General features: G+C 56.8%; 59 protein-coding genes and 1 pseudogene (2 of these 60 cut by a window edge). 19 read left to right on the forward strand and 41 right to left on the reverse strand.

The genetic code is table 11. From position 1 onward, the window contains the following. On the forward strand, nt 1-484 hold the 3' portion of the coding sequence (locus ACFSKT_RS02825) for an isocitrate lyase/PEP mutase family protein (protein WP_377720283.1). Its footprint begins 287 nt before the window's first position; only the last 484 of its 771 coding nucleotides appear in the window; its start codon lies beyond the left edge, outside the window; it ends in the stop codon at nt 482-484. A gap of 58 nt (nt 485-542) precedes the next feature. Continuing rightward, the gene (locus tag ACFSKT_RS02830; RefSeq protein ID WP_377720284.1) at nt 543-1,007 is read left to right on the forward strand and encodes a DinB family protein; all 465 of its coding nucleotides are present in this window, start codon (nt 543-545) and stop codon (nt 1,005-1,007) included. Nucleotides 1,008-1,339: 332 nt separating this feature from the next. On the opposite strand, the gene ACFSKT_RS02835 is transcribed toward ACFSKT_RS02830, so the two are convergent. From ACFSKT_RS02835 to ACFSKT_RS02845, 3 genes are all read right to left on the reverse strand, one after another. Next, nucleotides 1,340-1,768, reverse strand: a complete 429-nt coding sequence (locus ACFSKT_RS02835; protein WP_377720285.1) for an RDD family protein — start codon at nt 1,766-1,768, stop codon at nt 1,340-1,342. Between the two features lie 138 nt (nt 1,769-1,906). Continuing rightward, the gene (locus ACFSKT_RS02840) at nt 1,907-2,680 is read right to left on the reverse strand and encodes a DUF899 domain-containing protein (protein ID WP_377720286.1); all 774 of its coding nucleotides are present in this window, start codon (nt 2,678-2,680) and stop codon (nt 1,907-1,909) included. 209 nt (nt 2,681-2,889) lie between these two features. Beyond that, entirely contained in the window at nt 2,890-3,285 is a 396-nt protein-coding gene (locus ACFSKT_RS02845; protein WP_377720287.1) for a MerR family transcriptional regulator, read from the reverse strand. A 337-nt stretch (nt 3,286-3,622) separates the two neighbouring features. On the opposite strand from ACFSKT_RS02845, the gene ACFSKT_RS02850 reads away from it, so the two are divergent. The 6 genes and pseudogenes from ACFSKT_RS02850 to ACFSKT_RS02875 form a co-directional block, all read left to right on the forward strand. Beyond that, nucleotides 3,623-3,997 (forward strand): DoxX family protein, encoded by a 375-nt coding sequence (locus tag ACFSKT_RS02850; protein ID WP_377720288.1) that lies wholly within the window; start codon nt 3,623-3,625, stop codon nt 3,995-3,997. Nucleotides 3,998-4,107: 110 nt separating this feature from the next. Beyond that, nucleotides 4,108-5,316 carry a hypothetical protein gene (locus ACFSKT_RS02855; protein ID WP_377720289.1) on the forward strand — a complete coding sequence of 403 codons (1,209 nt, stop codon included), beginning with the start codon at nt 4,108-4,110 and terminating at the stop codon, nt 5,314-5,316. Nucleotides 5,317-5,428: 112 nt separating this feature from the next. Then, the gene (locus ACFSKT_RS02860; protein ID WP_377720290.1) at nt 5,429-5,821 is read left to right on the forward strand and encodes a hypothetical protein; all 393 of its coding nucleotides are present in this window, start codon (nt 5,429-5,431) and stop codon (nt 5,819-5,821) included. Between the two features lie 1,111 nt (nt 5,822-6,932). Further along, entirely contained in the window at nt 6,933-8,357 is a 1,425-nt protein-coding gene (locus tag ACFSKT_RS02865) for an MFS transporter (RefSeq protein ID WP_377720635.1), read from the forward strand. After that, nucleotides 8,354-10,810: an excinuclease ABC subunit UvrA gene (locus tag ACFSKT_RS02870; RefSeq protein ID WP_377720291.1), complete on the forward strand. Its 2,457-nt coding sequence runs from the start codon at nt 8,354-8,356 to the stop codon at nt 10,808-10,810. The genes ACFSKT_RS02865 and ACFSKT_RS02870 overlap by 4 nt, the downstream gene beginning before the upstream one ends. A gap of 64 nt (nt 10,811-10,874) precedes the next feature. Further along, nucleotides 10,875-11,041, forward strand: a pseudogene (locus ACFSKT_RS02875) (helix-turn-helix transcriptional regulator); the annotation flags it as partial. 689 nt (nt 11,042-11,730) lie between these two features. Here ACFSKT_RS02875 and ACFSKT_RS02880 read toward each other — a convergent pair. Next, complete coding sequence (locus ACFSKT_RS02880; protein WP_377720292.1) at nt 11,731-12,231, reverse strand: hypothetical protein; 501 nt, start codon at nt 12,229-12,231, stop codon at nt 11,731-11,733. Nucleotides 12,232-12,470: 239 nt separating this feature from the next. Between ACFSKT_RS02880 and ACFSKT_RS02885 the strand changes: the two genes are divergently transcribed. Next, complete coding sequence (locus tag ACFSKT_RS02885; RefSeq protein ID WP_377720293.1) at nt 12,471-13,073, forward strand: hypothetical protein; 603 nt, start codon at nt 12,471-12,473, stop codon at nt 13,071-13,073. A gap of 58 nt (nt 13,074-13,131) precedes the next feature. Here ACFSKT_RS02885 and msrA read toward each other — a convergent pair whose 3' ends face one another. Next, on the reverse strand, nt 13,132-14,118 hold the full coding sequence (gene msrA / locus ACFSKT_RS02890; RefSeq protein WP_377720294.1) for a peptide-methionine (S)-S-oxide reductase MsrA: 987 nt from the start codon (nt 14,116-14,118) through the stop codon (nt 13,132-13,134). 297 nt (nt 14,119-14,415) lie between these two features. Here msrA and ACFSKT_RS02895 point away from each other — a divergent pair, with 297 nt between their 5' ends. Then, the gene (locus ACFSKT_RS02895; RefSeq protein ID WP_377720295.1) at nt 14,416-15,393 is read left to right on the forward strand and encodes a LacI family DNA-binding transcriptional regulator; all 978 of its coding nucleotides are present in this window, start codon (nt 14,416-14,418) and stop codon (nt 15,391-15,393) included. Between the two features lie 69 nt (nt 15,394-15,462). Next, on the forward strand, nt 15,463-16,716 hold the full coding sequence (locus tag ACFSKT_RS02900; protein ID WP_377720296.1) for an MFS transporter: 1,254 nt from the start codon (nt 15,463-15,465) through the stop codon (nt 16,714-16,716). A 21-nt stretch (nt 16,717-16,737) separates the two neighbouring features. Here the strand turns inward: ACFSKT_RS02900 and ACFSKT_RS02905 are convergent, their stop codons facing one another. After that, complete coding sequence (locus tag ACFSKT_RS02905) at nt 16,738-17,295, reverse strand: CGNR zinc finger domain-containing protein (protein WP_377720297.1); 558 nt, start codon at nt 17,293-17,295, stop codon at nt 16,738-16,740. 137 nt (nt 17,296-17,432) lie between these two features. Between ACFSKT_RS02905 and ACFSKT_RS02910 the strand changes: the two genes are divergently transcribed. Further along, nucleotides 17,433-17,933 carry a DinB family protein gene (locus ACFSKT_RS02910; protein WP_377720298.1) on the forward strand — a complete coding sequence of 167 codons (501 nt, stop codon included), beginning with the start codon at nt 17,433-17,435 and terminating at the stop codon, nt 17,931-17,933. A gap of 226 nt (nt 17,934-18,159) precedes the next feature. Here ACFSKT_RS02910 and ACFSKT_RS02915 read toward each other — a convergent pair whose 3' ends face one another. Next, the gene (locus ACFSKT_RS02915) at nt 18,160-18,963 is read right to left on the reverse strand and encodes an AAC(3) family N-acetyltransferase (protein WP_377720636.1); all 804 of its coding nucleotides are present in this window, start codon (nt 18,961-18,963) and stop codon (nt 18,160-18,162) included. Nucleotides 18,964-19,121: 158 nt separating this feature from the next. Here ACFSKT_RS02915 and ACFSKT_RS02920 point away from each other — a divergent pair, with 158 nt between their 5' ends. Then, a complete protein-coding gene (locus tag ACFSKT_RS02920; RefSeq protein WP_377720299.1) occupies nt 19,122-19,523 on the forward strand; it encodes a glyoxalase superfamily protein in 402 nt (133 codons plus the stop codon). Between the two features lie 49 nt (nt 19,524-19,572). Here the strand turns inward: ACFSKT_RS02920 and ACFSKT_RS02925 are convergent, their stop codons facing one another. Then, entirely contained in the window at nt 19,573-20,565 is a 993-nt protein-coding gene (locus tag ACFSKT_RS02925) for a serine hydrolase domain-containing protein (protein ID WP_377720300.1), read from the reverse strand. Between the two features lie 122 nt (nt 20,566-20,687). Then, nucleotides 20,688-21,779, reverse strand: a complete 1,092-nt coding sequence (serC, locus tag ACFSKT_RS02930) for a 3-phosphoserine/phosphohydroxythreonine transaminase (RefSeq protein ID WP_377720301.1) — start codon at nt 21,777-21,779, stop codon at nt 20,688-20,690. Between the two features lie 375 nt (nt 21,780-22,154). Between serC and ACFSKT_RS02935 the strand changes: the two genes are divergently transcribed. Further along, the gene (locus ACFSKT_RS02935; protein ID WP_377720302.1) at nt 22,155-22,940 is read left to right on the forward strand and encodes an alpha/beta hydrolase; all 786 of its coding nucleotides are present in this window, start codon (nt 22,155-22,157) and stop codon (nt 22,938-22,940) included. 127 nt (nt 22,941-23,067) lie between these two features. Here ACFSKT_RS02935 and ACFSKT_RS02940 read toward each other — a convergent pair whose 3' ends face one another. The 5 genes from ACFSKT_RS02940 to ACFSKT_RS02960 all read right to left on the reverse strand — a co-directional run bounded on the left by ACFSKT_RS02940 (nt 23,068) and on the right by ACFSKT_RS02960 (nt 27,389). Next, complete coding sequence (locus ACFSKT_RS02940) at nt 23,068-24,378, reverse strand: YncE family protein (protein WP_377720303.1); 1,311 nt, start codon at nt 24,376-24,378, stop codon at nt 23,068-23,070. Between the two features lie 250 nt (nt 24,379-24,628). Continuing rightward, nucleotides 24,629-24,994: a stage V sporulation protein AE gene (spoVAE, locus tag ACFSKT_RS02945; protein ID WP_377720637.1), complete on the reverse strand. Its 366-nt coding sequence runs from the start codon at nt 24,992-24,994 to the stop codon at nt 24,629-24,631. Next, complete coding sequence (spoVAD, locus tag ACFSKT_RS02950; RefSeq protein ID WP_377720304.1) at nt 24,994-26,016, reverse strand: stage V sporulation protein AD; 1,023 nt, start codon at nt 26,014-26,016, stop codon at nt 24,994-24,996. The genes spoVAE and spoVAD overlap by 1 nt, the downstream gene beginning before the upstream one ends. Nucleotides 26,017-26,023: 7 nt before the next feature. Beyond that, the gene (spoVAC, locus tag ACFSKT_RS02955) at nt 26,024-26,482 is read right to left on the reverse strand and encodes a stage V sporulation protein AC (protein ID WP_377720638.1); all 459 of its coding nucleotides are present in this window, start codon (nt 26,480-26,482) and stop codon (nt 26,024-26,026) included. Nucleotides 26,483-26,522: 40 nt separating this feature from the next. Continuing rightward, nucleotides 26,523-27,389 carry a DUF421 domain-containing protein gene (locus tag ACFSKT_RS02960; protein WP_377720305.1) on the reverse strand — a complete coding sequence of 289 codons (867 nt, stop codon included), beginning with the start codon at nt 27,387-27,389 and terminating at the stop codon, nt 26,523-26,525. A 133-nt stretch (nt 27,390-27,522) separates the two neighbouring features. Between ACFSKT_RS02960 and ACFSKT_RS02965 the strand changes: the two genes are divergently transcribed. Together ACFSKT_RS02965 and ACFSKT_RS02970 are read left to right on the forward strand one after the other, a co-directional pair. After that, nucleotides 27,523-27,729, forward strand: coding sequence for a DUF1657 domain-containing protein (locus ACFSKT_RS02965; protein WP_377720306.1), 207 nt, complete (start codon nt 27,523-27,525; stop codon nt 27,727-27,729). Between the two features lie 155 nt (nt 27,730-27,884). After that, complete coding sequence (locus tag ACFSKT_RS02970) at nt 27,885-28,469, forward strand: class I SAM-dependent methyltransferase (RefSeq protein WP_377720307.1); 585 nt, start codon at nt 27,885-27,887, stop codon at nt 28,467-28,469. Here ACFSKT_RS02970 and ACFSKT_RS02975 read toward each other — a convergent pair. From ACFSKT_RS02975 to ACFSKT_RS03070, 20 genes are all read right to left on the reverse strand, one after another. Continuing rightward, nucleotides 28,466-29,653, reverse strand: coding sequence for an MFS transporter (locus ACFSKT_RS02975; RefSeq protein ID WP_377720308.1), 1,188 nt, complete (start codon nt 29,651-29,653; stop codon nt 28,466-28,468). The two genes, ACFSKT_RS02970 and ACFSKT_RS02975, sit on opposite strands and share 4 nt — an antisense overlap. Nucleotides 29,654-29,878: 225 nt before the next feature. Continuing rightward, nucleotides 29,879-30,961 carry a glucosaminidase domain-containing protein gene (locus tag ACFSKT_RS02980; protein WP_377776299.1) on the reverse strand — a complete coding sequence of 361 codons (1,083 nt, stop codon included), beginning with the start codon at nt 30,959-30,961 and terminating at the stop codon, nt 29,879-29,881. A gap of 379 nt (nt 30,962-31,340) precedes the next feature. Continuing rightward, nucleotides 31,341-31,541, reverse strand: coding sequence for a hypothetical protein (locus ACFSKT_RS02985; protein ID WP_377720310.1), 201 nt, complete (start codon nt 31,539-31,541; stop codon nt 31,341-31,343). A gap of 61 nt (nt 31,542-31,602) precedes the next feature. Continuing rightward, nucleotides 31,603-31,947, reverse strand: coding sequence for a hypothetical protein (locus tag ACFSKT_RS02990; RefSeq protein ID WP_377720311.1), 345 nt, complete (start codon nt 31,945-31,947; stop codon nt 31,603-31,605). A 248-nt stretch (nt 31,948-32,195) separates the two neighbouring features. Continuing rightward, the gene (locus tag ACFSKT_RS02995; protein WP_377720312.1) at nt 32,196-32,993 is read right to left on the reverse strand and encodes a C39 family peptidase; all 798 of its coding nucleotides are present in this window, start codon (nt 32,991-32,993) and stop codon (nt 32,196-32,198) included. Beyond that, nucleotides 32,980-33,489: a hypothetical protein gene (locus ACFSKT_RS03000; protein ID WP_377720313.1), complete on the reverse strand. Its 510-nt coding sequence runs from the start codon at nt 33,487-33,489 to the stop codon at nt 32,980-32,982. Before ACFSKT_RS03000 ends, ACFSKT_RS02995 begins: the two co-directional genes overlap by 14 nt. After that, nucleotides 33,479-33,919, reverse strand: a complete 441-nt coding sequence (locus ACFSKT_RS03005) for an Ig-like domain-containing protein (protein WP_377720314.1) — start codon at nt 33,917-33,919, stop codon at nt 33,479-33,481. The genes ACFSKT_RS03000 and ACFSKT_RS03005 overlap by 11 nt, the downstream gene beginning before the upstream one ends. After that, nucleotides 33,912-35,405, reverse strand: a complete 1,494-nt coding sequence (locus ACFSKT_RS03010; protein WP_377720315.1) for a hypothetical protein — start codon at nt 35,403-35,405, stop codon at nt 33,912-33,914. The genes ACFSKT_RS03005 and ACFSKT_RS03010 overlap by 8 nt, the downstream gene beginning before the upstream one ends. 23 nt (nt 35,406-35,428) lie before the next feature. Continuing rightward, nucleotides 35,429-35,992, reverse strand: a complete 564-nt coding sequence (locus ACFSKT_RS03015; protein ID WP_377720316.1) for a YmfQ family protein — start codon at nt 35,990-35,992, stop codon at nt 35,429-35,431. Next, complete coding sequence (locus tag ACFSKT_RS03020; protein WP_377720317.1) at nt 35,982-37,043, reverse strand: baseplate J/gp47 family protein; 1,062 nt, start codon at nt 37,041-37,043, stop codon at nt 35,982-35,984. Before ACFSKT_RS03020 ends, ACFSKT_RS03015 begins: the two co-directional genes overlap by 11 nt. After that, on the reverse strand, nt 37,036-37,458 hold the full coding sequence (locus tag ACFSKT_RS03025) for a DUF2634 domain-containing protein (RefSeq protein ID WP_377720318.1): 423 nt from the start codon (nt 37,456-37,458) through the stop codon (nt 37,036-37,038). Before ACFSKT_RS03025 ends, ACFSKT_RS03020 begins: the two co-directional genes overlap by 8 nt. Continuing rightward, nucleotides 37,458-37,907, reverse strand: coding sequence for a DUF2577 family protein (locus tag ACFSKT_RS03030; RefSeq protein ID WP_377720319.1), 450 nt, complete (start codon nt 37,905-37,907; stop codon nt 37,458-37,460). Before ACFSKT_RS03030 ends, ACFSKT_RS03025 begins: the two co-directional genes overlap by 1 nt. 40 nt (nt 37,908-37,947) lie before the next feature. Next, nucleotides 37,948-38,919, reverse strand: coding sequence for an XkdQ/YqbQ family protein (locus ACFSKT_RS03035; protein ID WP_377720320.1), 972 nt, complete (start codon nt 38,917-38,919; stop codon nt 37,948-37,950). Then, the gene (locus ACFSKT_RS03040) at nt 38,916-39,572 is read right to left on the reverse strand and encodes a LysM peptidoglycan-binding domain-containing protein (protein WP_377720321.1); all 657 of its coding nucleotides are present in this window, start codon (nt 39,570-39,572) and stop codon (nt 38,916-38,918) included. The genes ACFSKT_RS03035 and ACFSKT_RS03040 overlap by 4 nt, the downstream gene beginning before the upstream one ends. Next, a complete protein-coding gene (locus ACFSKT_RS03045; RefSeq protein WP_377720322.1) occupies nt 39,572-41,476 on the reverse strand; it encodes a phage tail tape measure protein in 1,905 nt (634 codons plus the stop codon). Before ACFSKT_RS03045 ends, ACFSKT_RS03040 begins: the two co-directional genes overlap by 1 nt. A 221-nt stretch (nt 41,477-41,697) precedes the next feature. Then, complete coding sequence (locus ACFSKT_RS03050; RefSeq protein WP_377720323.1) at nt 41,698-42,093, reverse strand: phage tail assembly chaperone; 396 nt, start codon at nt 42,091-42,093, stop codon at nt 41,698-41,700. Between the two features lie 107 nt (nt 42,094-42,200). After that, nucleotides 42,201-42,635 (reverse strand): phage tail tube protein, encoded by a 435-nt coding sequence (locus ACFSKT_RS03055; RefSeq protein WP_377720324.1) that lies wholly within the window; start codon nt 42,633-42,635, stop codon nt 42,201-42,203. Between the two features lie 58 nt (nt 42,636-42,693). Then, nucleotides 42,694-43,755: a phage tail sheath subtilisin-like domain-containing protein gene (locus ACFSKT_RS03060; RefSeq protein ID WP_377720325.1), complete on the reverse strand. Its 1,062-nt coding sequence runs from the start codon at nt 43,753-43,755 to the stop codon at nt 42,694-42,696. A gap of 33 nt (nt 43,756-43,788) precedes the next feature. Next, entirely contained in the window at nt 43,789-44,241 is a 453-nt protein-coding gene (locus ACFSKT_RS03065; RefSeq protein ID WP_377720326.1) for a hypothetical protein, read from the reverse strand. A gap of 505 nt (nt 44,242-44,746) precedes the next feature. Continuing rightward, nucleotides 44,747-44,989 carry a hypothetical protein gene (locus tag ACFSKT_RS03070; RefSeq protein WP_377720327.1) on the reverse strand — a complete coding sequence of 81 codons (243 nt, stop codon included), beginning with the start codon at nt 44,987-44,989 and terminating at the stop codon, nt 44,747-44,749. A 130-nt stretch (nt 44,990-45,119) separates the two neighbouring features. Between ACFSKT_RS03070 and ACFSKT_RS03075 the strand changes: the two genes are divergently transcribed. Beyond that, nucleotides 45,120-46,304, forward strand: a complete 1,185-nt coding sequence (locus ACFSKT_RS03075) for a ParB/RepB/Spo0J family partition protein (RefSeq protein ID WP_377720328.1) — start codon at nt 45,120-45,122, stop codon at nt 46,302-46,304. Nucleotides 46,305-46,385: 81 nt separating this feature from the next. On the opposite strand, the gene ACFSKT_RS03080 is transcribed toward ACFSKT_RS03075, so the two are convergent. Then, complete coding sequence (locus ACFSKT_RS03080; protein WP_377720329.1) at nt 46,386-47,270, reverse strand: L,D-transpeptidase family protein; 885 nt, start codon at nt 47,268-47,270, stop codon at nt 46,386-46,388. 253 nt (nt 47,271-47,523) lie between these two features. After that, a complete protein-coding gene (locus tag ACFSKT_RS03085; protein WP_377720330.1) occupies nt 47,524-48,744 on the reverse strand; it encodes an MFS transporter in 1,221 nt (406 codons plus the stop codon). 147 nt (nt 48,745-48,891) lie between these two features. On the opposite strand from ACFSKT_RS03085, the gene ACFSKT_RS03090 reads away from it, so the two are divergent. Then, nucleotides 48,892-49,692, forward strand: a complete 801-nt coding sequence (locus ACFSKT_RS03090) for a 3'-5' exonuclease (protein WP_377720331.1) — start codon at nt 48,892-48,894, stop codon at nt 49,690-49,692. A 122-nt stretch (nt 49,693-49,814) separates the two neighbouring features. On the opposite strand, the gene ACFSKT_RS03095 is transcribed toward ACFSKT_RS03090, so the two are convergent. Together ACFSKT_RS03095 and ACFSKT_RS03100 are read right to left on the reverse strand one after the other, a co-directional pair. Further along, complete coding sequence (locus tag ACFSKT_RS03095; protein WP_377720332.1) at nt 49,815-50,579, reverse strand: lipase family protein; 765 nt, start codon at nt 50,577-50,579, stop codon at nt 49,815-49,817. Between the two features lie 84 nt (nt 50,580-50,663). Next, nucleotides 50,664-51,593 (reverse strand): LysR family transcriptional regulator, encoded by a 930-nt coding sequence (locus ACFSKT_RS03100; protein ID WP_377720333.1) that lies wholly within the window; start codon nt 51,591-51,593, stop codon nt 50,664-50,666. Nucleotides 51,594-51,721: 128 nt separating this feature from the next. Between ACFSKT_RS03100 and ACFSKT_RS03105 the strand changes: the two genes are divergently transcribed. After that, nucleotides 51,722-52,798, forward strand: a complete 1,077-nt coding sequence (locus tag ACFSKT_RS03105; RefSeq protein WP_377720334.1) for a branched-chain amino acid aminotransferase — start codon at nt 51,722-51,724, stop codon at nt 52,796-52,798. Nucleotides 52,799-52,899: 101 nt separating this feature from the next. Here the strand turns inward: ACFSKT_RS03105 and ACFSKT_RS03110 are convergent, their stop codons facing one another. From ACFSKT_RS03110 to ACFSKT_RS03120, 3 genes are all read right to left on the reverse strand, one after another. Next, entirely contained in the window at nt 52,900-53,442 is a 543-nt protein-coding gene (locus ACFSKT_RS03110) for a hypothetical protein (protein ID WP_377720335.1), read from the reverse strand. A gap of 266 nt (nt 53,443-53,708) precedes the next feature. Next, complete coding sequence (locus tag ACFSKT_RS03115) at nt 53,709-54,428, reverse strand: 3-ketoacyl-ACP reductase (protein ID WP_377720336.1); 720 nt, start codon at nt 54,426-54,428, stop codon at nt 53,709-53,711. Nucleotides 54,429-54,538: 110 nt separating this feature from the next. Beyond that, nucleotides 54,539-56,193: the 3' portion of a transglycosylase domain-containing protein gene (locus tag ACFSKT_RS03120; RefSeq protein WP_377720337.1), read on the reverse strand. 448 nt of this gene lie beyond the right edge of the window; only the last 1,655 of its 2,103 coding nucleotides appear in the window; its start codon lies beyond the right edge, outside the window; the stop codon is at nt 54,539-54,541.

Here is a 56,193-nt window from a genome sequence, read left to right on the forward strand (position 1 = left end):
CGTCTTGAAGGTCGCGAATATCGGAGCAGTGGGAATCAATATAGAGGACTCGTTGAAAGCTTCTAGGGGACTGAAACCACTATCGGAACAATGCGGTCTTCTTGCCAAAATAAGAAGCGCTCTAGATAATAGCGGTTTTGGGGACTTTTTTATTAACGCAAGGACCGACCCCTATCTTCTCCATCATCTAGATCCGCTTAACGAGACCATGACCCGATCAAAACATTATGTAGAGAGCGGTGCATCCGGGATCTTCGTACCCGGACTAAAGAATTGGGAAGAAATTAGAATGATTGCTTCCTCCGCGTCTGCACCGCTCAATGTCATGGCACTTCCTGACCTTACGGATTGCGAAAAGTTAAAGGAACTGGGAGTTCGACGGTTAAGCTTAGGTGGATCGTTGTATCGTAAAATGACTGCGTTACTTGAGCAATGTGCAGTAGAAATGCTTGATTCTCATGATGCCGCAATCTTATTTAAATGAAACAATACTGTGATTATCTGGACGGTAATACTGACTTTTTCCAAGGAGAGGAATTACAATGAACAATTACTTGTTTAAACAATTGAGATTTGTTCGAGACAGTACAATAAAACAGGTTAAAGAGATGAGCGAGGAAGAAGCACGCACTGTACCTCGAGGATTTAACAACAATATTCTGTGGAACCTTGGGCACATTCTTCTTGTTCATGAAAAGTTCTCTTTTGCGCTAGCGAACGAAAAAATGGAGTTGCCTAAGCACTTTGCAGAAGTGTTTGCTCCAGGTACTATGCCGAAGCACTGGGGAACGCAAGTACCTGGCTTGAATGAAATTCTGCTATTGCTATCTATGCAAATCGAACGGACTGGTCAAACCTTGGAACACCGTCTAGAAGAAAAACTCGAGGAACCATTTGTTACCTCGGCTGGTCTTGAATTGTTGGCAGTTAAGGAATGCCTCAGTTTTTGCATATATCATGAAGGCATGCATTTTGCAGCAATTAAAGCCATAAAGCAGCAGTTATAGTAGTAGAGCAAGATTGAACTATCGGAGAACGTTAGTTCAACCAAGGAGTAGTTTGCCGCGGCAGCTACTCCTTTTGATGTTGAGCTATCGGGCGGACTGCGCAGTAGGGGACCGTAGGACAGAGATCGTGGAGTTTACGGAAAATCTATTGGCCAGAGCTTGTAAAAGATCGGTTTAAGAAGTTAGGGGGTGGTGGCCATTCCACAGTTGGAAGGCAAGCATGGGGATAAGGCGGCGCCCAAAAGAAGAGGGCAGACGCCATGGATTATGAAGAACATCGCGGGCAGGATGCTTAAGAATACGATGTGTTGCAAGTGAACGAGGACAATCAGTTACCGGTCGGCGTCGGCCACGACCTGCGTACCGGCAATAAAATCATGGACGCTGCGTTTGTCGTCGCGGACGCCGACCATAATGGCCGAGATCATAAGCACGATGCCGAAGGTGACGGCATACAGGATATTCGAGACGACGGTGCGCAGCAGCATCGTCCCGATCCCGAGCGGCTGGCCGCTCACGCGGATGATGCGGGCGCCGATCGCTTTCTTGCCGAGGGTGCGGCCGCCCCAGAGCAGCGGCAGGAAGATCATGTATAGGTAACTAAGCGCGTCAACAGAGTAGGACCAAGCCTTGTTGCCGTTCCATTCGCCGAAAATAAGCAGTCCAATGAACCCGAACGGAATGAAGAAAATCAAGCCGTCCATGAGCACCCCACCGAGCCGGGCCCAGAAACCGACCGGTATGGCATACATATGGTCCATGTTTCTCTCGTTATCAAAGCTGTCTTCACGCAAGATGCACTCACGCTCCTTATGGTCATTCCAGTAGGATTCCGACCCTCGCGGAGCAGCCCCATCCATCACTATCCTATTCCGATACCTTCGAAATCTGTGACTGCACTAGTCTTTATTTTCCGTGAAACTAGGATCAGGACCGTATTTAGCGGCTCGGCCCTTCGGTTCCTCCCAGTCCTCTTGTCGGCCAAGTGCCGTCTCATCGAGGAAATAGTAGGCTCCGCCAGACTGTTCGAGCCCACGGGCATAGACGGAATACGTGTGAAACACATCGTTCCCGACCCGCAGAAAACAGCTTCGTCCAGGTTGCTCAATGGACTCGCCCTCCCTGACGTGTAAAGGCTTGCCTAATTGCTCGAACTCCGCCTTGGTCCGGTAGTTGTATACGATCGGAGCAACCGACTCATCCAGCGTGACATGAAAATCATAGTTAAAGTCGCTGCCGTGCGAGGAGTACCACGGGAAGTCCCATCCCTTCCGGGTCTTGAAGGCGTCGAGCTTGGCCAGAGGGGCACGGGAAACCAGGACGAACGAAGTATCGCGAGCGTTCAGATGCTTTAGGAAGCCATCGGAAATTTCATCGGCTCCCGCCGTGCAGCCCGGACAGCCTTTCTCCCAGCCCGGATCGAACATGAAGTGGACGACTATAAGCTGAGAACGGCCGTCGAACAAGTCAAGCAGACTGACTTTGCCCTCCGGACCCTCGAAGACGTATTCTTTCTCGATCTTGACCATGGGCAACCGGCGTCGCTCAGCGTTCAAGGCATCCCTTGCCCGCATCGCTTCTTTCTCCTTTTTAAGCAGCTCCTTGCGCGCAGCAAGCCATTCGTCGCGAGTCACAACTTGGGGATATTGGCCAATGTCTTGATTCGTTGTCATCATAATCAGCCCCTTTCCTTTGGTAACTCGAATGTATCACATCCGCCTGCCATGGATTTCTTTTAGATTGCTAAAAGAGAGGGATTCTTTACCCGGCGGGCGTGCGGCTTGCACAACAACAGGCGATTGGCGAAGTGGAAGGTTCGTATATAAAACAAATGTAGGGTGACAAGAACATATATACTTAAAAGTCGTGTAGTTTTACTCCCCTAACACGAACCGTTATTCTCTATCTTCTCCAAGCATTCCGACCAAGTAATACATTTGCATTTAAGCCCACTGTCTAATATTTGTATCATAGAATTCAACTGCCTCTTTCGCTCTTCAAGTTGGGACCGCTTATGTTTTGCCATCTGCTCCCAGCGTTCCGAAAGCGAATCACCCGTTTCAAAGCCTTCCAGTAAAACAATGATTTCCTGAATGCTAAAGCCGGTTTGCTGCGCTATTTTTATAAAATTGATGCGATCAAGCAGGCGCTCGTCATACCGGCGTTGTCCGTTCTGACGTTCCGCAGCAGGAAGCAAACCAACCGATTCGTAATAACGCAGCGTCGATGCGTTTATTTCTGCCATTGCCGCGAGTTGACCAATGCTAATTCCAGCCATGATAACACCCCTTGACTTAAAGTGTGCTTTAAGTTTTATGATCAAAAGTATAACAAAACTTGGAAGGTGATGTAAATGAAGAAAGCCCTCGCTGGTCTTGGATTATTAGTCGCATGTGCCTTATGCTGCGCATTGCCGCTGTTTGGAGGCGCGGCAATCCTCGGGGCATCCTCTTTCTTTTTGAATCCACTTGTTGTTGTGGGATTTGCTCTTATCTTCGTCATAGCAGGAATCATGATGTATCAAAGACGCAAAGCAGCAGGATCAGCTTGCATGAAAACAGAATGTGGCTGCAATTCATGCGCTACAAAGTGAATGGTGAATAGAGGGAGCGAACATGAACAAAGAAACAATGAAACCAACCGTATACTGGATAAGCACCCTATTAGCTGCAGGGCTATTATTTTTCGGTGGCATCCTTTTCATCATGCAAGGAGAACATCAAGTAGAGGAAATGAAACATCTTGGGTATCCGATCTACATTTTACCGTTTCTCGGGATTGGAAGAATCCTAGGTTCTATCGCAATTGTCATACCGCGCTTTCCACGCCTGAAAGAATGGGCTTACGCAGGCCTTGTCTTTGACCTTATTGGTGCATCGGCATCACACGCCTACGCAGGCGACAGCCTTCTTGAAATTGCTTTCCCATTGGTCTTTCTTGGATTGATTATATTATCTTGGGTATTACGCCCACCGAGTCGTAAACTATGATGGACATTAAGAGTGAAGTTGCACTCAATCCTATTGCATTTTCGATTGGTCCTCTATCCGTCCAATGGTGGTAGAATAGAAGAAACGATTAGAAGGTTAGGAGTGGGGACATGGGGACGTTCCTTGCCAATATCCAGGTATTCAGTGAGGCAATGGATACATCGGAATTACTGAATAAACTGGAGCATGAAATAACACATAAATTAATTAATGGAATGTACGAGACAACGGAGGATTCAGAATCTGCGGACCGTTCCATTATTCTGCAGGTATCTTCGGACCGCTGGATTTCCATTTACGATCAAAAGCTGGACGAGCAGGACATAAACGCAATGGATGCGATCGGAACAACGATTACTCGCCTTGGTGTGCCGGCTGTAGGATCGCTTGTGCACGACAGCGACTTGCTAATGATGCGCCTATACCGAGATGGAGGAACGGCTGATACCATCGTCAACAACCTTGCTATCTTTAATGAAATGGTGGGGGGAGGTCGTCCGCGTAAACGGAATGGTTTGCCATCGAAATGGGCAGAGGTTTGCGCGCCCGGCATTGAACCCGTGCGCTTAAAAGAGATCTGGGAGAAGGAAACGGTTTTTGCCGACGAAGCGTTGGAGCGCGCCGCGGAGTTCTTGGCCATACCAGATGAAGCTGTTTTCCGAGGTTATAACGTTGATCCGGAAATCCAACAACGTACAGCTGAGGACGGAATGGTAAAGGTTCTTCATTTTCGCAGCATCCTTCGTCTAACTGAATCCATTGACATGTTAATACCCGAAGGGCCAAAACTGGATTTTGCGAGCTGGGACGCCCACGCGGTCAGTGATGTCGGGGTAAAGTCTAGGGTTACATGCGGTTTGATCAATAAAGGGCAAACGTTTACTGGACTCGACGTATTGGTGTGGGGGCCGGCGATCGAAGAGGGACTCATTGAGCTTGGAGCGGGAACAATGATTCGCATTTCACCTCATTTCAACGCGAGGGAAGATTTAAGCAGCGATCCACTTCAGCATCATTTCGAAGCCATCACGCCAGGAGAAGGGCCTCGTCAGCAGATCAGCGGATACCGATACCCGGATATCGCTTTCTCCGAAGGTTTCTTGCAAGGGCTGTATCCAGCGGACGCGATCCGGTTGGGTCTTTTTAATGAATGGATGGCGCAGACAACCCGTGCTGTCCATTCGTTCCAGCTTGCATTTACTGGGAGAGGTGTGGGCCACTCTTATCTCCACCTTGCCTTTGTTCCCATCGAACCTGCGGAAGGGCAGTTGAGCTGGCGGTTGCCGGTGTATATAGGTGTTGAACCCAATGAGATTTAACTGGAGAGGGCGGCTTTCATGATAACATTGGCGACGAAAAATCCAGCGAAAGCAAAGCTATGGCATCCAACAAAGAATGGGGACAAGACGCATTGGGAAGAGGGGGAGCATCATGAAAAAATTGATTTTACTTTTTCTCTTTTGTTTTTCAATTGTCGGATGTAGCCAAGGAGGGGGAAATGTGGATCAAGGGTCAAAACAATTAGCGGAATTTTATCAGGGGGATTTTGCTAAGATTGATCGTATCGACATTAGAAATGGAGCTACAGGCGAAACCAAAAGCTTTACAGATCGGGATAAAATTCAGCAATGGCTGGATAGCATACGTGTTGTCGAAGTACAAGTAGATTCAAACCAAGAAGCTAGAACAGGCTATGCTTATTCTGCTCAGTTTTTTGAAGGTGAACAACAAAAAATTGGTTTTACAACGAATCAAATTGGAAAAGTATATTTCGTTCCATCTGAACAACTAACAGACCAATTAAAATCTTTGTTCGAATCATAATGGCTTGAGCAACCTGACGATAATTATGCGAATTGTGACAAGAACTTGGGCACATTGCCGCGGCGATAGACATACGTACAAAATACGGAATTTGCACTTTTTGCAAGTTACGAGTTCCATAGGCAGTAACTTAGCATGACGAAATGTAAGTTGGCAAGAATTTTCATGACAGAAATTGGTGTACGAAAATGCGTTCGGCGATTCGGATTTGCCTGGCACGTCGCGGCCCCGGAGGAGCTCGACTGGCAGTCCGATGAGCCGTGAATGGACCGAAAAAAGTATCGATTTTCGGCATGAACCCCCTCGTTCTAACAGGGGGGTACAAAATACCGCACGAAGTGGCTCAAACCCTTGGTGCGTCTGCGTTTGACTGCTGTTGCTTTTTTCATCATGCTGAACATTTTTTTGCCTTGGTATATATAACGAAATCACTGTCACTTTGCGGACTGAACTTCGTTGCTTCGAAACGCCTAGGTACGGGAAACGTAACAGGGCGTTGGGCTGTGGCAGGCAACGTTCGGTATGTACGGCAAATTCCGCGTATCGGCCTACAATTCCCAGTCCGTTGCGAGCGATCGTATAGGTTGAAATCATCAGCATGAGGGTGATCAGGAAAGCCGGTGTTTCCAGGAGCAGCCTTCTTCGCGCTCCGCTGTGGACGATGACCAAGCGTCCGCTTAGCGCATACGTCAAAACAAGCGCTTCTTGTCCTCCGTTATCCTTTATCGGAAGCATGCGAATATTCATAGCTGGCGTCTCCGTGAATATTTGCTGCAGCAGCTGAAGGTTCTCTTCCAGAACGACTAACACAGGTTCAGATGGTACGACGAATGAAGCCATCCGGTTATTTGCTGGATGCGAAAAAGGTTTTCGGCGTAGCCATGACCGTAGGTTCATCTCTCTCACCTCAGCACGAAATTATTTCCAATTCTAAGGCGAGGTATGCGGTGTAAGTGACACTCGCTTAGCCAGGATGTAAGAGTCAATTAACTACGACAAGTATTGTCATAGTTCGGTGATATGTTGGGATTGAAAATAATCCAAACGAATCGGAGGACTATGTATGATAAGCGATACCATAAGGAAAGTGCCGTTAATTGCTTGCCTATTCATGACGATCTTCATTGTATCGATGGAGGGTACGATCGTGAGCACCGCGATGCCGAAGATTGTTAGCGACCTCGGCAGCCTGGAGATGATGAGCTGGGTTTTCTCGATCTATTTGCTGGCCACGGTGGTAAGTACGCCCGTCTTCGGCAAGCTTATCGATCTGTATGGACGCAAGCGTATCTTCGTCATCGGGCTTGTCCTGTTCGTAGCAGCCTCGGCAGCGTCCGGAGCTGCGCAATCGATGCTTCAGCTCATCTTGTTCCGGGCATTCCAAGGCTTCGGGGCCGGCGCTTTGTTTCCAGCGGCGATGACGATAGTAGGTGCGGTCTTCCAGGAGCAGGAGCGCGCCAAGCTGCAAGCCGGCTTCAGCGCGGTAGGTGCAATTGCGGGGCTGACTGCGCCTTTCCTCGGCGGTGTCATTGTGGATTACTTCACATGGCAATGGATATTTCTCGTGAACGTGCCAATCGGTTTCCTATGCTATGTGCTGCTTCAGACGTCGTATAACGAGAAGGTCAAGCGGTCAGCAGTCTCGATCGACATCGCAGGCGGCGTTCTATTCATTATTGCGTCGGGCTCGCTGCTCTTATCCTTATCCCTCAAGTCGTTCCCGCTGCTCTGTGCGTCGATTGCGGCTTTCGGCGCCTTCATATGGGTGGAGCGACGCTCGAAGGATGCGCTCGTGCCCCCGAGTCTATTCACCAGCAGGGTGATGTCCTTTTGTTACACGGCAGCGTTCCTGCTCAGCACGTTGTATATCGGGTTGAACGTCTATGTGCCGTTCTGGATGCAAGGTGTTGTCGGAACGAACGCAACAATGGCCGGGCTTGCGCTAGCGCCAATGTCCGTGATGTGGACGGCAGGCTCTTATTGGTGCAGTGTGCTGCTTGCTAAGAAGGGCCGCAAGATGGTCATGCTTCTAGGGATGGTCTTCATCACAGCAGCGGTATCGGTTCTGGCAGGATATGGCGACACGATCACGCACTGGGGCATGCTGCTCGTTGCGGCTGCCGTGGGTCTTGGGATGGGGCTTACAGCCACGACGTTCATCGTGACGATTCAGTCAGAGGCGAACCCAGCTCAATTAGGCGCCGCCACATCAGCCTTAACGTTCTTGAATTACCTAGCGCAGAGTATCGGGATCTCGCTCTTCGGGCTAATCTTCAACCACCATGCGGTTCAAGGGATGAGCTCGCTTCGGGAGCAAGGCATTGACGTCACGGACGTGAATGAGCTGCTGCAGGTGTTGGAAGCAAAGGATGTGTCGGCCAGCGTGCTTGCGGCTACCCAGCATGTCATGAGCTCCAGCATCAGCCCTATCTTCTTGTATATTCTAGGGTTCGTTATTGCCGCCGGCGTTCTGCTGCTCGCCTTCCCGAGCGGCGGCCGCATTTCCGCTAAGGAACAGGGGGGAGGAGCAGAATGAACAATCAGGAATATATCCAACTGATAGGCGTATCCGAACGAAACCTCAAGCATGTCGACGTCGCGATTCCGAAACGACAGCTGACCGTTGTTACAGGCGTATCCGGATCTGGCAAGTCGACGCTGCTGTTCGACGTCCTGTGCAAGGAGTCCGAGCGCCAGCATCTTCTGTCCATAGGCAGAATAGCAGAGCATGTACAGCGACCTCAATTCAAGCAGGCGATGCAGCTCTCGCCTGTTGTCTCTGTCTCGCAGCGGCGAACCAATGACCATCCTCGTTCAACGGTAGGGACATTCACCGAGATCTATACGCATCTTCGGCTGCTCTTCCTCACTGCTGGGCTCCGCCGGTGCGATAGGTGCGGAACGGACGTCCCGATAAGTGAGGCGAACACGGCTGCAGCTTGCCCTGACTGCTCCACTGCTCTTCCGCCGCTGACGTTAGCACATTTATCCTTTAATACACCGCTCGGCGCATGCGAAGTATGCCGGGGGCTCGGCGAAGAGCTCGTGCCGGACCCGGAGAAGCTACTCGACCTCGATGCCTCGATCACCGGCGGGGGGATGTTAGCCTGGAAGAAGGGCGTGGGGCGGTTCTTCGAAATCGCGCTCACGCAGGCTGCCCGATATTACGGGCTCCCTTTCTCCTCGGAAGACATGCATAAGCCGATTGGCGAGCTGCCGGATAAGGTTCGCCAGCTATTGCTTTATGGCACCGATGATGAGCGCATACGCTGCCTACGACCAGCGCTTGATCCGCCTAAGACTGCGGAGGCGGGGCGGTTCGAGGGCGCAGTACCTGCTGTCAGACGCCGGTTCTTCGACAATCCGGACCATGCCACGGGCGAGTCGTCCGACTTAAGGCCGCTAATGAAGCGGCGTGTCTGCGCTTCCTGCCTGGGATCGCGGCTAAATGCCGCCGCACGCGGAATAACGATTGACGGGGCTTCAATCGCGGATATCTCCGGGCTGTCGCTTGAAGCATTGCTTGTGCGGCTAACTACATGGGAGGAGGTCTTCACAAGCAATTCCTCGACGGCAGCGGTGAAGGTAGTCATGCTTGAGCTTCGAGAACGGATAGACAGCTTGAAGGACGTCGGCTTGTCATATTTGACCTTGGACAGGCCGATGTCCAGTTTGTCTGGCGGTGAGTCCCAGCGTGTGCGCTTGGCGTCCTCCTTGCATTCACATCTAACAGATCTTGTATTCGTATATGACGAGCCCTCCTCTGGACTGCACCCGAAGGACACCGACAAGCTGTTTCATTCGCTGCTGCGCCAGCGGGACCGGGGGAATACGGTTATTGTCGTGGAGCATAATTTCGACATCGTCCAATTAGCCGATTACGTCATAGAGGTCGGGCCCGCATCCGGGGCACTTGGCGGCCGCATCGTTGTTCAAGGCAGCTTGGATGATGTCATGCGGAGTGGGGATTCAATTACACGACGCTATCTGGATCCAATGGCAGGGCGACCTGGCAGAAGCGATCGAGCTCTATGCCGGGAAGGTGGACGATTGCAGCTGACCGGCGCATCGGAGCGGAATTTGAAGGGTATTAATGTAGAATTCCCGCTTGGCTGTCTGACCGCGGTAGCAGGCGTATCAGGCTCAGGCAAAACTTCGCTGCTGTTTCAATCTTTGCTTCCGGCGCTTCGGGAGGGCAGTGGTCTGCAAGGGTCTTCGGCTATCGAACGAGTCGTCATGGTCGACCAGAATGATATGGGCCGCAGCTCACGATCGAATGCCGCGACTTATACCGGCGTCTTCGATGATATCCGCGAAGCGTTCGCGAAGGAGGCGCGAAAGGCGGGAGCCCCATTCAAGGCTTCCCACTTCTCCTTCAATGTGAAAGGAGGCCGCTGTGAGCGATGCCAAGGCCATGGCGTCATCAAGATGAATATGTTCTTCATGCCTGATGCTCTCGTACCCTGCGAGAGATGCAAGGGCAAGCGTTACGAGGAAGCCGTCCTGCGTGTAACGTATCGGGGATATTCCATCGCGGAGGTACTGGAAGCCAGTATTCAAGAAGCATCGGTTATCTTCGCCCAGGAGCCTAAGATCCAGCGTCGGCTCGAATGGCTGCTTCGCATAGGGCTTGGCTATCTGCCTCTGGGCCAGCCAGCCAGCACGCTGTCTGGCGGCGAAGCGCGGCGTATTCAATTGGCCAAAGAGCTGCAGAGCGCTGATGGCCGCCACAGTCTATTCGTGTTAGATGAGCCGTCGACAGGATTGCATCCGCAAGATACGCAGCAGCTGGGCGATGCTCTGGACGAGCTTGTTCGCCGCGGACATACGGTCATTATCATCGAGCACAAGCCCATGCTAATTCGGCGGGCAGATTGGATCATCGAGCTGGGGCCGGTTGGCGGCGATCAAGGCGGGCACCTGCTGAGCCAAGGCACCGTCTCTCAAGTGCGAAGCAACCCCGCTTCGCAAATCGGCAGCTTTCTTTAATCCAGGCAATGGCAGTATGTTACAATATACGGGATGGATTATGGATTCGGAGTAGGTGGGGCACTTGAATCATCGACGGCTGGCAATCATGAGTGTATTAGACTCGCGGAAGAAATTCACCGCCCGGGAGTTGACGGAACGCTTTGACGTATCGGTGCGGACCATCCAGCGTGACTTGGATTACCTGCAGGGCATGGCGTTCCTTTGTATGCGGAGGTTGGTACGAACGGCGTCTGAAAAATTACCTTAATCAAACCGGGGCATTTATCCAAGAAGGATCAATGCTCTTTTTTTAGCTAAAGGGTCGCGCTGCTCAATTTCCTTTACAAAATACTATGTAATCTACATTTACTATTTCGACAGGAAATGCTAGTGCTGGTGCGGGTTGTGACACAATATATTCGACAGGGCTTTTTGTCTTATAATAGATCTGTGGTTGTGAAGTTTCAGAAACAGATTGACATTTGTCGGATGACAAGAACACATGTACAATCGAACCCGCATACCATGCGGCTTTTTTTATTTATGTACCCAAGTTCTTGTCATGCGTCGATGACAAGAACTTGGGTACATTGCCGAACGTGACAAGAACTTGGACACATTGCCGAGGTGCCAAATTATGTGAAGATATTCAATGTTCTTGATGAAGGACAAAACCAATAGTAGCAAACGTTTGGTGTGATCCGAGGAAGAAGAGGGCTGTACAACCTACGAAAACGCGCCGCGCTTTTAACTACGCCAAAGGGATCAGAGTATAGTGTATGACACAATATAAGAATTCTTATATAACGTGGATTTCAGCTGTATTATATACATATGTACAAAATACGGGTTTTGTGTAAAAGTAGTCACTACATAAAAGAATCCAGCCGCTTGCCCGGCTGGATTCGATTCATTCGATTCTTTTCCGTCTCAATTTATTAAGGCACATATTGCTGCACAATCTTCGTTACAACTCCGTTTTCAATCGTCAGATGATACGGAAAACTTTTCAGATCCAGCACATCCGATTTATTCAGCGCATCCGCGAACTCTTTAAACGAAATGGATTCGTTCCAAGCAACATCGAGATCTTCGGGATTGCCGGTTTTGTCGTAGATCTGCATCAGAACTTGTGCGTCCGGATCGACGCTGATCGTCCGGATCGATTCGTCGTCGTTAACTATATAATAACCATCCGGCGCTGCGTCCAGACCCGAATCCGGTTCGCGTTCCAGAAAAATCCGGTCGGCGTCTTGGCCTTCGTACCATTGGATCGCATCGGTGGTCAAATGATTGCCGTTCAGATTGGTGACATAAGCGGTCTCCGTTTCAGGTGTTTGTTTCACCGGCTGGTAATTATCGCCAACTGCGTAAGCAGCGGAAATAAAGACGACCAGACCCGTTAGCAATACTGCTGCGCCGATTGCCGATTTCTTCATAGAAACACCCATCTCCTTCATGTGTACAGCATTAAGTCTCATTACCGCTTGTTCGCATAGTTGAAACTACGCGACCTTATTACCACTATAAACGAGGCAACCGTCCGATTTGTTTCAAAAAGGTTACAACGGGCCTCAAGAAATAGTTAATTCCCGCTCGACCCGAACCATTGGGCTTCTGCCCGCATACGCTATGCTGACAAATACACGCCCAATCGGAAAGGAGCATGGTCATTTCGATGCATGACGCCCCTGCTTTCACGCCGCGCGGCTTTCAACCGCCGTCCCAATTCCCATTTTCAACGCCAGCTAATCCCTTCATTCCGCCCCTCTCGCCTTCACAGCCTTTCGTGCCCGGCACGTTAACGCCGCCGCCGTCATCCGGATCGCTGCCGTTCGTCCCTGGAACATTGACGCCGTTCCCCCAGCAGCCGGGAGGGCTTGTCCCGCCGATTCAACCCGGTACGCTGTCGCTAGCGAATCTGACGGGCCTCCTTGCCTCGCACCCTAGACCGCAAGGCGCTCCGCCAGTTGCTTTGTTAGCCGTCTATCAGCTGCTCAAATCAAATCCCGGACTGCTCCGATTCTTCATTCAACAGCGTCCGCAAACGCTCCAGCATGCCCTGCAGCTTGCGCAGACGGGCAGCTTCACCTCCCGGCCAGACGAAGAACGAGTCATCCCGGGCTCCTGTTACTTCCAATGGACCTTGGCCTTCACGTTCACGGACGTCTATCTGATTTGGCCGGCCGCGAACTTTTTCGGCTTCGTTGTGGGCTACTGCGCGCCGTTCTCGACCCCTTGCGCGGTGCCCGACTTTCAAGTTCTATTCTCGGTTTGCTAGAATTATCCCGATTACAGACAAAAAACACGCCAACGCTGGCGTGTTTTTTGCGTTCCCTCTATTCTTCCTCGTCAAAAAGCTTCCGGTACGCGCCGTAGCCCTCTTTCTCCAAATCCGATTTCGGGATAAATCGGAGCGCGGCCGAATTAATGCAGTAACGCAGGCCACCGGTCTCGATCGGTCCATCTTCGAATACATGGCCAAGATGGGAATCCGCCTGACTGCTGCGCACTTCGATGCGCACCATGCCATGGGTCAGATCTTCATGCTCGGTCACCGTACCGGCCGTGATTGGCTTCGTAAAGCTTGGCCAGCCGCAGCCGGAATCGAATTTATCCATCGACGTGAAGAGTGGATCGCCGGAGACGATGTCCACGTACAAGCCTTCTTCGTGGTTATTCCAGAATTCGTTGCGGAACGGGGGCTCCGTCGCGCTGTTCTGCGTGACCTCGTATTGCATCGTGGTCAAGCGTTTCTTTAGCTCGGCTTTATCAAGATCGTTGTTCCAATGCGTCTTCAGGAAGGCGTCGCGACCGGAGCCTTTCCGGTACATTTTATAGCGGAACGGATTTTTCTTATGGTAATCCTGATGGTACTCTTCCGCGGAATAAAAGGTTGTCGCCGGCACGATCTCGGTGACGATTGGTTTGGAAAATCTGCCGCTTGCGGCAAGCGCCGCCTTGGAAGCTTCGGCTTGCTCGCGTTGTTGCTCCGTATAATAGAAGATGCCCGTCCGGTACGACGAACCCCGGTCGAAGAACTGACCGCCTTCATCGGTCGGATCGACGCTCCGCCAGAAGATATCCAGCAATTTCTCATAGGGCATTAGCGCCGGATCATAAGCAATCTGCACGGCCTCGGCATGACCGGTCGTCTCGCTGCACACCTCTTCATAGGTTGGATTATCGGTATGTCCGCCGATATAGCCGGAAGTGACACGAATGACGCCGGGCATTTCCTCGAACGGCGTTACCATGCACCAGAAGCATCCTCCGGCGAAGACCGCCAGCTCTTCGCGCGGCGATGGGGATTGGGATTGTTGCATAGCCAAGGACCTCCTTCAACATATAGTCTTCTCTCATGATACACCAGAATCGCTTGGAGTTAAAACTCCGTCAGGTTTCGCTATGCCTCCAAGTATTCATAAACATGAATATGTAAACCTGATTTCAATCTTTCGAGTAGCCCCTTATCAAGCATGCGCAAGAGGCAAGTATTTACCTAACCCCCTGCTTATGCGAAACGAATCATCGTGTTACAACGCTGCAAGTCCTCTAGACACTGATCAACAACCGTGTTATCTTTAGCTTAAACGTTTAAGTGGATGATCGGAGGTGTTCGTTTGAAAAAAACAACAATGAAAGACATCGCTCGCGAAGCCGGCGTGTCGGTTGCAACCGTCAGCTATATTCTGAACGACGTGCAGAATCAGAAAATACCGGAAGACACGAAATGCCTCGTCCGCGAGACGGCCAAACGGCTGAACTACGTGCCGAACCTGATGGCCAAATCGCTCGTGAAAGGCCAGACGAAGATGATCGGCATTCTTGTGAACAGGCTGCCGAACGAAGCCTATTGGCGGACCGTTCCGCGCCAACAATTCATCGCAGAGCTCGAGGTCTTGCTGACGGCCCATGGGTATCACGCCATCTTAGCTTCGCTCGATGCGAATGATCCGCAGCTTGATATCGTGCTCGAACGCAAACTGGACGGCGTGTTCCTGGTAGATGTGAAAGAAACGGCTTTCTACGCGATATCCGAACGATTCCCGATGGGCGTTCCCCTCGTCGTCATCGACAGCCTCATCGAAGATAATCTGTTTCATAAAGTGGTGCCGGACTTGGCCGAGCTGCTGCGTCAAGCGTATTCCCGATTGGCACTTCGCCGGCTTCCCTCCGAAGCGGAGCGCGCGAAGCCTGTAGCGCTACTCTGCGAACAGTTCCACAACACCGGCATGAATACGCTCATGCAGGAAAGTCTCGCTAGTCTCTTTAATACGGCTCCGATTGATGTGTTTCATGTCATGGACCACCAGCTTGCGGATATCGTCTCCTTCCTGGAGCGACAGGCCGATGAGCGGCGCGACGTGCTTGTGGTCGGCGAGCTGCTGGGCGTCATTGCGGCTCGATATATCGAGCATGAGCATCTGGCCGTCGTTTGCGTGAACGGGATGGAAAGTCTCCTGCCCCCAACGCTGTCGACAGTCTCCCTTCGGCCTGATAAAGCTGAAGTTGCGTGTCAATTAATGATGCAGCATTTGAACAATACCTTACCCGAACAATCGCCCAAAACCGTATGGATCTCGGCAGACGACAAGTGACCCGTGTAGGCTCGTCTGCCTTTCTTTCCCTTAACTTAAACGATTAAGCAAAGGAGTTGTCGATGATTCATGTTCGCCCCAGCCTCGCCGGAAACGTCAGCTATCCCCATTCGTTCCAAGCCTCTATATCGCAACCGCAAGTTCATGCTTCTCTTCACCGGCTCCACCTTGTCGGTATTCGGCAATTGCTTTCACAGCATCGCCCTGAACCTGTGGGTGCTTCAAACCACGGGCAGCGCGGCCAAGATGTCGCTGATCACCGTCACTCATATGGTGGTCAGCCTGCTGCTGGGATCCGTTGCCGGCACGATCGCCGACCGGTTCAATCGCCGTAACTTGATCGTGATCTGCGACTCGCTGCGGTTCTTCCTGGTGCTTGGCATCGCCTTTGCCATGCTTAATTTGGAACAGCCTTTCGTCTGGATCGTGGCGCTAACCGCCTTATCCGCCGTTGCGGGCTTGCTGCAATCGCCATCCTCGCAAGCAAGCATTACGGATTTGGTAGGCCGAGACCGCGTCCAGCAAGCGGCAGGCATGATGAATATCGCCGACAATGCGGCACGAATCTCGGGTCTGGCGATCGGCGGTTATATCGTGGCGCAATTCGGCGGCGTGACGGCCATCGTAACCGATGCCATCTTGTTCGGCTTGTCCGCCTTGCTCGTACTCGCGGCAGGACGATTCCCGCGGGCGGAGCGCATTCAAGCAGAGAAAACCAGCTTTCGCCAAGATTGGCTGGAAGGGATCAAGCGGGTGTGGTCCGATCCGTTCGCTAGAGGCGTGACGTTCCTGACGACGATCGTCCTTTTGTTCTTCGTCTCGAATCTCATGCTCATTCAAGTCATGGCGGTCAAGGTTTGGCAAGCCAACCCGTTGCATTTTGGCCTCATCGAAGCTGCGATTCCGCTTGGTTATGCGCTTGGCGCGATCACGATCATGGGTTTGTCCCGACGTCCCAAGCATCGCGGCAAATGGATACTCGGCAGCACGCTGCTCATGGGTCCGTTATATATCGGGATCGCGATCATGCCGAATGCGTTGGCCGCGATTCCGCTCATTCTTGCAGTCGGCACGTTCTTCTCCTTCTGTACGCTGCTCGTCAACGTAATCATGCGCATCGAAGTGCCTTCCGAGCTGCAAGGACGCATGTTCGGCATCTTGGGATCGCTCACGAGCGTGGCGCCGCCGCTGGGACTTACGATCATGGCCGCGTTGGCGGACGGCTACGGGGCATCGAACGTCCTGCTGGTCAGCGGATTCGGCTTCATAACGGCAGGCGCGGCTGCCTGGTTCTGGCTCAAGCCGATTCGGCGGTACCAATAACCGCATGAGGCAAGCCCGGCTTCAGTTCTGTTCGTGCGGTTCGCGCTTGTTTTTGGCTCGGAATCGGCGGACTTTCATCAGGTTTCCGCACAGCTTGTCGTCGCAATAACGTTTGGTCCGATTGCGCGTCTCGTCCAGGAACACCCATAAGCAATTCGGATTGTCGCAATATTTAATCCGAGCGGGATCTCCTTCGGTTGCGAACCGGGCGAAGCTGTCCGCGAACGCCGCGTTCAACGAATCCCAATTCTTATGGACCGTCTCTTCTGTCAAGATGAGGCGGTCCTCTTGCTTCGTCAGCTGTCTGCGGAATTCGCCTGCTGCCATCCAGTCGTTGAGACATTCGATCGCATCGGTAGACAGCACGCCATCCTGTTGAAGCGCGCGTGCCATCGCCTGAATGCCGGCACGCACGCGGAACAGCCGCTCCACCTGCGCTTCGCTTGGCTCCTGCAGCGCGCCCCAGCCCAGATGAGCCGCGAACTTCAGCCGCCATTCCGCTTCCGCCAATTTATCGGTCAAGTGGCCGTCGCCCTTCCAATCCCGCCATTCGCTGTTCAATAATTCGATCCATAACATCTCGTCGTTCTCCTTAAGTAACGATTAAATTTACATCTAGGTAGTTACAATCTGCCATTCGTTCGGTTATAATTCCATTGTAACGCTTCAAAATGCAAAACACTAGTTACGCACTCGATCGAAATGGAGGGTATCCCGTGAGCGCGAAACAAGCACATCCATTGTTGAATCAGTTCGAACACGCTTGGGAGAAACTGGCCTGGAACGTCCCGTTCAAGACCGCGACCGAAGGACTGAGCGAAAAGGATGCGGATTGGAAGCCCGTCGAAACCATCCATTCCATCCGTCAGATTATGAAGCACAGCTCGTTCTACAATGAGCGGATGCTGCACCGTCTTCGCGGACTCCCGATTCCCGATCGTCTAAAGTCCGAATCGAATGCCGAGACCTTCCATGCGGATGCGGCAGGTTCCGGGCAGGTAAGCTGGGAAGCCGAGCGAGCGCGAGCAATCGGGCTATACGAGCAGCTCCACGCCGAGCTTCGAGACGTCACGGACGAGAAGCTTAACGAGCCCATTGGCGAGACCACCTTGGGGAACGAGTTAAATCTATGGGTCATGCACGACGCGTACCACGCCGGACAAATCGTGCTTCTTCGCAAGCAGCTGGGGAACTGGAAGTCGCCATACGAGGAATGAAGCAGCGCGCAGCGATAGACCAAATTTTCATAATCGATATTATGTAAACTAATGTGCCTCCCCCGCTAGACGACGAATCTGCCCTCCCCCCTTCATCATCCGATCTTGAGCCCTCCTGGTCCCTTCAACAAGCCAACTCTGGCGCGGCGTCCCTCCCCTATGCCGCTCTCCTCCTCGCAAAGAAGCCTCCTGTCCGCGCCGCGGAATCAAGAGGCTTCTTCCCTTATTATCGGTATTTCTCCATCCATCGTACCGCAAAATCTACGAGCTGCCGGACGGGTATCAATTTCACGACGGCCTCGCCGATTACGCGCCTCGCCGCCTCGTCGTGCTCTTGCTCGAATGCAGTCCCGATCGCTTCGAAATCCTCGGTTGACAACGCGATATCATGAAACATCCGCAACTCCCGAACCCCGTCGACAATCACGGGAGCCCCGTTCGTGATGAGCGATTTGCTGCGATAACGCGCGCGGTATTCCGCCAAATGCAGCGTTGTATTGCGGTCATGGCCGGCGCCGAGGAGAAGAATGCGCGCGTCGTCCTCGTATAATTTGGCTAACGGCGACCGTTCTCCAAGTCCATCGTCGTACGGATGCTCGGCGGTATACCACGCTGCTTTCGGACCGCGCGCGCAGAATGACACCTGCGGATGCCCGCTCCGGAGCGTGCCCGCTTGCTTCCGGAACGTCTCCGCCACCGCGCCGATGCCGTACGTTGGCGTTAGATCGCGATCGAATGCCGGCATGCTCGTCCGGATCTCCGCCCACCATTCTTTCGGAACCGGCGGATTCTCCCAACGTTCCGGATCGGACAGATCGCCGCTGTGCGCAGGCATGACGACCGTCCCGCTCTCCCCAACCGCCGCCTCGACGCCAAGAATAACGGCGGGCGCGCCTCCGATCAGGAAGCGATTGAACGCTTTCAACGACGAATGAACGATCAACGTATCGCCTTCGCGGACGCCGAGCATCCGCAGTTCCTCCGCAATCGTCGCCGCGCTAAGCGGGTCTTGACGTTCATCGAAAGTCATCAACGATATCTTCTCCCTCTATGCCTTTCAAGCGTGTTTCTTTTTACCATATAACGGAGCGAGGAAGACCGTCAACCCGCTGTCGCTTGACAGCCAAGAAGCATCAATGTCACGATAGGCCTGCATCGCTTAATTCCAAATGATGGAGTGTGATCCTCATGTCAGAAGCAGCCTTGGCAGCCAAGATGAAAGCCATCGTGCCGATTTTACGCATTTTCGATATTCCGAAGGCAATCGAGTTTTACTGCGACTATCTTGGTTTCCAGAAGGATTGGGAGCACCGCTTCGGAGAGAATTTCCCGATCTATATGCAAGTGTCTCGGGACGGGCTTGCCCTGCATTTGTCCGAGCATCACGGCGACGCGACGCCGGGTTCGGCGATTATCGTGCACGTGGATGGCATTCGCGCGTTCCACGGCCAGCTTCATGCGTCGGATTACCGGTATGCCAAACCGGGCTTAGAGACGACGCCTTGGGGGAGTCTCGACGTCACGGTTACGGACCCGTTCGGCAACCGGATCGTGTTCAGCCAGCCGGCCGATACAGCAGAAGCAACATAACACAATGCAGCGGGACCTTCCGCTTTGCCCCTAGCTTCAGGCGGTGTATTTACGCCAAGACCGGCAGTATATGCTCGAACAGTACCTTTTTCGAATAGATCGCTTCGCTCTTGTCCGTCGGTTCCTTCCGCAGCGCCGCGACGAGCTCCAGCTCCGGGATAATGAAAATGTACTGTCCGCCGTAGCCTTTGGCAAAATAACAGTCGATGTGGCCGTTATGCGCCTGCGGCGATACCCACCAATGATAGCCGTAAGCGCCGAAGATAGGCGGCTCATAGTGGCTGAAGCCTTTGTGATGCGTCTTAAGCGACTCGTTCACCCAAGACTCGGGCACGACCTGCTGGCCATCCCATCGGCCGCCGTTCAAATACAGCAGCCCGAATCTCGCCATGTCGCGGCTCGTCAGGTGCATGCCGGCCCCGCCTTCGTGCACGCCGGCCGATTCGTTCCACCTCGGCTTGCGGAAGCCGAGCTTGCGGAAGAGATGCAGATCGGCATATTCGTAGACGCTAAGTCCAGTGGCCTTGCGTAATAGCGCGGACAGCAGATGCGATCCGCCCGAATTATAAGTGAACACCTCGCCGGGCACGTGGCCGATCGGACGCTCCCATACATATTGAATCCAGTCGGCGGTCCGCTTCATCGCCCAATACGGCTTGTCGAATTCCGGCCAATCGAAGCCGGGCGTCATCGTCAGCAGATGCCGGATGCGGATGTCCCGCTTCCGCGGATCGTCGTCCGCGAGTTGCAGATGATCAAAATAGTCGAGCGCCGGATCGTCCAGGCTGCCGATCTCCCCTCGCGCCAGCGCGATGCCGATCAGCGCCGAGAGGACGCTCTTCGTGCAGGAGTAAATCGCGCCAAGGCGGTCTTGTCCGCTCTCGTGAACATCGAGTGCGAGCTTGCCGTCCTTCACGACGACGACGTCTTTGATCTTCCACGCCGAACAGGCGCTATGCAGATCGTGCAGATGTCGATCGGAAAAGCCGAAGGCCTCTGGACGCGCGTCGGACCGGAGCGGATCGGTTAGCGTCGTTTGCATCGTTATCAGCTCCTTGTGCCGGTTTTGCTTATCTTTTACCACCGCTGCCTGAATCATGAACATCGCCGGGTGCCCCTAAGCGGCTAACGAAACCGCAGCCGCAGGGGTCAGCGTTATTTCGATCAGCCGCGTGTGCGGACAAACTCGCGCATGAACGATGCAAGCGCGGCGCAGGATTCCTCCGGAACCGCATTATAGATCGAAGCCCGCAAGCCGCCGACGCTCCGGTGCCCGGCCAGTCCCTCGAAGCCGTTCTTCTCCGCCTGCGCAAGGAACGCCGCCTCCAGCCGTTCATCCGTCAGCTTCCACGTGATATTCATCATCGACCGATCCTCGGCGTCGGCGATCCCTTCATAGAAACCGCCGCTAGCGTCGATCGCGTCGTACAGGAGGCTGGCTTTGCGCGCATTCCGCTCCCCGAGGACCTCGGCGCCGCCCTGCTGCCGCGTCCATTCCAGCACGAGCTTCATCATCCATATCGCGTGAACGGGCGGCGTGTTATAGAGCGATTCATGCTTGGCGAACGTATCGTATCGGAAAATATGCGGGATGTCCGCTTCGGCGCTGCGTTCGATCAGATCCCGGCGCAAGATGACTGCCGTCACGCCTGCCGGACCGAGGTTTTTCTGCGCCGACGCATAAATCAGGCCGAAGCGTGCGTAATCAAAAGGACGGCTGAGAATGTCGCTTGTCATATCGCCGATAAGCGGCACGTTCGCAGGCAGGTTGGGCAGCTCGCGCAGCTGCGTGCCTTCGATCGTATTGTTCGTCGTCAGGTGCAAGTACGCCGTGCGGTCCGCAAGCCGAATGTCCTTCGCCTTCGGTATTGCTCGCCAGCCCGTCTCCTTGGACGAGGCGGCGATCCGGGCGCCGCCTGCGCGCGTGGCTTCCTGATACGCCTTCTCGGCAAAGCTTCCGCTCAGCACGTAGCTGCCTGGCGCCTCCGCCGTCGCAAAGTTCATCGGGATCAACCCGAACTGCGCGCTGGCCCCGCCGGCCATGAACAGCGCCTCATAGCGCTTGTCGAGACCAAGCAGGCCAAGAAGCAATTCTCGCGTCTGCGCGACCATGCGCTCCACCTCTGGCGAACGGTGGGACATCTCCATGAGGGATAAGCCCCGATTGCCATACTCGACGGCCTCATCGCGCGCTTGCATAAGCACCTCCAGCGGCAGCGCCGCCGGCCCCGGATTGAAATTATGCCTTCTGTTCATCGTTCTTCTCCGCCCTTCGCGAGTAAAATAAAGACGCTCCTTCATCCCTGAATTGGGACGAGGAGCGTCTGCTCGCGGTGCCACCCAACTTGACCGGCTGCCGAAACATCATTCGGGCAGGTCCGATCCGCTTTGGTCCGCTGTAACGGGCGAGACCCGGTTCACTTAGGCTAACGGATGCGGCTTCGCATCGCGCGCTTGACGAGAACGCCTCCGAGTTGGATGCTCTTCATCGGCGTAATGACGGTGTAAAGTTAAGCCTGATTATACGCGTCTGCGCGTCGTTGTCAATCGAATTGTGGGAAATCGTGGTACAATGGACGAGTATGGCTATCGTAAACGACCTGCATAATTGCAAAAGGAGGATTCGAATCTATGGCACTCATGCAATGCGACTTTTTTTCCGAGACGCTTGGCGTATCCGCTTCGATGAACGTCATCCTGCCTCAGCGAACGACGACCCAGATCGGCATGGCGTCCGCCGGCTCCAGCGAGGCGCGCCACCCGGTGCTGTACTTGCTCCATGGCTTATCCGACGATCATACGATCTGGCTGCGGCGCACCTCGATCGAGCGTTACGTCGCCCCGCTCGGCATCGCCGTGGTCATGCCGGCCGTAGGCCGCAGCTTCTACGCGAACATGAAGCAGGGCTATAAGTACTGGGATTTCATCAGCGAAGAGCTCCCTTCGCTCGCCCGCTCCTTCTTCCCGATCTCGGGCAAGCGGGAAGACAACTTCGTGGCCGGCTTGTCCATGGGCGGCTATGGCGCGTTCAAGCTGGCGCTCTCCCACCCGGACCGGTTCGCGGCGGCCGCCAGCTTGTCCGGCGCGCTGGACGCCCGCTTCTTTATCGAACAGAACAAGGAAGAAGCGGCGCGCATCTTCGGCGGCATGGACGACTTTATCGGCAGCGACAACGATTTGCTTGATCTGGCCAAGCGGCGCGCCGCCGAGGGCTGCGAGCGTCTGCCCCTGCTGTACCAGTGCTGCGGAACAGAGGATTTCCTCTTCGAGAACAACGTCGATTATCGCGATGCGGCGATGCGCCTTGGACTGCCGCTCACCTACGAAGAAGGACCGGGCGAGCATGAGTGGGGCTATTGGGACGCCCAGATCCAGCGCGTGCTGGAATGGCTTCCGCTGACGAAGAACGAGACGTAGACGAGGAGCGAATCACAACCAAGCACATGCATGCAAAATGGCCGCCAAGCGATAAAGCTTGCGCGGCCTTTGGTTGTTAAGCGTATCGCTAGCCGCCTCTGCGCTGTCCGCATGTCCGAGCATCTTCCTAGACCGGCGGAGAGCTCGTAATCACGACCGAAGACGGGAAGCTTCCCGAGGGCACGATCGCAACCGGCTGCTGACTCTGGACGTCGATGACCGCCACATAGCCGAAGGAGAGCAACGGGACATATACCTTCGAGCCGTCGCTCGAAACCGCCATGCCGTTGGCGCTGCTGCCGCTTGGCAATTCGATGCTCGTCAGCACTTCCTGGCGGGCCGTATTGATGACGGTAATCTCATCCCCCTCCCGGTTCGCCACGTACGCCAACGACCCATCGGGGGTGAAGACAATGGCATGCGGCTTGCTGCCGGCGCCCGTATCGAGCCGCGCCGCCACGCCGTGTCCTTCGGTGTGGAGCACCAGCACCCCGTTATGATGCACATCCGTGATATAGACGAGCTCGCCGGTAGGCGAGAATGCCACGGAGGAAGGCTGGCTCCCTTCCGATAATCGGATAATGGTCCGGATATCGCCGGAATCCGCTTCCAAGATGACGATTTTGGACGCGGCGGTCAGACAGACGTACACTTTGGCTCCATCCGGCGAGATGGCGATCGCCGATGCATCGCAAGATTCCGGCAGCGGCACGGTATGCAGAATCGCGCCGCTCTCCGCATCGATAATATGAATCGCGTCCTCCAGCAGCGTCGACACGAACAGGCGGTCGCCGCCGGGCGTAAGCGCGATCGCATACGGCACCGCTTGGCGCGGGAACCGGATATCGGAAGCGCCGTCATAGGCGAGCGAGCGCAGCCGCTTGACCGTGCGATCCCCCTGACATGTCACGAACACGGAGCCGCCGTCCGGAGCGGCGGCCATGAATCGCGGCCGGCATCCCTTCGGAAGCGCAATGGTCGCTAATCGCGTATGCGACGCGGTCTGGAGCACGGTCACCGTATGCTCGGCATGATTGGCGACGTAAGCGAGCTGGTAGTCGTCCATGCGGACTAGACCCGTCTGAAGCAGATGCCGCTGCGTATAATCGCCGCCGGCGGATTGTTCCGCCGCCGTGGCGGTCAGCTCTCCGGCGCCGGGCCCGTCGGCCGTCAGCCGCACCCCGAAGTTAGGCAGCGCCGCCGTGTCGAAGCTGCCGGCGAATACCGATTCGTCGCGTCCGCACGACGACAGGCGGATGTTCTTGCGGCTGGCGAACCGCAGCGAGCCATAACCGTCCCCGCCGCCGGACAAGTCGGCCGTGTACAGCTCGATGCGGACCGCAGCGGACTGCAATCCCATATTGGCGACCGACACGACGAGCTTCACCGTTCGCTGCTCGGTCCGATTGAACAATAGACCCGAATCCAATACCGGCATGGACTGCCCCTCCCCCTTCATGCTCCATCGTATGAGCGAAAGGAGAGCGCGAACCCGGCCTTTGGCCTTTCGGTTCCCCCGAATTCCTTCCGCGCAAACTGCCGCCGCCTTGAACTCTATCTATATGCGGCAACCTGTCCGAACATGTTAGACAAGCAGGGGATTGCCCGTTCATCTTTGTATTCGCGTTAAAACCGGCTATCGCGATGCGCGACAGCCGGCCGGTAATCTCCATCTTGAGTTCCGAATCTCAACCGCGAGGTCTGGCGACAAGCGCGGCCAGGAACGAGAAGACGATCGCAGCCGTAATGCCGGCGCTTGTCAGCTCGAATATGCCGGTGAGAATGCCGATCCACCCGTTATCCTGCAATTCTTTCGTCGCGCCGTGGACGAGCGCGTTGCCGAAGCTCGTGATCGGCACGGTCGCCCCGGCGCCGGCGAAATCGATGAACCGGTCGTACAGACTGGTGCCGCCGAATGAGATGCCGTCGAGCACCGCTCCGGCAATGACGAGAATCGTCATCGTATGCGCAGGCGTCAGCTTGCCGACATCCATCATAAGTTGGCCGATGACGCAGATCGCGCCGCCGATGAGGACGGCCCAGACGAAATCCATCATGCCCGGGAACCTCCATTCTCGACGGCGACCGCGTGGGCGATGCACGGGATGCTCTCGCCCTGCTGGAAGGACACGGGCGAGAACAGCGCGCCCGTCGCCACGACAAGGATCCGGTTGAGCGCGCCGCGTTTCAGCTGCTTCAGCAGATGGCCATACGTGACGGTCGCCGAGCAGGCGCAGCCGCTGCCGCCCGAATTGACGAAGGTCTGCTTCGTCCGGTCGTAGATCATGAGTCCGCAATCCTTGTACGTGGTGTCCCCGATCGGGAACCGATGCTTCTCGAACAACGCGTTCGCGATGTCGTAGCCGACTTGGCCCAGATCACCCGTGACAATCAAGTCATAATAATCCGGCGTGAGACCGAACTCGCGAAAATGCGCGCTGATCGTCTCGACGGCTGCCGGAGCCATCGCCGCCCCCATATTGAACGGATCGGTAATGCCCATGTCGACGACCCGCCCGATGGTGGCGCGGGTCACGACGGGACCTTCCCCCTGCGGCGCGAGAATCGCGACGCCGGCACCCGTTACCGTATACTGCGCGGTGGGCGGTTTTTGCGACCCGTATTCGGTCGGATAGCGGAATTGCTTCTCGCTGGAGCAATTGTGGCTGCAGGTTCCGGCCATTACATATTTTGCCGAACCCGCGTTCACGATATGTGCGGCGAGCGCCAAACTTTCCATCGACGTCGAGCAGGCGCCGAACACGCCCAAATACGGAATGCCGAGCGTGCGCGCGACGAAGCCGTTACTGATCGTCTGATTCATCAAGTCGCCGCCGATATAGAACTGGATCTGCTCCTTCGTCAGATTCGCCCGTTCGATCGCATGCGTCGCCGCATCCTCGAGCAGCTTCTTCTCGGCTTGTTCCCAGCTTTTCTGACCGATCATGAGATCGCCGTGGCCAACATCGAATTCTTCCGCGAGCGGACCCTCGCATTCGTCGGGACCTACGACGGAAGAGGCCGATATGATCACGGGCTTGTTCTCGAATAACCAGCTCTGATGCCCTTTCAGCATGCGCCGCTCACCCCTTTATCCCGATTATCCAGTGGACGATGCCGACCGCGAACGCCGAGACGGTGCCGAATACGATGACCGAGCCGGCCAGCTTGAACATGTTGCCGCCTGTGCCGAGCACGAGTCCCTCGCGCTTATGCTCGATCGCCGCGGAACATAACGAATTCGCGAATCCCGTCACCGGCACGGCGCTGCCCGCTCCCGCCCATTGCGCAATTTTGTCGTACACGCCGAACGCGGTCAGAATCACGGACAGCAGAATCAGCACCGCAACGGTCGGATTGCCAGCCGTCTGCTCCGTGAAGCCGAAGTAGCGCTGGAATATTTTCATTAACGCCTCGCCGATGAAGCAGATCGCGCCGCCGGCAATGAAGGCTCGCATGCAGTTGCGCGCGACCGGCCGCGGAGGCTCGATCGATTGGGCGAGCAGCTGGTAATCGCGCTGGACCGGCGTCACCTTTTTCATTTTGCTTCTGGACGCAAAGCTCATCCGCTTTCCCTCCTTTCTACCTTTCCAGCAGCGGCGTCATGTCCCGGATGACCGCGTTCATGATACGGGCGCAATGCCCATACATCCGTTTCGCTTCGTCTTGCTCCACGCTTAGCGCGTACAGCTCGAGGTCCGCGCCGCACTTCTTCAGCGTCGCCATGAGCACCGCTTTCGTCTGCGGCTCCGGGACTTGGACTTGATCGTCGTATAAGTCCAGGAACAATTGATGCGCGGCGTCCACCTGGCCCAAGAACACGTTCTCGAGCAGAAACCCCTGCTTCTCCAGCTCCGTATGCAGCCAGCCCCGGTTAAGCCCCATGGCAGCGAGCGGCTCGTCCAGTATATTCCCGTCCATAATTACCGTCTGCGGCTCTTCCTCCGGGGCGACCTTGATGCCGAGCATGGCGGGCGTGAGCGGCTGATTCTCCTTCTTAAGCAGGACGGATAGCTCGCCGCTCGCCTCGAGCGTCGCGAATTCGACGTCCGCCACGCGGAACACGCTCTTGGTCCGCAGCTGCTCGAGCAGCTCATCCGCCGTATACCGTTCCTTCTTCAAATTGTCCTCGAGCACTTTGCCTTCTTTGATCAACACGGTTCCTTTGCCTTCGAACCACTCCCTCAGCGTCTTGCTGCGCAGCGTCACCAATTCGCCGAGGAACGGGAGGACAAACCAGACGGATAGCGCGACCAGCCCGTGTAAATACGAGTTCTCGACCCCCGTGGACATAAAGCCCGCGATTTCGCCGAGCGCGATGCCCGTCACGTATTCGAAGAACGTCAGCTGCGAAATCTGTTTTTTGCCGAGTATGCGGGTAAGCGCGAACAAGATCACGACCGCGCCAAGCGAGCGGAATAAAATATGTACCCAATCCTGAACGTTCATCCTGTCCTTCGGTCACCTCCTAGACACGCCCTTATTCTGCGCTCGATGACCAGGAATATGAGAAAGTGGGATGAATTTTTGCGGGCATATTGGAGATGTTAGTCGTTGGACGTTACGAAAGGAGGATGTTGACATGACCGTTGCCAATCAAGTCAAAACGACGCTCGCGTCGTTGAAAAGCGCGCAGGCCAGCTTGGAATCGTTCGCGCTCGCGACGCAGAACCAGGAAGCGAAGGATCTGTATTCGCAAGCCGCTCAGCAAACGCAAGCGATCGTCGATCAAGTCAGCGGCCGCGTGCAGCAGCTGGAGAACGAAGAGCCGCAGTATAAAGGCTTCTAAGCGAAGTCCGCATCGCATTGCAAGGCGAAAAACCCGGATCACCGCGAGGTGTTCCGGGTTCTTTTTGCATGTACGGGGTAACGGCACAGTCAGATTGGCGCCTTGAACGATACACTAATCGTATGGACCCTTGCAATTGCCGAAGGAGGCCGGACATGGCGACGTATTATACGAAAGACCGCGATATCGTGCATCACATCAATACATTGCTGAATCCGAAGGCGCCCGTGCTGGATTTGGGGAGCGGCCTTGGCGTCCTTTTGGAGCTGTACCGTTCGCCGCTCGTGATCGCGCTCGACATCCACAGACCTTTTTTGGAAAATCGCCTCTATACCTCGCCGCACATCATCCCGCTGCACGCCGACGCGCAGGACATCGACCGGTTGTTCCTGCCGAAGACGTTCGGCATCGTGACGCTCATCGACGCGATCGAGCATTTCAACAAAGAAGCGGGTCTCATTCTGCTGCGCAAAGCCGAACAGCTCGCGCGCGAGGGCGTCATCGTGTTCACCCCGCGCGGTTTCTTCCCGCAGTCGGTCGACCATTACGGGCTGGAAGGCGATCGCTATCAATCGCACTATAGCGGCTGGGAGCCGGAAGAATTCGAAGCGCTCGGGTACGACGTGCTGATCATGGAAGCGTTCCACGATGCGACCAATCAGTCGTTCGTCGAGAGCTTCGGCGCGGATCACCCGCCGATCGACGCGCTGCTCGCTTGGAAGAACCTCAAGAAGGACTAAGCCGTCTGCGCCGCCTCGGGCTTGGGACGGAACAGCAGGCCGAGCAGACCGAAAGCCAGGAACGCCCCGCCGAGCAGCATGAACATGCTGTGGTCGGACACATACCGGATGCCGTACCCGCCGATGGACGGCCCGAGGATGCTCCCGATGCTGAAGTGGATCGAAGCGATCACGTTCGCCGTCGATAGAATCGGCTTGGGCAGAATGTCCGCCGCATAGGCGAGACCGAGCGAATAGAACGAGCCGACGAGTCCTCCGCCCGCGACGAAGAGCGCGAACAGCGCATACTCGTTCCCGCCTGCCAGCGGGACAAGGAAGAACGCCAGCGAACCCGCCAAGGCGCAGCCCATCAGCACGGGCTTGCGGCCGATCCGGTCGCTCAGCATGCCAAGCGGCAGCTGTAGAATCAAGCTGCCGATGCCGAACGACATCAAGAGCAGCGAGATCCAGCTTTGGGACAGCTCGATGCGCAAGCCGTACAGCGGGAAGCTGCTGTTCATGGACGCTTCCATCAGCCCGTACAGCAAGCTCGGGATCAGCACAAACCAGGCGAGACGGTAGGTCCGCGAGAACCGGTTCTGCGCGGCTTCGCCGCTCGGCGCGCGCTCCGGCAGTTCGTTCGGAATACGCAGCAGCATCACGGTGACGACGAGGAAGAACAGGCCGACGATCAAGAACGGCGCCGCTTCGCCAAGCGGCAGCAGATTGATGCCGAGCGGCCCGATGCTGAAGCCGACGCCATACGCCATGCCGTATAGCGATATATAGCGCCCTCTGCGATCCGCAGGCGCGGAGCTGACGATCCACAGCTGGCTCGCATAATGGAGCGAGCTGTCGCCGATGCCGATCAGCAGACGCAGAATGAACCAGAACCAAAGCGCCCCGCTGACGGGGAACAGAAGCATCGCCGCGGTCACGAGCAAGGCGCCGGCCAAGATAACCGGCTTGAAGCCGTACTTGCCGACCGGCTTCTCGATGAAGAACATCGTGGCGAATACGCCGATGTACAGCGCGGTCGAATTCATGCCGTTCATATCCGGCGAGATGCCCTGCCGCTCGAGCAGAATGGACAGCAGCGGCAGCAGCAGCCCTTGGCTCGAGCCCGCCACGACGACGACGAGCAGCAGACAGACGAAACGATACGTGTCGGAAACTTGCGTTGATGCGACTCTTAGAAGCGACAAACGGATAACACTCCTTGCGATAAATAGAATAGATTTGGAGACAGACATCTCTCCATTGTAGCGGAGTTGGTTGGCGTTCACAATCTGGTGTTACCATGACAAAAACCGGAAGGAGACGCTCGATCGTCTCCTTCCGGTTTTGCGTCCTGCGCGTTATGTGGGTCTTGTCTGTCGGCCCTGCTCTATGTATGAATGGAACGCACCGGTTCGGCTTCACCGGGAGTTCTATAATTTTCGATAGTCAGCTTTCATGATTTTGGTCACGAGACTCGGCCACTTCGGGTTGGCGGGACAATATTTGCGCGCGATTTTCTCGATCGTCGTGTAACCCTTCCCGATATAGCTCTTGGAGATGAGCTGGCCGAATTTGCGGACGCTGGCGCGTTTGGTTTCGAATTTAAGCGCTTTGTTGTATCGATCGCCGTCAATGGCGTTCAGGCCGAACAAATTGTTTTTGTTCTTCGCGATTTTGCTTTTCCCGTTGCCGCTCTCCAGCTTCATCACCGCGATGGTAAAGTAGGCGTTAATGCCGTATTCCGCCTCGATGGCCAGTATTTCCTCTTCCAATCCGTGTCCTTCCAGGGCGGTATTCTCGAAAATCTCGGCGATATGCGCGGCGGTCAGCCCCGATACCGACTTCACCAGCGATTTCGGCTGATTCGGCTCGGATGGCTTGGCGGGCGCAAGTCGCATGACGGCCGGCTTCGCGGGCGCGGCTTTGACCAGCATCGCATCCGTCTTGGTCGCGTCAGCCGGGCGCTTCAACACAGCCGCAGCAGCTTGCGCGGATGCGCCTACCGGCTCGGCGTAACCGCCGTGGACATAACCGCCGCTTGCCAGCCGCAGCCAGCCTTTGTCCGTTACTTTCTCGACGCGCAGCTCGGTGCCCTGCTTCACGGTGCCAAGTATCTTCGAGGTGCTGTACCCGTTCGCACGCACATTCAGATAATAGGCGGTGACGCGGTAGACGACGGGTTCGGTGGCAGCCGGCTTCTCTGTCAGCAGCGCCGGCTTCGCCGAGCTTACATCCGCGGGCTTGCCGGACAAGCTTGCGGCACGTCCCGCTTCCGTACGGCGCGGCGCGGCGGGTTGCGCCTTTTTGACGGTAGTTGTGCCCATGGCGGCAGGCACGGCCGGGATATAGGACGTTGGCGCCGCCAAGGCGACGGACCGTACCGATTCGGACGACACGATCGATTCTTTCGAATTGACCCGGTTATGTGAGATTACGAAGGTCATGCCCATAGATAACAGCAATACGACGCTAATCGCGCTAAGGAATGAGAAATGTAAACGCTTTTTACGCAAGACTTTCACCTCTTCCATTAAGATTAGGTTACAGCTTACGATTACATTTACTCACTATACGCTCTTGTCCGCGGATATATGTTCACCAAGGCTGATTGGTTTGCGTTCTCGGTCGGTAGACCGGGAATGCAGCATTCAGCCACAGCTGATTGGTTTGCGTTCTCGGTCGGTAGACCGGGAATGCAGCATTCAGCCACAGCTGATTGGTTTGCGTTCTCGGTCGGTAGACCGGGAATGCAGCATTCAGCCACAGCTGATTGGTTTGCGTTCTCGGTCGGTAGACCGGAAAAGCAGCATTCAGCCGGACCCGCCGATCCGAACAATGCGAAAAACCCGCGCATCGGCGGGTTTTTCGGTCTTGTTAACGTATGAACGAGCCTTAGCTCTTCTTAAATCGGTTCTCCGGCAGCTCCGGCAATTCGGGCAGCTCCGTCTCGGGAATTTCCTTGATTTCGCGCTGCTCGATCTCGCGATGCTCTTCGCGCACGATTTCCGGGTGTTTATTGTCCGGCATTTCCGGAATGGATTTCGGATCGATCTCGGGCACCTTGTTCGGATCATACTGCTGTGGTTGCGTCATGGACAACACCTCCTGTTTGATACCTACTTACACGCATTGGAGGCGATCGAATCGTCGTCCTTTATTGGAGATGGGCTTCGATCCGCGCTTTGACGCCCTCGGGATCGTCGATCTGGAAGGCGACCTTGGCGAATTCATGGCCTTCGAGCTCGATCACGACGACGTCCTTGTGGTTCTCGTATGAGACGAAGCACCATTGGTTCTCGATCAGAAAGCGGCCTTGGCGGATATCCGCGATGGACGTGCCGACGCGAAACTTCAGCAGCGACACTTTGAAATCCTCAACCTCGACCTTTTTGATTTGCTTATAAGGAATGCTGACCTCGCGCTTCAACGCGCCGATGCTCACCAGACCCGATAAATGCAGGACGACCTGCTCTGTTCCGTATTCGATGGTTCTTGCCATGGAAATCCCTCCGTTTCGTTGATGCCCATAGGACGCGCGAGACGATTAGAATGTTCACTGCACGCAAAAAAAATCCTTCGCGCAAACTTGCGGAAAGGATTTAGGCGAATTGTAGACAGTCGGATAGGCCTCATTCACGATAACGGCTGCAAAATCCAATACTGCCCGGCTTCCTTCCGGAAGAGCTCTTCCTTGGCGTCCACGCGTCCGTCGTCCGGCACGCCTTCGTCCACCCCATCATCCGTACCTTAACGCCGGTTATCCTGGTTCGGATCGAACACGCGGAACCGAACGCCCGAGTCGCCCGCAATCATCCCGTGCAGCACGATGTAATGGCCGTCTTGCGTAAAATGCCCCGGCCGCATCGAGGCGATCACCAGCGTGGCCGCTTTACGCGCGCCGAACGCCTGCATCACCTCGTCGAGCGAGGCCGTCTGCCGGCAGCCTAATCCGTATGCGGCCGACGCATGCCCGAAATAGCCCCACGACGTGCCGTTATCCCGCGTCCGGAACCCCTGCTCCATCGCATAACGCGCGGCGTCCGGCGGCAGCAGCGGCTTGCCGGTCAGCGAGCTGACGGCCATGGCGAAGCAGGTCGGACCGCAGCCGGACGTGCCGATCGTCTGCTTGGCGTTCCCGTAATTCGAATAGAGCACATGGCGCCATCTTGGATCCTCTTGGCTGTAATAGACCGGTTTGGGCGAAGGCGACTTGTCCGGGTTCTTCGGCCCGGACGGAATCGCGGGCGGAGAAGGTCGACCGCCTTCTTCCGGGATCGCGCCGTCCGCGAACAAGGTCTTCCAGGATTGCGGTCCGATTTTGCCCGCGGCGGCCCCATCGTTGCCGAGCTTGTTGCGTGTCTTGAACCGGTTCACGGCCAGCAGCGTGTTCGGACCGAACTTGCCGTCCGCCGTAAGCGGCTTGCCGCCCTCGGCGCGGTACCCGAGCTCGATCAGCCGCAGCTGCATCCGTTTGACGTGCGGGCTTGGCGTCGCCGGCGCTAGTGATAATACGCCGTCCAGCGGCGGGAGCTTAGCGGTCGACACGCTGCAAGCCTCCCGTCAGCGTTTTGAGGCTGGCCAACGCTTGCTTCTCCTTGTCGACGATTTTGTTTGCGAGCAGCTCCTGATTGTCGAGGATATCCATCAGCAGGTCATAGATAAGGTCGTTCGTGATGACGGCCGGACGCGTTTGGTCGCGCCGTACGAGCTGGCGTTCTTGAATGGCTTCGAGCTTGAGGCGCTCCGGATTGGCCGGAATATGGAAGTGGTTTACCGGCACCTGAGCGGGTTTGCCGGGGAGCGGTGCGGATGGACCCGGATTCTCCGGCGCCGGCGGTTTGGCGATGTTATCGGCCGGCGGTTGGATCTCGTCCGTCGTCGCCGGAGGCGGCCCTTCGCCATCGGGCAGCTCGGGGCGTTCCGCTTGGATCGGAGGCGTCATGCCGCCGTCCTCGCTTGCGGCAGCGCGCAGCGCGGACGGTTCGGTCGATTCTTGCCCGCTGACCGAGGCTTTCAACGATTTACTTTTTTTAGAGGGCATCGGAGGCCACCACCTTTAGTTCGGCATTTCGATCGAAATTGATCGTTCTTACGAGATATTCGCCGGGCTCGGCGCTGCTGAGCGTAATCAGCGCTTCGCCGTTGACCGTCTTCACGGTCTGCCTGGACCCGTTAACGTCGAGTATGATGTCCGGGGAGGTCCCCGCCAGCGGTTTGTTCTGCCAATCGGTTACCTTGGCTTGAATCGTAAGCAAGTCCCGGCCGTTTGGCGCGATAACCGTTTTGTCCGATGTGAGCGTCACGTTCGTCCCGACGAATTCGCCTCCGACGTAACGGGTATATAACAAGGCCTGATTTTCGTATTGTTCCTGCGTCAGCGGTATCATGAATTCAGAATGAACCTCGCCGGATAGAGCGCTTACGCTAACCAGCTTGCCGCTTGCGTCGATCTGCGCATAATACTTAGGCAAATTCGATCACCTCCCAAGATACGCTGACGCTGTGCGACAGCAAAAACACTTTCGTCGAAAGTTGAATTTGATACGGGCTGACGAAGTTAGCCTGGACCGTGACATCGGAAGGCAGAATCTGCCCGCTTAAAACCGCCCAACCGTATCCGGTGTATGAGATGTTAATGAAGGCTTTTGACGTGTCGACGGTGTTGATCCATACCGTTTTATCCGTATCGTACGTGTTCGAGTTCGGATCGTATTTGAGCGGCGTTACGCCGCGCTGCACGCTTTTAATCCCCACTCCTTTCCATCCCCCTCCGTTGTTGTTGTACTCCAGGCGTCCTTCATTCACCCGAAAATCGATGCCGTCGACCGAATCCGCGACGGTATGCGTGCTGAACAGCCTTGCCTGCAAAGCGCCGTTGAAGAAAATATTGCCGGAACCGGACCGCTGCGCGATAATAATCCGATTTCGATGTCCGTAATGGGCCTTGCCATCGACCCATGCGCCGATTTGGGGAGTCACCTGTACGCCGTGTCCGGTAACCGGAATATCGGCGTATAAATACCCCCAGGTCGGCAGCGCATAGGCACCGCCGGCAATGCGGAAGTACGTACCGGAAGCGGGGTTCATGACGATAATGGCGTTGCCGATCGTAACCGTTCCGGTTCCGTTGTCGGCGATCTGGCCCTCCGGCATCATGATTAGTCCCTGCATGCGTGCGTTTAATCCCCAAGGGCGAATATCGTCCAGCGCATTCAGGTTGACATCGCCGTAGCTGCGGGTATACACCGCGATGCAGGACAGCTCCGTTGGATTCGTTCCTTCCCGGTGTTCGGTCACGACGACCTTGATGAATTGCCAATCGCCGGCAGCGGCAAAAGGGAAGTACTGAAACGGCTCGTACTCCGACCCGGTATGGGTGTAAAGTCGAACCCAGGAGGATGAATCGGCGCTTCCGTCGATGTAGAAGTTCTTGGGCATCCGGCTGCGGTCCGATCCCCTGGAGGAGCCGAGCGTGATCCCCTCCATGCCGCCATACCGCGCGTCGAGCTTGATCGTTAGCTCGGCTGGCAGCGCGGCGTCTCTTGGAATTTGCCACATGTTCGGTTCGCTGGGGAGCGTATACGGCGCGGTCGGATTACCGGTCAGCGTTCCCGCACTTACCGTGACAGGCGCGTATTTGGCGATGTTGCCGCTGAGTCCGCCCGAGCGCAGCTGCTGTCTGCCGAGCGTATTTGGCGAAATTTTCTCCGGCGTTACGGCGCTGTTGCCGATGGCCGCGGTATTGACCGAGCCAAGGCCCAGCTTCGCGGAGGTAACCGCGTTATTAGCGAGCCCAGCCGTACCGATCTGCGGGCCATCTCCCGGCGCCCCCGTATGCTTGTGGCCTTGGACTTCATGGAACAGCTTATCGGTAGCTTCAATATTCTCGTTCTGCGCGATGCGCCTTACCGTCTCGGCGGCATCGAAGGTGCGCAGGCCGCTTGGCAGTTTTGCCATCTATTAATCCCCTTCTTTCCAAGCTATGGCTTCCATACTTCGAGTTCATCCCAGGTCATGTCGAGCGCTTCGAGCGCCTCCCACGTTAGTTCGGCGGCGTCGAGCTCTTCCCAGCGCAAATAGGTGAATTGAAATTTCACGCTCAAATGGGCGGGCACGATTTCGCGAAGCGTCGCTTCGACGTCTTCCAGATTCGGCGGCACCCCGCGTTTGCCGATGAAGGTGATGACGACCTCGTAACCGCCGAAATTTTCCTGGATGTCGACCTCGCCGTTCTGATAGGAATCGACGACGTTCTTAATGACGGCGAGCGTCACCGTGCCCGCCCCGCGCATCTTCGATTTGATGACGGACCGGCGCTGATCGATCGGCTTCCCTTCGTTCACGGGCAGGCCGCAAATCCGCTCCCACTGCGCGAGTCCCCACGTGGCGGTCTCCACGAAAAACTGGTCCAGCACGTCGCGGGCGGCGGCGTGGAACCGATCGAGCTCCTCCGCCTCGCGCGCCGTTATATTGCGTACGATCTTCGAATCGGCGTAATAGGACGGGAGATCGTTCAGCATGATATCGCCGCGATTATTGGGCAACGAAGCTCACCGTCCCGCACACCGCGACATGATCGTCGGGAATCTCGATATTGTCGGCCACGTTGTTGATCGTCAGATCGTCGAAGTCGATCACGGCCTCGATCCCGAGCAGCAGCCCAAGAATCCGGTTATACCGAACAACCGTATCCGTGAAGGCGAGATGCTCCAAGTAGTCGGTCAGCTTCGTCTTAAAGTCCGCGGCGATGGCCTCGATATTCGAACCCTTGGCAATCGTAAGCTTGGCGTTGACGTGGAGCGGCGTCTCGATCGCTTTATCGACCGTCACCTGCGCGCCGACCGGCCGCTTCTCCTCGACCGATTCCTTCACCTGCAGCACGATCGTATCGGAAGGCGCTCGTTTGTCGTCGGAGAGCAGCACGAGCCGAACGGTGCCGTTGCCCTTCCAGGTGGGGAAGACGCGCACGTCGCCGACGCCGGGCACCTCCAGCGCCCATTGGCGGTAATGCCAGATGTTGCCGCTCGTCGCGGGCCGGCGCACCCGGTCGAAGTACCGCTGCAGCAGCGATTCGTCCGACTCCGTATCGGCGCCGCTCACGAACGCATTGGCATTGCGCGTGGAGACGACGCCGGTCAAGTCGCCGGTCACGAGCGTGATTCTGCCTTGCGCCACGTTGCCTCGCTTGCCGCCCTCTTGCGCGGTCGCGCGAATCGTCGCCGCCCCGTCCTTGATCGTCCCGTCTTGGGTGGTCGCGAATAGAATCGCGTGCTCTTCGTCCGTCGTCACGATCGTGCCCGCCGGGATGACCGTTCCTTCCGCGCCTTTGAACGTCACCTCGCCCTCCGCCTTGACGCTCGGTCTGCGCGTCAAGCCGAATTCCCCGGCGCGCAAGTCCAAATAGCGAGAAGGCTGGTCGGGATTCGCGAATCCGAACTTGAGCACATTATCCAGCTCGATATACGCTTGCGCCAGCTCGATGGCGGCGGGCGAGAGCAGATCGAACGTCACGGAGCCTTGCCGTTTGTCCAGATCGGCTGGCGATGCGTCCAGCATCCGCTGGAGAATCGCTTGTTTGGTCGCTTGCTCAAACATTCCGGATCGTCACCTCCAGACTGGTCGTTTGGTCGCCGATTACCGTGCGGAACACGATGCGCAGCTGGTCGCGCTCGCGTTCGATCACGAAATCGGTCACGTCCGCGACGCGTTCGTCGTAGATGAGCGCTTCGCGGACGACGCGCTTGATTTCGCTTCGCGCAAGCTCGGGCGGAATGTCTTGGCCGAGCAGGTCATCCAGCTCGCAGCCGTACGCGCCGTCGTAGATGACGTGGCGGTAGCGGGCGGTCACGATCGCTTTGTGCACGAACTGTCTTATCGCTTCGTCGCCATCGATCATGCGGGGAATAAATTCACCGGCCGTGAAGTCGAAGCCGTACGTCCGGGACGGCCCGATCGCGCGCTGCTGCTGTAACGCCCGCTCCGCGCGGTTGCTCAGCGGAGATAAAGCCATTAGTACGTCACCGCCCGGTCGAGCACGACATACGTTTGGCCGTCATGAATGCCCGCTACGATCACGCGGTCGCCTTCCTTCAGCTCGTCGGCGAATTCCAGCTCGGTCTTCTCCGCCACGAAGTCCGAATCCGCGATTTTGGCGCCATTGAAGGTCAACGTTCCCTGCCCGGCAAAGACGAAATCGGGCAAAAATTTGGTCAGCGACGAAGCGTCAATGCTCGTTTTGCCGGTATTTTTCAGATTGACGGTGCGCGTGTGCTTGGTCAGCGATTGCGCCACGATGAGATCGTCCTTTTCCAGCTCGACATTCATGTTGTCGAGTTTGATTTTGAGCGCGGGCGGATTGGCGGTGACCGTCCCCAGCTCGATCGTCACGTCCGTGTTATGGCCTAGCTCTTTGATCAGCTGCACGAGTTGGCTCGCGCCGGATCCTTCGATTCGCAACATGGGTACAACGCTCCTTCCTAATTAAGTATCGTTACGGCTGTTAATCGTCCGTCGCGGACAGCGTGAGCGACATCTTGTGAACGCCGCCCTCGAACGTATGCTCGTCGGTCGCGACGTAATAGGCGCCTTCCATCCCGGTCATCGTCTCCCGCACGGCGACAATGGCGCCGGCGGTCACGTCGGCGATGCCGACGCAATCAATCTTCGCTTCGTCCTCGATCGTGCCCAGATCCTTGAGCAGCTGCTTGGCGCGCTGCTCCAGCTGGGATTTGGTCATCTCCTGCTCGGGCTTCTCGAAGTGCTGCATCAAGCCGAATCTGCGGATCAGCTCGGCGTCCTTCGCCATGGCGGATTGCGCTTTTTTCTCCGGATCGCCGCCCATCACCTTGATTTGCGTGCGCATCTGCTCGATCGACTGCGAGTAGCTGGCCGAGAGCAGATTGGCGCCGTTCTCCAGCATCCAGATCTTCTCCTGCTTCTTGCGGGCGAGCAGCATCAGCTTCCCTTGGCGGGAGGCGAGATCGAAGCGCAGCCCGTTCTGCTTCGCGGATTCTTTCAATGCGGTCGCCATCATCTCGTACAGCGTTTTGTCGCGATAGATTTGCTTGGGGAGAACATAGCGGGTATCGTCGATGTCGCCGGTCGGAATGGAAAATTCGTTGCACAGCTTCTTGATGATGGACGAGGCGGTCATGTTGCGGAAAATGCGGGTGTCTTTGTTTTTGCTCAAATAGATATTCTCGTCGTAGGCGGTCACGGACATTTGGCCTTCCGAGTCGATCGAATCGGCGAAAATAACGCCGCGGAACAGCTCCTTCTTATCCAGGAGCAGCATGAGGCCCCGCCCTTTCTCGATCTCGATCAGCCGGTCGCGGCCGTTGGACGTGTTGGCGAGATTCACCGAGAGCTTGCGCGACGGCTGCGAAATGTCGCCGGTCCACCGAATCTGCTTGACGATGTCGTCCAAATAGACTGAACCGTCCTTCCCTTCGTACACGATGCTCCAGCTCACGAAGGAATCACCAGCTTCTGTCCGGTCCGGATCTGATTCGGGTCCTTGCCGATGGCCGGCTTGTTCGCGGCATAGATTTCTCGCCAGCGGTCGCCGTTCCCAAGCGTGCGCTGCGAGATTCTCCAGAGCGTATCGCCGGGCTGCACGACGTATGCGGCGGGCACGCTGCGCCGGTCCGGCCGTTTGGTCTCGCCGGAAAGAATCGTCTCGCCTTCGCCGTTATCGACGGCAAAGGACCGAAAGGTCACGTGGTTGTACTGCTTCATGGTGAGCTCGTAATAGAGATCGCCCGGGCTGCCCGCCTGCTCGGTGTACGTAAAGGAGCGCAGCGTCACTTCCGCGTTGATCGGCGTGCCGGTGACGATGAACAGAATCGGCTTTCGCTCGCGCATCCAACCGTCGATCATCGCGACCGTCTCCCATGGATCGGGCAGCTCCTCGTATTCGCAATAACCGGGATGGTAATCGCGCGGGAAGAAGGAGGAGACCGCGTATTCGTTCAACGATGGATTGCCGAACAGCGTATGCTCCCCGAGCTGGGTCACCTGCACATCTTCATAGCCTTGCGACGATTTGACCGACAGCTGTTCGGGATTGACCGGCAGACGGAACGATTGTCCGCCGGCCTTCAGCCAAAATTGCAGCGTGCTCATCAGGCCATCAAGCCTCCCGCCGCTTTAATTTCGCGCGCGAGCGCTCTGGCGATGGCATCGATGTCGGAATCGCTGCGCACGTTGAACGTGTTGCCCGTGATCGAGATCGACGCGCCGCCGCTTCCGCCTTCGGCGAAAGCCCGGTTCTCCTGCGCGGTCAGCACCCGCTCGCCTTTATGAAGCCGGGTGACCATGCCGTCGTACGGCACGTAGTCGAGTCCATGATAGGCGCTGGCGCTTACCTTTGGCTCCTGTCCGGGCGCCGTGCCGCTCCCGATGCCATTGGCCATGGACGCGGTCACGGTACTCTGCACCTGGACGTTTCCTTTGCCCGTGATTTTGTGGTACAGCGCCTGAACATCCTCCCACAGGTCCTTAAGCCAATTCCAGAAGACCAAGGCGGCTTCCTTGATCGTATCCCAGTTCTTGCTAATGACGTAGGCCAGCGCGCCAGCGGCGACTCCCACGAGCGCCATCACTCCGATGATCGGCAGCAGCGGCAGCATGGTCGCCCAGATCGACGGGGCGACGAAATAGAGCAAGGTGCCCGCCATCGCCGCGAGTACCGGAATGAGAATCTCGACGTTCGCGGCGAAGCCCTCGATCATCGACGTCAGCGCCGAACCGATCGGCAGAAACAGGTTTCCGATCGGCGCAAGCGCGAGCGTGATCCGGTTGCCCAGCGTCGCCCACGTATCGCCGAAGCTCTGCACCGACGCGGATTGCGTCGCGATCGCGTTCTGCGAAGCGCTCATCGCCGCCAGACTCCCGTTGAATTCGACCGTGCTGCCGCTTATCGCGGCCGCCAGATCGCCGCCCGCGGCCTCGCCGAACGCCTGCACCGCCAGCTTCGTCGCGTCCGCGGCATTGCCCGCCGCTTTGATCTGCTTGGCGATGTCGGCGAACTGCTCCGGCTTCATCGTCTTGAGCGCGGCGCCGAGCGGATCGATCTCCTGATCCTGCCATTTGGCCAGCAGCGCGATCGATTGCTCGAAGCCGATGCCCATCTTTTGAAGCGGGGCGCTGAAGGTGTTCATCTTGCCCATCAGATCGTTCATGCCGACGCCCGAGGCTCGGCTGGCCGCGTAAAATTTATTGAGCACGTCAATCCCGGCATCCGCGTTATAGCCCCAGGCCTTCATCGCGTCGGCCGCCGCGTTCGCGGTATCGGCCCCTTTGCCGCCGGTTAATCGCGCGACGTCCAGCGTCGTTCTCGTCAGCCCTTCCAGCACGCCCCCCGTGGCGCTCGTCTTCTTGCGCAGGGTGCCGAGCGCTTCGGCCACCTCGTTCAAATCTTGCGGGACGACAGCGCCGACTTTATTGAAGGAAGCCATAAGGCCCGTCATCTCTTGGCCGGTGGCGTTCGTCGCCGCCCGGATCGTCCCGAACGCCTCGCTGACCTTCTTCGCCGCTTCGACGGATTGCTCGTACCCGGTTCCGACCCACCCGGCCATCGTGCCGAAGAGGCCGCTCACGTCTTCGCCGTGCTTCTCCCGCAGCGTGTCCGCGGCGGCGCCGACCTTGCCGCTCACCCGCTCACGCAGCGACGGCGGTTTGATCAGCTGATAGAACGGACTTTTCTTCTCGGCTTGCTTCGCCTTGTATTTGGCATAGGCCGCGTTCATTTTATCCGTCATTCGTTTGACCGGCGGCAGCGCGGCGACTTTCTGCATGCCTTCGTTCATCTTCCGAACGGCAGCCGATTTGGCGATTTTGTTCATGCCGTCGTTGATTTTTTTGACGGCGTTCGAATTCGCCACTTTTTTCATGCCTTCGTTCATTTTCTGGTACGCTTTGGATTGCTCGATCTGCTCGGACAGCTTCTTGATCCGCTCCAGCGCCTTCTGGTACTTGGTCAACTGGGCGGTGGAGCCGGCCGTGCCCGGATTCGCGTTCGCGCTCATGGACCCTCACCTCCTTGCCGCTAAGGATTACCCTCGCGTCTTCGACCGGCGGGCGGCCGCTTCCTGCGCCTTGCGCGCTTTCTCTTCTTCCTCCAGCTGGAGCATCATCGAGGCATACATGAATTTCTTGGTCCCTTCGTCCTTGTTGAATACCTCGTCGGGCGTCAGATGATGGCGCTGGAAGATCAGGTGCAGCAGGAACGCTTCGCCGCCCGCTTTGATTAGTTTTTTATCTCTTCCTCGTCGTCGCCGCCGAAGCCGCTGATTTCGAGAATTTCGCCGGACAGCTTCGCGATTTCGCCTGCCAGCAGCAAGCCGAGAATCGCCTCTGCCGGGGAACCGTATTTCTCCGTCAGCTCTCTTGCCGACCAGTCGGGTACAAGGCAAGCGCGTTGAATGACGAGCGCGCCGAATTGTTCTTCGTCGAGCACTTTCTCGCGCTTGGCGCCTTTGCCGACGTAATGCGTACACTGCTCCTGAATTTTGTTGATGGTCTTGCCGTCCAGCGCCTGAATGCGAAAATCGACGCCCAGCCGTTTGATCGGCACATCCTTCTGCGGTTTGCTGTCCGCGCTCAGAAGCGCTTGCAGGACGGTAAGCTGACGGTTATCGATCATGATTTCATCCTCTTTCCATAATGTGGTTGGTTATCGTCGGAATATGGACACGATAAGACCCGGCGGCTGGTTCGGATACGCGCCGGGCCGCGGTTGACCCCAATGCGCTATTCGGCCGTCAGTTTGTCGAGCAGCTCGTAGCCCGTGAAGTTGAACGGGAGCTCCTCCTCGACGATCGAGCCGAGCTCGAAGTTGATGAGCGGGATTTTGTCGAACGTGACGCCTTTCAAGCGAATGCGGTAGGCGCCGTACGATTCCGGATCCTCCAGCTTCAAGATCAGCTCCGTCGCGAACGTGCCCGCTTTGTCGTCCGCGATCTGGCCGATCCGCTCCACGAATTCGCTCGTCACTTTGTAGCCGGTGATCGTGCCCGAGCCGGTCAAGCCGGTAACCTTGTGCGCCGTCCAGCGCGAGCCGGCCCGTTTGATTTCTTCTTTGGCGATTTCCACGCTGGCTTCCGCCGATTTAATATTCGTCAGCCATTGTCCGTCATGGTAGACATAGCCGTAAGTACCGTTAATCACGCGCGATGCGTCTAGCATAAATTCGATCCCTCCAATTTATAGGTGACCCGGCGCTTATCCGGGAATGTCGGATTAATTAGACTCGTACGGTCAAGAAGATGCGCTCCATGCTATCGATTTCGCGATACGAGATCAACAGGAACACGCTGTCGCCGACGGAGGCGCGGTCCGGGTCGAGACCGACCGCGATATCGGTCAGCACGTTGTTCAGCTCAAGCCGTTCGAGGTAAGCTTTCACGGCAGAGATGAGCGCCGCTTGGCCGTCCGCGTTATTGTCCAGCTTGCCGATGTAGCTGTCGGCCGCCGTTTTGGCGATATCGGTGGAGACGGCTTGACGGGCGCGAATGGCGCGGATTTTCAGCTTGGATGCGACGAGCCCTTGTTCGACCTTCACCTTCTCCCCGTCATGCACGAGCACGAGCGACCCGGTCTGAAGCGCTTTTTGGATTTCGCCGTGACGCAGCCGTTTGGTGACGTCCGAAGCGCCGATCGGCGCGTACGTGATCGATTTGTTGATGCCGGTTCCGGCGATCAGGCCGGCAATATACGGCGCGAATGCGGCCGAGGCATATTCCTTGCCGTTGATGTTGACGCCGCTGATCAGGTTGACCGCGTAATCGTCGGCCAGCTTCACCGTCCGCGCGTTGCCCTTCTCCGGATCGGCATCGTCCGCCGCGGCCCCGCCGAAGACGCTCAGGAAATGTTTGCCTTCCTCCCGGTTGCGCTTGCACCAGGCTTTCGTCGCGTCCTGCTCGGCGGCCGATACGACATCCGGGTAGACGAACACGTTGAACGATCTGGCTTCGAATGCCTCCCTCATGGCGATGTAGACGGCCTCCAGCGCTTTATCGCCCTCTACCGCCGGAGCCGGCACGGTGTAGACGAGCACTTCCTTCGCGCCGCCGTCCAGAATGAAGCGGATCGGCTGGATGTTGTCGATGCCGAACAGCGCGACGGCTTCGCTCTCTTTCTCGACCGTGTAGAACTTGCCCGCCGTCGCGGGAGCGGCGTATTTGAAGAGCGGCAGCGCCACCGTTCCGCGGGCGCCCCCCTTGATCTGAGCCGCCGCGGCCTCGACGAAATTAATGTACAGCCCCGGACGAACCGGAAGCGAAATCGGATCCCATTTGCCTCCCATGTGTAAAACCATCCTCTCAGTGATTATCTTGTTTTATTGATAAGCGGTACGGACGTTCACGTGATTCATCTTCTGTACGTCGAGCGCCGAGCGTGCTTGCCTTGATTGCAAACGCATCGTGCCGGTTACCGAAGCGACGCCTTCGCTTGCGGACGACGGTCCTTCATACGAGAATTCTTCCGCGCGCAGCGGCGACGGCGCTTCGCCGTCTCCCGGAGCGGGAACGCTCTCGTTCATAATGAGGCGGCTAAGCGTTTCCATGGCCAGCAGCGCCTCCTTTGCGGTAGCCATGTAACAGGTAATCGCGTACTGGCGATCGATCATGGTATGGCCCCTCGCCTCGTATTTGCGCGTCTCGGATCGCAGTCCGATCGCGAACGCGTTCGCGGCATGCGGCTGCGGATCTTCTAATTGATGCACGGCCGCCTCCGGGAAGCGTTCGGCGATCAGGCCCGCGATGCGCGCCACTTCGTCGATTAGCGACATAACAGCCCTCCTAGCGGCAGATTGAAGCAGGGATCGCATGCGTCTCCCGGCTTCCAGGCCGGCATCCCCTCCTTTATCGAATGGTCGGAATCGGCGCGTTGAAGCAGCGCCAGCGATCTCGCTGAAGCTCGAATGGTTAAAGATTCGTCTCGGACTAGCCAAGATCGCGAAGCGCCTATCGCGTGTAACAGGAAAGCCGGAAATGGAGTTTCGGATGAAGGAAATAAAACGAAAGAAATCAAGCATGAAGAAAATCAAGCGTGAAGAAAATCAAGGTTGAAGAAAATCAGTTGAAGAAAATCAAGCGTGAGGATCAATCGGCAAAACGGTGAAGATAATGGAATCGGAAGTGAACATGCGGGTCTAGCGAGAAGGAGTAGGCGGCCGATCAAGTGCGAGGTAAGTACTTCACGGGATCGAACAAAATCGATTATAGATCAGCGATTGAAAATGAAACATCGGTCGAATTGCCTACCGGAACGGGTCGAGCATGTCTTGAGGTTCATTATCCAGCTCGAAAACGCGCGGATTCTTCGGTGCCGATTTCTTGCGAATGGCTGGAAATATAGATGTTCACTCGATTGGACAAGCCGTATTTCGTCGTCATCGTTCGACAGTTTAAGATTCCATAAAGAATGATTCCAGGTACTTTTCGGGTGTTGGCAGACGCGTTTTCGTCTTGATCCCCTCGTTTGGTCGAACGGTGTGTTTCCAGATAATAGGTCTTTTGAACTTGTGGTTCAATCATTCCAGAGCCACGTTTTCCCGCTCTTTGCCCCAGCCCCTACCCACCCCGTCCGGTTTCCCGTATAATAACGTATGTTCGGCTCAGGCCGGCACGGCCTGGCCTATTTGCCAAGATAGGAGTCAACGCAATCATGGATATTACGAACCTTCCCCTTGCGCTGATCGACGAAGACAAGGATCAGCCGCGTTACCAGTTCGGCGAAGAAGCGCTGCAGGAGCTGATGCGCAGCATCGAGGAGCTCGGCCTGCTGTCGCCGATCAAAGTCCGGGACACGGGCGACGGCCGGTATAAAATCATTTATGGCAACCGCCGCTACAAAGCGAGCGTCATGCTCGGTAAAGAGACGATTCCGTGCATCGTGACGGACGTCACGGACGAAACGGAAATTTACTTGGAGCAAATCGCCGAGAACCTGACGCGCGAAGGCTTCTCCCCGATCGAGGAGGCCGAGGCGTTCGACAAGCTGCTGAACGGCGGCAAGTTCAACAGCTCCGTCAAGTTTTTGGCCGGCAAGCTCGGCAAGACCGAAGCGTATATCAAGAACAAATGCGAGCTGCTGAAATTCGGCAAGGCGGTCAAGAAGCTGATCGTCAGCGGAACGGAAATCCGATCCGGCGTCCTGACCGAGGATCAGCTCCTCCCTTTGAAGGATCTGCCGATGGAGCATCGCGACCCGCTCGCGCTCATCGTCGCGCGCGACGCCCTGCCGGTCAGCGACGTCAAGCGGATCGCCAAGCTGTTCAAGGATAAGGAAATGTCCGACGCGACGAAGGACAAGCTGCTGTTCAAGTCCGGACATGAGCTGCTCGAGACGTGGGCGACCTTCGAGCAGAATAAGAAATACCGCGCCGAAGCGGCGAAAGCCAAGGCCGCCCAAGAAGAAGAGCGGCTGCGCAAGCAGCAGGAAGCGGCAGAGCTTGCGGCCGCGCAGACACAGGATCAGGCCAAGCAAGCGGCCTCACAGCCGACAGCGACGCCAGCGGCGGCGCAAGCAAGCGGCCTCGCGGCTGCTTCGACCACCTCCCCTCCGGTCGCCGCTCAGCCCGAGCTGCAATTCGGCGTCGCCGAGCCCGATGCGGCACCGGTATCGCCAGAATTGAGCACGCTCAAGGCCAAGCTGGAGAAGTCGCTCCACGCTGCCGCTTCCCCAGCCTCGGTCGCCGAGGCCGAGCTTCGCGCGCTTGCCGGTCTGACCGGCGACGAAGCCTTGGAGCTGGCCACGCGGATCGACGAGCTGCTCCTGCGCTTGGAGACCGCCAGACAAATCTGGACGAACGCGAAGGATGCGTTGTCGTCCGGATCGTTATCGTCCTAGACTCGCGCGTCCTGCGCCCAACAACACAAAAGCGTTCCCTCCGATATGGAGCGGAACGCTTTTGCCGTTTGGAAGCTTCGTTTAGGAAGTAAGAATAATCGCTTTGCTCTTCGAATCCCATTCGACTTGATATCCCAGTAATCCCGATATGCCCCGCAGCGGAAGCATGATCGACTCATTCTCCCATCTGCTCGGATCGATGGCCACGGGCTCGCCGTCGACGTAGGCCGTGCTCTCGCCCGGTACATAGGTGATGACCCGCCCGTCGATGGTCGCCGTCGCGGTACGCGTCGCTTCATCCCAGACCACGGTCGCGCCGAGTATCTCGAAGCATTCACGTAACGGCATATAAATGCGGCTGTTCGCGTTCAGCAGCTGCCGCTCAAGCGGCATCTCCGCGCCATTCACCACCAGCGTGCCGTCGAACCGCTGCACGCCGAGCGCATAGCCGTGTTTGATCGCCAGTTCCTCGAAGGTCAGCTTCGAGGACGTGATGTACGCGATCGTCCCGGTCTTGATCTCCCCGAACAACCAATGAATGTCGTCGTTGTACATGCGGATGCAGCCCGCGCTGACATATTTGCCGATCGACTTCTTGTTGTTGTTCCCGTGGATCGCGTAGGTCGTTCCCTTCGTCCCGTTCACGTCCAGGCCGAGCCATCGGTCGCCGAGCGGGTTGGCGGGATCGCCGCCGGGGATGTTCTCCTTATAATAAGGGCGGTTCTTAATCTTGTTGACAATCTTGAAGCTGCCCTCGGGCGTCAAGCTCGGGGTCTTGCCGGTCGCGACGCGAAACTCCTTCACCAGTTCGCCGCCGCTAAAATACGCCAGTTTATTCGTCTTCTTGTTCACGATGATAAGATCCTCCTGCGCGGTACCGGCTTGCGCGGCAGCCGGGAACATCGCCGCGCAGCATACGAGCATCGCCATCATCACCGTGACCCATTTGCGTGCAGATCGATGCAAAAAGCCCTCTCACTCCTCTCTGTAATTCGACACAATGATAATCAATATATTGTCATTTACGTTCTCTTACGACAGTTCGGTCGCTTAAGAAACGTTAAACTTTATCCGCCATGAGAGGTGAACGCAAAGAACCGCCAGGCGTTTAAGCTCCTGACGGTCGAGGTCTTGTCTATGTTGCAAGCATTTGCCAATAAAATTAGACGGCTTGTCCGATCCTAGTTCGGTGTAATCGCGACGCGTCGCAAGTGAACCGTTATGATGCCGCGTCCGGATCGAGCCCTTTCGTCTCCTTCCCTAGGAACAGCACGGCGGCTGCGCCGAGGAGGATCGCACAGAAGAAGATGATGAAGATGGTCAAGATGGAGACGCCGCTCTCGATTAGCGCGCCGACCAGATAGGGGCCGATAACCCCGCCAATCCGGCCGAACGAAGCCGCCAATCCAACGCCGGTCGATCGCACCTCGGACTTGTACAGCTCCGGCGTATAGGCATACATGCCGCCCCAAGCGCCGAGATTGAAGAATGACAGGCTCATGCCGGCCGCCATGATCATGCCGGGCGAGTCCGAGAGCGCGAACCAGATCGCGCTCACCGCGGTCATGAGCAGATAGAGGACGAGCACGAATTTGCGGCCATACCGTTCGATGAAGTATGCCGCCGTGAAGTACCCTGGCAGCTGGGCCAGCGTGATGATAAGCACGTATTCGAAACTTTTGACCAGCGTGAACCCTTTCTTCAACATGAGCGTCGGCAGCCATAGAAACATGCCGTAATACGAGAACACGACCATAAACCATAATATCCACAGCATGAGCGTCGACGTTTTATATTCGGCGGACCAGACCGCCGCGACCCGCTGCCCGATCGTCAGCCGCGCCCGCTTCGTCCGTTCGAAGGCCGGCGGATCTTTGATCGCCTTCCGGAGATAGATCGCGTAGAGCGCGGGGGCGGCGCCGATGACGAATGCCGCGCGCCAGCCGTAATCCGGGATGACGTAATAGGCGATCAGCGCGGAGAGGATCCAGCCAATCGCCCAGAAGCTCTCGAGCAGCACGACCGCCCGTCCTCTGTCCTTCGCAGGCACCGACTCCGATACGAGCGTCGACGCGACCGGCAGCTCGCCGCCAAGCCCGAAGCCGGTAACAAAACGAAGGATGCACAGCGCCGCGAAGCTGCTCGCCAGCGCCGACAATCCGCTGGCTGCCGAGAAGATGAGCAGCGTAAGGATGAGCACGTTCGCGCGTCCGTATTTATCGGCCAAGATGCCGGCGCAAGCGGCTCCGACCGCCATCCCGATCGCGTTAATCGCGCTGATCAGGCCGATTTGATGGGCGCTTAAGCCCCACTCGACCGCAAGCGCGGCGACGACGAACGACACCATACCGACGTCCATCGCGTCGAACAGCCAGCTCAGTCCCGCGCTCAGCAGCAGCTTGCGCGACTTTTTCTCCTTCATTAATGCGGCGACTCCCATGCGGACAGCCCCTTTCAGTCTGGTATTTTTGTCTGCGGGCGGCGAAGAAATCCCACTTTGCGTTCACTTTCTGTTAAAATGGAGCAATCAAGTTTGAAATGCATGAACCTATACGGCTGTATTGGATCATACCCAGGAGGCTTTACTGTGGACTATATTGTGTTGGACATTGAATTTAACGGCCGAAAATTCGCAAGCGACCTGCCGATGGAAGTCATCGAGATTGGCGCGGTGCGCTTGGACGCCGACATGAACCAAATTGACGCGTTCACTTCGCTCATCAAGCCGGTGTACTTCGCCAAGCTGAACAATTTCATTAAGAAGAAAACCGGCATCCCGCAGGCCGACATCGATATCGCGCCCGGCTTCCGTAAAGTCAGCGCCGATTTTATCGCCTGGCTGTCCAAGAGCGAATCCTTCCTCCTTATTACCTGGGGCGGCGAGGATTTGAAGCGCATCATCTACGATACGCGCATGCATAAACTAGACGATGCTTTCTGGATGGCGGCGACGTATTTCGATTTGCTGAAGGGCTACCTCCGGGTCAAAAATTTGACCAATGACGTCAGCGTCGAAGCCGCGCTCGCCGAGCTTGCCGTTGAATCGGAAGGCTCCGCGCACCGGGCGCTCGATGACGCGATCATGACCGCGAAGATTCTCCGCGCTATTGCGGGCGACTTGGATTTTACACGCAGTCAGCAGTTCAAGGACGCGTATTCCAACTCCAAGGAACGCCGGATGGTGAAGAACGCGATTCGCTCCATGCGCGCGCAGCGTCAGACGCTGCAGTGGGAAGTGCTCGCGGAGAAATACCTGAAAGACCGCATCGCGCTGACCGACCCGCGCAAAGCCGCGGAGCTGGAGCAATATTTCCACGAAGAGCTGGCCAAACCCGTGCCGGATAAGCCGGCGCGCGAGAAGCCGGAGATCGCCGAGACGAACGCGTAACGCGCATCCCTGACCTCTCAGGCGATGGCGACAAGAAATAACCCTACCGTTGTTGGAACGGTAGGGTTATTTTGCATCTCCGGCGATATTGGCATACGCGCCTGGCTTCGTAATCAATCTCTTCAGCTCTCGTGTAAGATATTCGCCCCGATCGCGGATTCGTACGTTGCCGCTGCGGCGGCCTGGGCTTCAGCGGCGGCACCGGCACCGGCACCCAATATTGCGTTCAGCGTTAGTGACAGGTTCGAGCCCCGCTCATGATGCACGTAGGGCGCTCGGCTGCGGAAGTAATGCGGGTGACCGCCAAGCAGCGTGAGCGTGGCGACTTGGGCCGGGGCAAATTTTCGCCGATCCCAAACCAACAGTCCGAGCTTGCTGCGCCTCCAACCGCCCCATGTGCCGATGCGGGTTATCGGATCGCGGTATTTGAGCGCCTCGTCGACGGCATAGAAGTAGCTGACGCGATTCTTGTGTTCCTCGCGGATCGGCACCTTCGGCGAACCGAGCTGTACGACGCGGAAGTCCGGAATATCGCCCTCGTCGGCGAGCATGCTCGCCGCCTGATAGGCGGCCACACCTCCCCCGCTATGTCCGATCAGCAGGACGGGCTTGCCGAGCGAGCGTTCCCTGACCTGCTGCGCCGCGGATCTTCCGCCAAGCCGCGCCGAGCGGACCCGGGAGAGATCGCCGTGCACGTCGTATATTTGGCGAACCATGCTCTGCGTCTGATCCCCGTAAGGGAACAGCTCGCGAATGACCGGCTCCTTCCCGCTTCGGGCTAGCCGGGCGGCGAGCTCCGCCTTGCAGTCCGTGAAGAACGCCCGGGTCGAGCCGATGCCGGCGAGCAGGTACACATCCCAACCTTCGATGATTGCTTTCTCCATCATAGTTGCATTTCACCACTTTCAACAGAACGATTGGACCGGTCGGCCAGCCATCATGGCGTATAGTATGGACGGTTGCGTTGGCATTCATTCCCTCATGGGTAAGCGAAGCGGGCCGCTCGCTTCGGGATCGCGGAAGCTGTCGATGAACAGCTGCGCGGACTTCGACAGGTAGCGGTCTTTCAGCCATAATATGCCGACATCCGACTGGAAATCCGCATCTTCGATGTCGAGCATTTTGACGATCGTGGACGGGAAGGACGACATAACCGATTTGGGGAACACCGTCGCTCCAATCCCCTCGGCGATCAGCGACATGATGATCGCGACGCTGGAGCATTCGCATATAATATCCGGCTCGAAGCCGTGACGCTTGCAGGCGCTGACCACCTGCTGGTGCATGCGGTGCGTCTTATCCGTCTTCAGCGTCAGGAACGGAAAGTCGGCCAGCTCCTGCATGCGAACCGAGCGCCTGTCCGAATAACGCGCCCATGCGCTAGGAATAACAACGACGAAGGGATCGGAAGGCAGCGGTAATACTTGATACGCGGTAGATCGGGTCATCGCTTCAAAAGGCAGCCGCGCCACGACGAGTTCGATCGAACGCTTGTCCAGCAGCTCGCCGAGATAGAAATGATCGCCTTCGGCGATTTTGAACGTCGTGTGCGGATAGCGGCGGCGAAACGATTCGATGCGCTTGGGCAGCAGCGAGATGCAGGAGACGACGGATCCGATCGACAACACGCCCTGCACGGCCTGCTCCCGCTCCTTCACTTCCTTCATCGCTTCGTCGAATTGAAGCAGCAGCGTCTCGGCCTTCTCCCGCAGCAATTCGCCGGCGTCCGTCAGCTTGAGGCGTTTGCCGTTGCGGTCGAATAGCGTGACGCCGAGCTCCTCTTCCATCTGCTTGAGCTGTCGGCTGAGCGGCGGCTGCTCCATGTTAAGCAGCTTGGCGGCCCGAGTAATTTGTTCTTCTTGCGCGATGGTGACGAAATATTTTAATTGGCGCAGGTCCAACTCGCGTTACACTCCTTCTTCCATACCTTTTCGGTATATGAATCACATCAAATAGATATTTTTAATATACCCCAAGGAGTGGTAGCATTCAATATAGTGAAACCGACATCCAAAGGAGAGAACGCTGCATGGCCTACCAGATCGACATCACGCTTACTTCGAACAAGAAAGAGAAGCCCGCTTCGGACAAACTGGGCTTCGGGATCCACTACACCGATCACATGTTCATCCTCGACTACTCGGTCGACAAAGGCTGGCATGACGCACGCATCGTTCCCTATGGTCCGATCACGCTCGACCCGGCCGCGAAAGTGTTCCATTACGGACAAACCATCTTTGAAGGCCTCAAGGCTTACCGGACGGCTGACGGACGCATCCAGCTGTTCCGTCCACAGAAGAACTTCCAGCGTCTGAACCTGTCGAACGCGCGCCTCAGCATCCCCGATATCGACGGCGAGCTTGCCCTCGAAGCGCTCAAAGCACTCGTGCGCGTCGATCAAGATTGGATTCCGGATGCGCCGGGCACGTCGCTGTACATTCGCCCATTCGTCATTGCGACGCAAGCCGCGCTCGGCGTGGCGCCATCGACGCATTACAAGTTCATGATCATCATGTCGCCTGTCGGCGCCTACTACGCGGAAGGCATTAATCCGGTGAAAATCTTCGTCGAATCCGACCACGTTCGCGCGGTCAAAGGCGGCGTCGGCGAAGCAAAGACGGCTGGCAACTACGCGGCCGGCTTGAACGCGCAAGAAGCGGCAGCCAAAAAAGGCTACTCGCAGATCCTGTGGCTGGACGGGGTACACCGCAGCTACATCGAGGAAGTCGGCAGCATGAACGTCTTCTTCAAGATCAATGGCGAAGTGCATACGCCTGCGCTGAACGGCAGCATTCTGGCCGGCATCACGCGCGACTCGATGATTCAGTTGATCAAGAGCTGGGGCATCCCGGTCATCGAACGACCAATTACGATCGAAGAGATCTACGAAGCGGGACGCACCGGCGCGCTCGAGGAAGCGTTCGGCACGGGTACCGCGGCCGTCATCTCCCCGGTCGGCGAGCTGAACTGGCGGGACGAGCGTCTCACCATCAACGGCGGGAAGACGGGCGAGCTCTCCAGCAAGCTGTACGAGACGCTTACCGGCATTCAGAACGGCACGCTGCCCGATCCGTTCGGCTGGACGGTCGAAGTCCCTCAAGCGTAATCCCGATAGATGGCGGCATTGCCGTCACAGGACAAGCAAAAACCACCGGCGCCCTGCTCGCGAGCAGCGGTTCCGGTGGTTTTTGCGTTTGCATACCTGTGCTAACCGTTCTTCTCGTCCCGCATCGCATCCCAGCGTCTGCTCGCCTGAACAAGCTTCGGATGCGGCGCCTCCGGCCGTTCCGTCAGCACCAAGCGCAGCTTCGAAATCCACTCGTCGAAGGAAGCGTACGACGCGAACCGGTTCGCCATCTCCGGTGTCATCAGGAGAAAGAAGGGCTTCGGATACAGGTCGGCCATATGGCGTAGCGCGGTATCAATCGGCGTGTACTTTTTCCTTTTGCCGTCCAGCCCTTCGACGAGTATATCCGGATTCAGCGTATCGCGCTTCCACTCGTGCAGCTCGTCCAGCCGTCTGTGATACGGACGCGCCGAGGCGATGCCCATTCGCTTCGCCGTCTCTTCATGGATCGGATATAGGACGAATTTCTCGAATTTCCGTTCCTCCGCGTAGGCGGCCGCTGCATTCAGCTCGATCGCGCTCGCGTGCTCGAACGCGTCGTAGTAGATTAACGTCCCTCTTCGGCCGTCTTCCGGCGGCTCGAAGCCGAATTCGACCGATCTGGCGATCTTGTTCACGCGCATCCCTCCACTCCTTTGCCTACTACCCGTATTGTACCCGCTTCATGGCGCATAGATCAAACAAGCCCCAAGATTCTCGGCTCGCCGGTAACCGCCAGGCACTGACTCGGAGCGGGTGTGCAGCCCGAATCATTCTATATAGTTAATGGCATTAATTTTGAATTAACCCCATTAAATAAAAGACAAAAAACTCGTCATGAAGGAGGTCATCCTCCTTGCATGACGAGTTTTTCCATGCCGCGATCTGTTGTTTAATGCCCTTAAATAAATTATTGCGGATTCGTCGTCCAGATGCCGGCCGCTTTGACGAAAACACGCGCAGGCAGCTTCAGCGCGGCCGTGATCAGCTCCGCGACGTCCTCCGGCTGCATCATCCGGTCCTCATCGCCGATTTTCAGTCCGGCATTCGTGGCCAGCTCGGTATTTACCGTGCTCGGGGTGAGCGCCGTGACGCGAATATTCGACTTGCGCACTTCCTGCATGAGCGCTTCGGTCAGGCCCATGACCGCGAATTTGGACGCGCAGTAGGCCGAACCGGTTGCAAAGCCGCTGAGCCCTGCCGTCGAAGCGACGTTGATGATCGCGCCGCTGTTCTGTTCCAGCATCGTCGGCAGCGCGGCGCGTGTCGCGTAATACGTGCCCATCAGGTTAACCTGAATGATGCGCTCCCATTGCTGGGGCTCCATGTCGATTAGCTTGCCGAACGACGCGATGCCCGCATTGTTGATCAGAATGTCGAGCCGTCCGAGCTTGCCGATCAGCTCGGCTACCGCGCCGTCGACCTGCTCCTTGATGGATACGTCGGCCGTTGCGTGATACGCCTGAACGCCATATGCCGCCAGCTCGTCCTTGAGCGCGACAAGATCCGATTCGCTGCGCGCGATGAGACCGAGATGCACGCCTTCTTTCGCGAGCGCGATCGCCGTGGACCGTCCGATGCCTTTGCCGGCACCGGTAATGATTGCGGTCTGCTGTTGTAATGCCGTCATTTCAATCACTCCTTCTGGTTGGGGGCAAGCCCCGCTAATTGCTGGACAATCCCATCCAGTTTATCACAGGGCCTTTCGCCGCTCCAAATCAGTCGAAGAGACTGGCCTTCCTAATCGTTGTCATTTCGCTTACCGCCGCGTTTTTCTTTCCATTCGTTCCGTTTCTTCTCGACATCTTTTTTGAACTTCTCGATTTCCTGTTCGCGCTTCTTGTTGTGCTTCTCCAGCTCCTTCAGCCATTCGCGAGCTTCTCGTTCATCGTCGTCTCGCTCGTCTTTGTCCTCGTCCAGCTGTTTCGCTGGCTGCAGCTTAACGGGCGGAACGCCGCTGACGGGTGGGAACGCCTGAACAGGCTCATTCGCCAGCGCGTCGGTCATGATGGAGCGGAATACGGCGGCGGCGGCTTTCGACGTGGTGGTCAAATAATGCTCGGCGTCGGATCGGTCGTAGCCGAGCCAGACGGCGGCGGACAGCTGGGGCGTATAACCGACGAACCAGTTGTCCTTCGCGCCGTCGCCGTTCGTGCCGGGCATCTGCGTCGTGCCGGTCTTGCCGGCTACGGGGCGTCCTTCGAGCGCCGCCGTCCTGCCCGTTCCTTCGCGCACGACGCCCTCCAGCATCGCGGTCATCGTACGGGCTGTCTCGGATGACACGGCCTGGACTGGCGCCGTCTCCGCCCGGCTGGCCAACACGTCTCCCGCTTCGTTCTCGATGCGTGTGATCGTGTAAGACGGATTACGGGATCCGCCGCTTGCAAGCGTGCCGAACGCCTCGGCCATGTCGAGCGGCGACACCCCTTCCTGCAGACCGCCGAGCGCAAGCCCGAGCGCTCGATCCCCCTCCGTCAGGGCAAGGCCGAATTTCTCTGCATACGCCATCCCGGTCTCGATGCCAATCTCGTTCAGCGTCTTGACTGCCGGCACATTGTACGAATGAACGAGAGCGTCGTACAGCGTCACGGCGCCATGGAATTGGCCGTCCGCGTTCTTCGGCGAATAACCGCCGAAATTGACCGGTTCGTCGACGATGATCGTTCCCGGTTGCTGCCCCTTCTCGAGCGCCGGCGCGTAGACGGCGATCGGCTTTATCGTCGAACCTGGCTGACGCTTCATCTGCGTCGCGCGGTTCAAGCTGCGGAAGCCTGTCTCGCCCCTGCCGCCGACCAACGCCCGAATGCCGCCGTCGCGCGGATCGACAAGGACCGCGGCGCTTTGGATGAGCTGATCGTTCGCGCTGGCCGGGAACAACGATTCATTCGCGTAAGCCCGTTCAACTGCCTGCTGCATCGCGGGATCGAGCGCGGTATAAATGCGAAGCCCGCCATGCAGCACCTCTTCCTCCGACAGGCCGTACACTTCCGTCGCTTCGCGGATGACTTCGTCCGCATAATACGGATAACGGATCGCTTCCGTCCGATCCGGCTTCTCCTCCAGCAGCTTGATCGGCTCCATAATCGCCGCCGCATATTGTTCGGCGTCGACTCGTCCCTGCTCCTTCATGAGATCGAGCACGACGTTCCGCCGGGCCTTCGCTTCCTTCGGATGCTTCTTCGGAGTAAGCGCGGACGGCGCCTTGATAATGCCCGCCAGCAGCGCGGATTCAGCCAGCGTCAGCTGCTTGACGTCCTTGCCGAAATACACGCTTGCCGCGCGCTTGATACCCCAGGCGCCTTCGCCGAAATAAATATGATTCATGTACAGCTCGAATATCTTCTCCTTGCCGTACTGCGTTTCGATTTTCTGCGCGAGCAGCAGCTCGTTCCACT

Origin of the sequence: Paenibacillus xanthanilyticus (assembly GCF_042682185.1) — a bacterium.
In the GTDB taxonomy this organism is placed as follows: Bacteria; Bacillota; Bacilli; order Paenibacillales; family Paenibacillaceae; genus Paenibacillus_Z; species Paenibacillus_Z xanthanilyticus.

Bases quoted from the DNA above. Each gene is read 5' to 3' on its own strand.
- ACFSKT_RS03065 (WP_377720326.1), bottom strand. From the start codon at position 44,241: ATGTCGCTAATCGACGAAGTGGCGCGCATCGCGGGCCTGATCGCCGAA.
- ACFSKT_RS02865 (WP_377720635.1), top strand. From the start codon at position 6,933: ATGACGATCTTCATTGTATCGATGGAGGGTACGATCGTGAGCACCGCG.
- ACFSKT_RS02985 (WP_377720310.1), bottom strand. From the start codon at position 31,541: ATGACGCAACCACAGCAGTATGATCCGAACAAGGTGCCCGAGATCGAT.
- ACFSKT_RS02850 (WP_377720288.1), top strand. From the start codon at position 3,623: ATGAACAAAGAAACAATGAAACCAACCGTATACTGGATAAGCACCCTA.
- spoVAE (WP_377720637.1), bottom strand. From the start codon at position 24,994: ATGGATTTCGTCTGGGCCGTCCTCATCGGCGGCGCGATCTGCGTCATC.
- ACFSKT_RS02845 (WP_377720287.1), bottom strand. From the start codon at position 3,285: ATGGCTGGAATTAGCATTGGTCAACTCGCGGCAATGGCAGAAATAAAC.
- ACFSKT_RS02830 (WP_377720284.1), top strand. From the start codon at position 543: ATGAACAATTACTTGTTTAAACAATTGAGATTTGTTCGAGACAGTACA.
- ACFSKT_RS03070 (WP_377720327.1), bottom strand. From the start codon at position 44,989: ATGATTGAACCACAAGTTCAAAAGACCTATTATCTGGAAACACACCGT.
- ACFSKT_RS02970 (WP_377720307.1), top strand. From the start codon at position 27,885: ATGGCGACGTATTATACGAAAGACCGCGATATCGTGCATCACATCAAT.
- ACFSKT_RS02935 (WP_377720302.1), top strand. From the start codon at position 22,155: ATGGCACTCATGCAATGCGACTTTTTTTCCGAGACGCTTGGCGTATCC.
- ACFSKT_RS03055 (WP_377720324.1), bottom strand. From the start codon at position 42,635: ATGCTAGACGCATCGCGCGTGATTAACGGTACTTACGGCTATGTCTAC.
- ACFSKT_RS03020 (WP_377720317.1), bottom strand. From the start codon at position 37,043: ATGTTTGAGCAAGCGACCAAACAAGCGATTCTCCAGCGGATGCTGGAC.
- msrA (WP_377720294.1), bottom strand. From the start codon at position 14,118: ATGCAACAATCCCAATCCCCATCGCCGCGCGAAGAGCTGGCGGTCTTC.
- ACFSKT_RS03075 (WP_377720328.1), top strand. From the start codon at position 45,120: ATGGATATTACGAACCTTCCCCTTGCGCTGATCGACGAAGACAAGGAT.
- ACFSKT_RS03060 (WP_377720325.1), bottom strand. From the start codon at position 43,755: ATGGGAGGCAAATGGGATCCGATTTCGCTTCCGGTTCGTCCGGGGCTG.
- ACFSKT_RS03045 (WP_377720322.1), bottom strand. From the start codon at position 41,476: ATGAGCGCGAACGCGAATCCGGGCACGGCCGGCTCCACCGCCCAGTTG.
- ACFSKT_RS02855 (WP_377720289.1), top strand. From the start codon at position 4,108: ATGGGGACGTTCCTTGCCAATATCCAGGTATTCAGTGAGGCAATGGAT.
- ACFSKT_RS02960 (WP_377720305.1), bottom strand. From the start codon at position 27,389: ATGAACGTTCAGGATTGGGTACATATTTTATTCCGCTCGCTTGGCGCG.
- spoVAC (WP_377720638.1), bottom strand. From the start codon at position 26,482: ATGAAAAAGGTGACGCCGGTCCAGCGCGATTACCAGCTGCTCGCCCAA.
- ACFSKT_RS03110 (WP_377720335.1), bottom strand. From the start codon at position 53,442: ATGCGCGTGAACAAGATCGCCAGATCGGTCGAATTCGGCTTCGAGCCG.
- ACFSKT_RS02990 (WP_377720311.1), bottom strand. From the start codon at position 31,947: ATGGCAAGAACCATCGAATACGGAACAGAGCAGGTCGTCCTGCATTTA.
- ACFSKT_RS03105 (WP_377720334.1), top strand. From the start codon at position 51,722: ATGGCCTACCAGATCGACATCACGCTTACTTCGAACAAGAAAGAGAAG.
- ACFSKT_RS02920 (WP_377720299.1), top strand. From the start codon at position 19,122: ATGTCAGAAGCAGCCTTGGCAGCCAAGATGAAAGCCATCGTGCCGATT.
- ACFSKT_RS03085 (WP_377720330.1), bottom strand. From the start codon at position 48,744: ATGGGAGTCGCCGCATTAATGAAGGAGAAAAAGTCGCGCAAGCTGCTG.
- ACFSKT_RS02905 (WP_377720297.1), bottom strand. From the start codon at position 17,295: ATGTTATGGATCGAATTATTGAACAGCGAATGGCGGGATTGGAAGGGC.
- ACFSKT_RS03025 (WP_377720318.1), bottom strand. From the start codon at position 37,458: ATGGCTTTATCTCCGCTGAGCAACCGCGCGGAGCGGGCGTTACAGCAG.
- ACFSKT_RS02840 (WP_377720286.1), bottom strand. From the start codon at position 2,680: ATGACAACGAATCAAGACATTGGCCAATATCCCCAAGTTGTGACTCGC.
- ACFSKT_RS02860 (WP_377720290.1), top strand. From the start codon at position 5,429: ATGAAAAAATTGATTTTACTTTTTCTCTTTTGTTTTTCAATTGTCGGA.
- ACFSKT_RS03050 (WP_377720323.1), bottom strand. From the start codon at position 42,093: ATGATCGATAACCGTCAGCTTACCGTCCTGCAAGCGCTTCTGAGCGCG.
- ACFSKT_RS02965 (WP_377720306.1), top strand. From the start codon at position 27,523: ATGACCGTTGCCAATCAAGTCAAAACGACGCTCGCGTCGTTGAAAAGC.
- ACFSKT_RS03115 (WP_377720336.1), bottom strand. From the start codon at position 54,428: ATGACGGCATTACAACAGCAGACCGCAATCATTACCGGTGCCGGCAAA.
- ACFSKT_RS03010 (WP_377720315.1), bottom strand. From the start codon at position 35,405: ATGGCAAAACTGCCAAGCGGCCTGCGCACCTTCGATGCCGCCGAGACG.
- ACFSKT_RS02835 (WP_377720285.1), bottom strand. From the start codon at position 1,768: ATGGACCATATGTATGCCATACCGGTCGGTTTCTGGGCCCGGCTCGGT.
- ACFSKT_RS03030 (WP_377720319.1), bottom strand. From the start codon at position 37,907: ATGTTGCGAATCGAAGGATCCGGCGCGAGCCAACTCGTGCAGCTGATC.
- ACFSKT_RS03095 (WP_377720332.1), bottom strand. From the start codon at position 50,579: ATGATGGAGAAAGCAATCATCGAAGGTTGGGATGTGTACCTGCTCGCC.
- ACFSKT_RS02880 (WP_377720292.1), bottom strand. From the start codon at position 12,231: ATGAAGAAATCGGCAATCGGCGCAGCAGTATTGCTAACGGGTCTGGTC.
- ACFSKT_RS02940 (WP_377720303.1), bottom strand. From the start codon at position 24,378: ATGCCGGTATTGGATTCGGGTCTATTGTTCAATCGGACCGAGCAGCGA.
- ACFSKT_RS02885 (WP_377720293.1), top strand. From the start codon at position 12,471: ATGCATGACGCCCCTGCTTTCACGCCGCGCGGCTTTCAACCGCCGTCC.
- spoVAD (WP_377720304.1), bottom strand. From the start codon at position 26,016: ATGCTGAAAGGGCATCAGAGCTGGTTATTCGAGAACAAGCCCGTGATC.
- ACFSKT_RS03040 (WP_377720321.1), bottom strand. From the start codon at position 39,572: ATGAGCACGCTGCAATTTTGGCTGAAGGCCGGCGGACAATCGTTCCGT.
- ACFSKT_RS02915 (WP_377720636.1), bottom strand. From the start codon at position 18,963: ATGACTTTCGATGAACGTCAAGACCCGCTTAGCGCGGCGACGATTGCG.
- ACFSKT_RS03000 (WP_377720313.1), bottom strand. From the start codon at position 33,489: ATGCCCTCTAAAAAAAGTAAATCGTTGAAAGCCTCGGTCAGCGGGCAA.
- ACFSKT_RS02925 (WP_377720300.1), bottom strand. From the start codon at position 20,565: ATGCAAACGACGCTAACCGATCCGCTCCGGTCCGACGCGCGTCCAGAG.
- ACFSKT_RS02870 (WP_377720291.1), top strand. From the start codon at position 8,354: ATGAACAATCAGGAATATATCCAACTGATAGGCGTATCCGAACGAAAC.
- serC (WP_377720301.1), bottom strand. From the start codon at position 21,779: ATGAACAGAAGGCATAATTTCAATCCGGGGCCGGCGGCGCTGCCGCTG.
- ACFSKT_RS02900 (WP_377720296.1), top strand. From the start codon at position 15,463: ATGTTCGCCCCAGCCTCGCCGGAAACGTCAGCTATCCCCATTCGTTCC.